The organism is Rathayibacter sp. AY1C9, assembly GCF_002932315.1.
Taxonomy (GTDB): domain Bacteria; phylum Actinomycetota; class Actinomycetes; order Actinomycetales; family Microbacteriaceae; genus Rathayibacter.
In genome coordinates, this window is record NZ_PSVZ01000006.1 from 55,460 (window position 1) to 110,907 (window position 55,448).

A 55,448-nucleotide genomic window follows, 5' to 3' on the forward strand; every position below is an offset into this window, starting at 1 on the left:
GCCGAGCGGGAGCCGATCGATGGGGAGCGGGGAGTCCTGGTCACGACCGCCTCCGTCGCCGCCTTCGAGGGGCAGATCGGACAGGCGGCCTACGCCGCGTCGAAGGGAGCCGTGGCGGCGATGACCCTGCCGCTCGCGCGCGAGCTCGCGGCCCGGCTCGTGCGCGTGGTGTCGATCGCACCGGGCACGTTCGACACGCCCCTGCTCGCCGGGCTGCCGGACAAGGCCCGCGAGGCGCTCGGCTCGGCGACGCCGCATCCGGCCCGCCTCGGACGCCCCGAGGAGTTCGCGGCCCTGGTGCGGCACATCGTCGAGAACCCCATGATCAACGGCGAGACCATCCGGCTCGACGGGGCCCTGCGGCTGCCGCCGCGCTGAGGGACGAGCGGGCGCAGGCTGCTGGTCGAGACGTGCGGGCGTCTCGAGACGCCGCTGCGCGGCTGGTCGACCGGCATGAGGCGGCGGCGGTCGCGAGACGCCGCTGCGGCGCCCGTCAGACGAGCAGCTGGTGCTTGGCGAGGTCCCGGTAGAGCGGCGTCGACTCGACGAGCTCGGAGTGGGTGCCGACTCCCACGACCTCGCCCTTCTGCAGCACGACGATGCGGTCGGAGTCGACCACCGTCGACAGGCGGTGCGCGATCACCAGCAGGGTCCGGTTCTCGGCGACCGCGTCGATCGCCAGGCGCAGGCGCTGCTCGTTGAGGCCGTCGAGGCTCGACGTGGACTCGTCCAGCAGCAGGATCGGCGGGGCCGCCAGGAGCGCGCGGCCGATCGCGAGGCGCTGACGCTCGCCGCCCGAGAGCATCACTCCGCTCTCGCCCACCGGCGCGTGCAGGCCGAGCGGGTTGCGCTCGAGCACGTCGGTCAGGTTCACCGCCTCGAGCACCCGGAGGCAGTCGGCGTCGTCGGCGTCGGGGCGGCCGAGGACGAGGTTCTCGCGGATGGTGCCGGCCAGGACGGGGGCGTCCTGCTCGACGTAGCCGATCTGCGCGCGGAGCGCGTCGCGGTCGATGGCCGTGATGTCGACACCGCCGAGTCGGACGACGCCGGCCTCCGGGTCGTAGAACCGCTCGATGAGGGCGAGGATCGTGCTCTTGCCCGCTCCCGACGGCCCGACCAGGGCGGTGCGCTTGCCGCGCGGCACGGTGAAGGAGACGCCGCGCAGGACGGTGCGGTCGCGCTCGTCCGCCACGGCCGCCGCGTCGGGCACGGCGCCCTCCTCGTAGGAGAACACCACGTCCTCGAAGGAGATGGCCTCCTCCGCCACGCCGGCGCCGAGGCCGCCCGCGGAGGCGTCGCCGTCGCCCTCGATCGGCAGGTCGATGATCTCCTGGATGCGGCCGAGGGCGCCCAGCGCCGAGTTCACCGAGGTGATGGCGCCGATGAAGTTGCCGAGCGGCATCACCATCATGAAGAGGAAGAGGATGAACGAGACCAGCTGGGCGATGTCGATCGCGCCGGACGCGACGCGGTAGCCGCCGACGCCGAGGACGGCGAGGAAGGCGACCTGCATGGCGATCCCCGCCACCGGCACCACGAGGGCCGAGACGTGCGCGACGCGGATCCCGAGGCGGTACGCCTCCGTCGCGTGCTGGTCGACGACCGCGATCTCGCGATCGGTGGCTCCGGCGGCACGGATCGTCCGGACGGCGCTGATGGCGCGCTCGACGGCCGCGGCCAGATCGCCGACCTTCTCCTGCGCCTTGCGGCTGGCGGTGCGGATGCCGCGGCCGAGGGTCAGCGCGAGCCCGAGGGCCACCGCCACCACCGCCACGATGATCAGCAGCAGCACCCAGTCGATGACGGCCATCGCGATGATCGCGCCGACGAAGACGAGGGAGCCCGCGATCGAGTCGACGAGCCCCTGGGTCAGCACCGCGCGCAGGAGCGTGGAGTCGGAGCCGACGCGCGAGACGAGGTCGCCGGTGCGGCGCGCGTCGAACTCCCGGATGGGGAGGCGCAGCAGCCGCGCGACGAGGCGGCGGCGGCTCGAGAGCACGATCCCCTCGCCGGTGCGCTGGAGCAGGTAGTGCGCGAAGCCCGAGATCAGCCCGGAGGCCACGACCAGGCCGACGAGGGCCCACACCAGCGGGCCGAGATCGAGACCGGACTGGACCCGGGTGATGACCTGGCCGACGAGCAGGGGCTGGCCGAGGCTCGCCGCCGCTCCGAACAGGCTGAGGACCACGACGACCGAGAGGATGCCGCGGTGCTCGAGCAGGTAAGGCACGAGCTGCGAGAAGGAGGCGCGGGGTCCGTCGTCGCGGGAGGGTCGTCGTCCGCCGCGCCGGGAGGTGGTGGTGCTCATCGCCGTCCATTCTGCCCCGTCGTCGCTGCGAGCAGGCCGCCAGAGGGCGGGCCCGGTGCTCAGGGAGGGAGCGGAGACGCGGACGGCCCGCCGGGGGATCCCGTCGGGCCGTCCTCTGCAGGGAGTCCTACGAGACGTTGTCGTGGTACGACGCGTTCTTCGTCTCCTTGGAGAGCAGGAGCGCGATCAGCGTCAGCACGGCCGCGGCGCTGAGGTAGAGGCCGACCAGCACGGTGCTGCCGCCCGCCGCCCTCCAGAGCGCGACCGCGATGATCGGCGCGAGGGCCGCTCCGAGGATCGATGCGAGGTTGTACGCCATCGCCGAGCCGGTGTAGCGGACGTTGGTCGGGAACAGCTCGGGGAGGACGGCGCCCATCGGGCCGAAGGTCAGGCCCATCAGCGTGAAGCCGAGGATCAGGACGGCCATGACGCCCGCGAAGCCGGCGCTGAACAGGGGCACGAAGAGCAGGCCGAACACGAGGATCGCCGCGGTCACCACGAGCAGCGTCCGCCGGCGGCCGAAGCGCTCCGCGAGCGGGCCGGAGACGAGCGTGAAGATCCCGAAGAACACCACGCCGACGATCAGCATGACGAGGAAGTCGTTGCGCGTGTAGCCGAGGCCCGGAACCGCGCCGTCGACGGGTGAGGTGCCGTAGGTCAGCGTGAACGTGGTCATCAGGTAGAAGAGCACGTAGGTCGCCAGCATGATGAAGGTGCCCAGGATGAGCGGGCGCCAGCTGGTGACGAAGACGCGGGCGAGGGGCAGCTTGGCGACCTCGCCCTTCTCGACGACCTTCTGGAACGCGGGCGTCTCGACGAGCTTGAACCGCACGTAGAGCCCGATGATCACGAGCACGGCGCTCGCCAGGAACGGCACGCGCCAGCCCCAGGCCGCGAACGTCTCGTCGCTCATCGTGCTCGCGAGCACCAGGAACAGGACGTTGGCGACGATGAAGCCGATCGGTGCGCCCAGCTGCGGGAAGGTGCCGTAGATGGCGCGCTTGCCGGCCGGTGCGTTCTCGGTCGCGAGCAGCGCGGCTCCGGACCACTCGCCGCCGAGGCCGAGGCCCTGGCAGAAGCGCATCACGACGAGCAGGAACGGAGCGAGGAACTCCCAGCCGGGCGTGAGCGCGGTGGGCAGGCAGCCGATCAGGAAGGTCGCGACGCCCATGGTGAGCAGCGAGGCGACGAGGGTGCCCTTGCGGCCGATGCGGTCGCCGAAGTGGCCGAAGATGATCGACCCGATCGGGCGCGCGATGAACGCGACGCCGAAGACGGCGAAGGAGGCGAGGAGGGCCGTGGCCGGGTCCTCGTTGACGAAGAAGAGCGACGGGAAGACCAGGACCGCGGCGGTCGCGTAGGCGTAGAAGTCGTAGAACTCGATCGAGGTGCCGATGAGGCTGGCGAGGATGACGCGGCCGCGGGAGTTCTGCGGGGCGGCTGCTGGCGCGTCGGAGACGGCGGGAGAAGACATGAGGGAGAGGCTCCGTGTGGACGGCGACTCCCCCTGAGCCGGCGGGGCGGGGCGTCGATCGGGCGTCGCGGACCGCTGGGGCGAGGGGGAGGAGAGAGGGGTCGCTCGTGACGACCCGACCACTTTACTCCGTGTTCTCCCAGGTTCGTGTGCGGGCGGCCCCAGGACGGGGGCCGCCCGCAGTGGTTCAGCTGCGCAGCGAGCGGAGGAGCAGAGCGGTCGAGACCGCCGCCTCGGCCGCCTCGCGCCCCTTGTCCTCCTTCGAGCCGGGAAGGCCCGCGCGATCGATGCCCTGCTGCTCGGTGTCGAGGGTGAGCACGCCGAAGCCGACCGGCTTGCCCGTCAGGATCGAGACGGTGGTGAGCCCGGAGGTGGCGGCGTCCGAGACGTACTCGAAGTGCGGGGTGCCGCCGCGGATGATCACGCCGAGGGCGACGACCGCGTCGGCCCCCGCCTCCAGGGCCGCCTTCGAGGCGACGGGCAGCTCGAACGAGCCGGGCACGCGCACGAGCGACCAGGACGCTCCGGCCTCGTCGAGGGCTCGGCTCGCTCCGGCGATCAGGCCGTCGCTGATCTGCTCGTGCCAGGTGCCCGCGATGACGACGACGCGCAGTCCCGCGCCGTCGAGAGGGGAGGTGGTGGGGGCGCCGCTACCGGCCATTGCTACTCCTTCGTGGTGGCGCCGGCGATCCCGGCGTCGAGGGCGAGGCCGGAGATCCCGGCGTCGAGGGGGTCGTGGTCGAGGACGCTGTCGAGGGTGTGGCCCATGCGGTCGCGCTTGGTCTCGAGGTAGCCCTCGTTGAAGGCGCCGATTCCGACGACGAGCGGCACGCGCTCGGCGACGACGATGCCGCGGTCGGTGAGCTGGCGGACCTTCTCGGGGTTGTTGGTGAGCAGGCGCACCTCGGTGAGGCCGAGGTCCTCGAGGATCCCGACCGCCGCTCCGTAGTCCCGCGCGTCGGCGGGGAGCCCGAGGGCGAGGTTCGCGTCGAGGGTGTCGAGTCCGTCCTCCTGCAGGCGGTAAGCGCGCAGCTTGTTGATCAGGCCGATGCCCCGGCCCTCGTGCCCGCGGAGGTAGACGACGACGCCGCCGTCCCGCTGGATCGTGTCGAGGGCGGCGTCGAGCTGGGGTCCGCACTCGCACTTCAGCGAGCCGAACGCCTCGCCGGTCAGGCACTCGGAGTGCACGCGCACCAGTGCGGGCCGCCCCGCGGCGACCTCTCCCGCGAGGATCGCGACGTGATCCGCTCCGGTCTGCCGGTCGCGGTAGGCGCGGATGCGGAACGGGCCGTGGGTGGTCGGCACCGTGGTCTCGACCTCGAAGCTCACGCGCGCGCTCTCCGGGACCGCGACCGTGACGGGCACCTCCGCGTCACAGTGGAACTCCTGCAGGTACGCGATGAGGGCCGCGACCGTGGTCACCGGCACGCCCTCGCGCTCGCCGAGAGCGATCAGCCCGGGCAGCCGCATCATCTCGCCGTCCTCGGCGACGATCTCGGAGATCGCGCCCACGGGGTACAGGCCGGCGAGCTTCATCAGGTCGACCGCCGCCTCCGTGTGCCCGTCGCGCTCGCGCACGCCGCCGTCGACGGCGCGCAGCGGCAGGATGTGGCCGGGGCGGTTCAGGCGGGACGGGGTCGCCTCGGGGTCGGCCAGCACGCGGAGGGTGTGCGCGCGGTCGGAGGCGCTGATGCCGGTGGAGAGCCGGTCGGCCGCGTCGACGGACAGCGTGTAGGCGGTGCCGCGCGGGTCCTCGTTCTCGACCACCATCAGCGGCAGGGCGAGGCGGTCGGCGATCTCGTTGGTCATCGGCGCGCAGATGAACCCGGAGGAGTGGCGGACCATCCAGGCGATCGTCTCCTGGCTGGCGAGCTGGGCCGAGACGATGACGTCGCCCTCGTTCTCGCGGCCCTCGTCGTCCGCGACGATGATCGGGCGCCCGGCGCGCAGCGCCTCGACGGCCTCGGGGATGGTGGCGAGGCTCATGAGCGGGCCTCCGCGATCGAGCGCAGCGCGAGCATCCGCTCGACGTGGCGGGCCAGGACGTCGGTCTCGATGTTGACCTGATCGCCGATCGCGCGCGCGCCCAGCGTGGTGACGGCGAGCGTCTCGGGGATCAGCGAAACCTCGAACCACTGCTCCGGCTCGGCGGCGGGGCTGATCGCCGAGACGGTCAGCGAGACGCCGTCGACCGCGATCGAGCCCTTGTCGACGACGAGCGGAGCGATCTCCGCCGGCAGCGAGAACCGCAGCACCCGCCAGGCCTCGCCCGGTGCGATCGCGAGCAGCGTCGCCGTGCCGTCGATGTGGCCCTGGACGATGTGGCCGCCGAGCCGGTCGCCGACCAGCGCGGCGCGCTCGAGGTTCACGGGGTCGCCGACGCCCACGGTGTCGAGGGTCGACATCCGCAGGGTCTGCGCCATGACGTCGGCGGTGAAGCCCTGGTCGGTGTGCTCGACCACGGTGAGGCAGACGCCCGAGACCGCGATCGAGTCGCCGTGCCGCACGCCCTCGACGGCGAGGGGCCCGCGGATGCTGAGGCGGATCGCGTCGGCGCCCGCCTCGACAGCGGTCACGACGCCCTTCTCCTCGATGATTCCGGTGAACATCAGTGGGTCTCCATCTGCAGGGCGTGGGGGAGGCGGGCCGGGGTGCCGGCACCGCCCGCGGGGAGGACGTCGGGGCGCGCGGTCACGAGGAGGTCGTCGCCGAGGATCTCGACCGAGCGGAGGGAGAGGCGCCGGGCCCCGCCGATGCTCTCCACGCCGAGGTCGCCGAGCGCGAGGCGGGGGCCGCCGAGGAGCGCGGGCGCGAGGAACACGAGGTACTCGTCGACCAGTCCGTCGGCGACGAGCGCGGAGGCGAGGGTCGGTCCGGCCTCGACGTAGACGCTGCGGATCTCGGCGGAGTAGAGGTGCGCGAGGACCGCGGCGAGGTCGCGGGTGCGCTCGACCACGACGGCGCGGGGGTGCTCGTGCAGGCGGGCGCCCGGCGGCACGGGGCGCGTGCCGACGACGACGGGTACCGGCTGGTGGGCGAGGAGCTCGCCTCCGTCGCCGCGGGCGGTGAGCGCGGGATCGTCGGCGAGGACGGTCCCGGTGCCGACGAGGATCGCGTCGTGCGCGGCACGCTGCTCGTGCACGCGCTGCCGGGCCGCCGCTCCGGTGATCCAGCGGCTGCTGCCGTCCGCCGCCGCGGTGCGGCCGTCGAGGGTCGAGGCCCATTTGAGCGTGACGAAGGGGCGGTGCAGGCGGGTCGCGGTGAGCCACGGGTGGAGGAACTGCTCTCCCTCCTCGGCGAGCACGCCCTCGATCACCTCGACGCCGGCCTCGCGGAGGGTGCGACCGCCGCCGGCCGAGCGCTCGCCCGGGTCCGGCACGGCGTAGACGACGCGGGAGACGCCCGCCTCGATCAGGGCGCGGCTGCAGGGACCCGTGCGCCCTGTGTGGTCGCACGGCTCGAGCGAGACGACGGCCGTCGCGCCCTCGGCGGCGCCCGGCGCGACGTGCGACAGGGCGTCGACCTCGGCGTGCGCGGTGCCGGCTCCGTGGTGCCAGCCCTCGCCGAGGACGATGCCGTCGGGCGCGAGGATCACGCAGCCCACGCGCGGGTTGGGTCCGCGGGCGGGCCCGCGCTCGGCGAGCGCCAGCGCCCGGCGCATCGCGTGCTCGTAGTCGATCGTCATTCCCGGTTCTTCCGTTCGTCGCCGAACTCCGGGGTCTCGATCGACGGTGCGCGGGCACCGTCGCTCAGCATCGCGCGGTGATGCGCGACGCTCGTGCTGCCTCTCCTCCGGACTTTCACCGTCGGTCCTGGAGTTCCACCAGGTCAACCGCCGCCCCTCTCGAGGGGCTGCGGCTCGCGGACTGTGACCGCCGGTTCGGAATTCCCACCGACCCCGGAGCACGTGCTGTCCGGTCAGCCTACCCACCCGCCGCCCGGCGGGAGCCCCCGCGCGTCACACTCCCGGCGCACGGTCGGCTCCGTGCGTCCCGGAGCCCGTCGGCGCTGCGGTCGCCCGTCGTCTCCGCACGGTGGACGGCCGCGCTGCGTCCCCTCCGTCGATCACTCATCGTTTGCCGTAGATGTCGGTTGCATCCCAAATTGGATAGTCCGATCGTTCGACTCCGGTTGGCGTATACCGGCCGGGCTGGTCAGACACGGAATGTCCTCCACCGGCGACGGAGATTTTCGCCGCTCAATGGCGCGACGAGAATCTCCGTCGATCGAGGCTCCGAGGTCAGCTCTCCCGCTCCTCCGCGCGCATGCGCCTCCTAGCGCGTCGAGCTACCTCCACGGTAAAAGCAGTGAGGACCAGTCCCGTTCCAGGCCCGACGAAGGGCGTGAGAACGGCGCGTGCATCGGTGAACCAGAACAGAAGCAATAGAACCGCTGTACCGCCGAACAGCAGAAGCGCCAATCCTCCAAGGATGGGATTGCGCAATTCTCGGCGCATCGCCCGACTGAGATCGTGATCAGAGGCCATTGAATCTCCTTCGCTGTTCTTCGCGCGCTCTAACAGCGCTGGATGACCGGGTGCAGAGAGCCACCTATAGTGAGGTAGCGTGCGCCGAGGCACTGGCCAGAGTTGTTCGCTTGAACTGCGGCGACGTGGAATACGGCGCCGTAAGCGCCGCACACCGCTCCGAGGGGGGCGAATGCGGCCGTCATTGATCCGCACAGTAATCCTGCCGCTGCTGCGGTAGATTGCGACGCGGTTTTCGTCGCGGTTCTGTTGAGCATGATTGTACAGAATGCGATGTCACAGGCGAGGCTGGGGTCGGCGACCACGGGATAGGATGCGCCCGTGTGATGCACTCTCTGCACCAGCGTGCCGCCGTCGATCGAGAAACTGGTCCTGACAGGAGCGCCGGTGGAATCTGAGGCCCAGGCCGGATTTATGAAGTTGACGGTCCGTCCGTGTGAATCCTTCACCGCAACCGAGTGGTCGATGAACTCAAGGATGGCGGGTTCTCCATCCACGGTCACGTCGAATCTGTAATCAGATGGGGCTGCCTGGTCCTTGATGAGAGCAAAGCCCGCATTGAGAACATGGCCTGCCCCTGTGAACGCGTAATCGTAGGAGTCGCTCATGTTGTAGACGAGCGCGCCTGAAGGCCCGACGCTCGCCGATCGGACAGCGGTTCCTGGAGTGATGCCGACGCTGTGGTTCCTGTATTCGACCGTGAGGCCGGACTTCGTCGAGAGGGAGCAGCTCGGCTCCAGGTGCTCTGATTCGGAGCTTAGTCGAGCGGCGCGTTCACTGGAGGCGGCGATAGGCGTGAGCAAGCCGAAAGATTGCATTGTCGATTCTGCTGTTCGGGTCGCTGTGACGACTCCCGGATCGGCCGTCGCAGGTGTCGCCATATCTGTAAAGAAAGAAAGTACGGTGCCCATGAGCAGCGCTCGAACCGATCTTCTGGTGCCTGGCAAGAACATCTCCTTCTCTCAACGTCATCTTTGACACCAGTCACAATTGCAGGGTTATCGCAGATCATCAATGATCGGGCGGGTTCCAGAAGTCCGATGGCGCGTTCGGAGGACCATTCGCCTAATGGTGTCCTTGGCGGGTCGCTCTCGTCGAGTCCCGCGCGACGGAGGGCGCTCGGTTCAGTTCCGGTGCTCGTCCACCCAGCGCGGGAAGGGGTCCGCGTACTCCGCCCAGGCGGCGGGGCCGGCCAGCAGCTCCTCGGGGGTGAGCAGGCAGCTCTGCAGGACGGCGGTCAGCCTCCCGGTGTCCAGGCCCGTCCCGAAGAAGGCGAGCTCCTGGCCGAGAGGCGCGTCCTCGTCCCAGCTGAGCAGGCTGGTCGGGTCCAGCGTCAGCACGTCGCCGGCGACCGACCACGAGCCGACCCGGTCGGCGCGCGTCGCCAGGCGCACCAGGCCGCGGGAGCGGAGGATGCGGCCCACCTTCTCCGCCACCAGCTCCCCGTGGACCGCCGTGCTCAGGCGGCCGGGGTGGAAGGGCAGCGGATCGCGGAACACGAACTCCTCGACGGTCGTGCCCGAGGCGCGGCGCCGCGAGGTCCCGTTGAGGGCGCACTGCCAGCCCATCGAGGAGGCGATCGCGTGCGCGCGCCGGGGGTGGAGCCTCCGTGGCGCCGCCGGGAGCTCACCGGCGGGGAGGAGATCGGCGGTGGGGGCGAGTGCTCGCAGGAGGTCGCGGACGAGTGCGGTCCGCTCGGGGTCGCTCTCGGAGAGGGGCTCGGCGAGGGCGACGAGGCTCGAGAACTCCAGGCGGGCGGCGAGGCGCTCCGCCGAGTCGAAGGAGGGGCCCGCGCCGCCGCAGAGCTCGCGCAGGATCTCCTCCGTCGACGTCACGGCGACCACGTCGAGGATCGCGATGCGGGTGTCGGCGGGATGCCGCTGCGCGCAGAGGTGCTCGAGCACGAGTCCGATCTCGAGCGGGTCGGCCTGGCCATCGAGGGCGACGACCGTGTGACCGCGGTGGCCGTCGTCGGCGTCGGCCGCGAGGCGCCGGTGGAGCTCCTCGGCGAGAGCGGGACCGTCGGCGCCGGGCGGATCGACCTCGAAGGCGATCCGGGACTCGGGCCTGCCGGCGAGGAGCGCGGCGGTCCGCCCGGCGTCCTGGGGGTCGGTCGCGCTGACGAGGGTGACGGCGAGGACGGGGGCAGCGGGGTGGTGGGGCTCCATGGACCGCTACTCTATCGATAACAGTTCTCATTAACGACAGGAGCATCCGTGAAGGTCCGCAACTCCCTCAGGTCGATGAAGGCGCAGCCCGGCTCGCAGGTGGTCCGCCGCCGGGGCCGCGTCTTCGTGATCAACAAGCTGAACCCGCGCTTCAAGGCCCGTCAGGGCTGAGCGCCGACGGGAGGGTGCGAGCCCTCCCGTCGCGCACGGCCTCAGTGCTCGTCGTAGTGGCCGGCGTGAGCGGCGTGCTTGTGGCCGTCGTGGACGAAGTCCACGTGGTCGTCGTGCTGCACGGTCTCGTGGCCGCAGGCGTCGCCGTGCTCGTGGTCGGCGGTCGAGTGCTCGGCCTCCGACTCGTGCTCGTCGTAGTGGTCGCCGTGCAGGGCGTGGTGGTGCGTGCCGTGGACGTAGTCGACGTGGTCCTCGTGCTGCACGGCCGGGTGGCCGCAGCCCTCGCCGTGCCCGTGCTCGGTGACGGGGTGCTCGGCGTGGAGATCGGTGGTGCTCATGGTGCTGCCTTTCCGGATGCGGGGGCCGCGGACGCGACGGGCTCCAGTCGACCAGATCCATAAACGCATTGCAATGGATGCGCCTAATCGAGAGCGATCATCGGAGGTCACCCCTCCAGGGCGTGCCGGACAGCGTCGTCGACGATGTGCGTGACGTGGGTGTCGGCGACGGAGTAGTGCGCCTCGCGGCCCACGCGCTCGACCGCGACCAGCCCGGCGGTGCGGAGCATCCGCAGGTGCTGCGAGACCAGCGGCTGCGAGAGCCCGGTCACCTCGGCCAGCCGCCCGACCGTCGACGTCTCCTCGGCGAGGGCCCGGAGCAGGCGCAGCCGGGAGGAGGAGGACAGCACCTTGAAGAGCTCGGCGGCGGGTTCGAGGTCCTCGGTCATCTGCTCATGTAAGCAGAGGTGCATGCGCCGTGTCCGCGCGGCGCCCCGCGCGCCTCCGGCTACCCTCGGTGCGATGGACGAGGACAGGTACGGGCAGGACGTGCTCGCCGGCGACTGGCGCGCCCGCGGCAGGGTCGAGGTGGCGGTGGTCGAGGCCGAGCGCGATCTGGTGGTCGAGGAGGTCGCCTCCGGCTTCGTGGGTGCCGTGCTCGGCGTGGAGCTGCGGATGGTGCGGCTGGAGGACCGGTTCGGCAAGGTCCGCGTGTTCCCGCTGGGGCCCGGGTTCCTCCTCGAGGGGAAGCCCGTGTCGCTGAAGGCGCCCGGGCTGAAGCGCGACGCCGGCCTCGGTCGCGCGCGCTCCGCCTCCGGCTCCTTCCACGTCGCCGACGCGAAGGCGCGGGTCGCCCTGCCCAGCCGCATCTACGTCGAGGGACGGCACGACGCCGAGCTGGTCGAGAAGGTCTGGGGCCACGACCTGCGGGTCGAGGGCGTCGTCGTCGAGTACATCGAGGGCGTCGACAACCTCGACGAGCTGGTGCGCGAGTTCCGGCCCGGTCCGGGGCGCCGCATCGGCGTGCTCGTCGACCACCTGGTGCGCGGCTCGAAGGAGTCGCGGATCGCCGAGCAGGTCGCCGCCGGTCCGCACGGCGCCCACGTCCTCGTCGTCGGCCACCCCTACATCGACGTCTGGCAGGCCGTGAAGCCCGGCCGGATCGGCCTGGAGCGCTGGCCCGAGATCCCTCGCGGAACCGAGTGGAAGCACGGGATCTGCAAGGCGCTCGGCTGGCCGCACGAGGAGCAGGCCGACATCGCGCGCGCCTGGCAGCGCATCCTCGGCCGGGTGCGCACCTTCCAGGACCTGGAGCCGGCGCTGCTGGGCCGGGTCGAGCAGCTCATCGACTTCGTGACGGAGCCCGCATGACCCGGCACGCGGGCCTCGGCCTCGCCCTCGACGCCGTGCTCGTCCTGGTCTTCGTGCTGATCGGCCGCGGGAGCCACGACGAGGGGTCGGCGCTGATCGGCCTGCTCACCACGCTCTGGCCGTTCCTGGCGGCGCTCCTGCTCGGCTGGGTCGTCACGCGCTCGTGGCGCTCCCCGGACCGGATCGTGCCCGCCGGGCTCGTCGTCTGGGCGGTGACCGTCGCGGGCGGGATGCTCCTGCGGATCGCCTCCGGGCAGGGCGTGCAGTGGAGCTTCGTGATCGTGACGGCCGTCGTGCTGGCCGTGTTCCTCCTCGGCCGCCGCGCTCTGACGCGGCTGATCGCCCGCCGGCGCTAGGCGGACCGGCGGCTCAGCCCACCCGCACCCCGAAGTGCTCCGCGAACAGCGGCAGCAGCAGGCTGAGCTGCAGCTCGGAGAGGGTGGCGCCGCGGAGGCCGTCCAGCCCGGTGAGCACGTGCAGCTCGGCGCCGCGCAGATCGAGGTGCTCGATCCGGGCCCGGGAGAGATCGAGGGAGCGGACGTCGCAGTCGACCAGGCGCAGCCGCGTGCCGGTCGCACCCGCCAGGTCGAGCTCGTCGATCGTGCAGCGCTCGAGCAGCACGTCGCGCACCGCGGCTCCGCGGAGGTTCAGGTAGCCGAGCTTGCAGTCGGCCACGCGCACCTGCTCCCAGGTGCTCTCGTAGAGCTCGGCCGAGCCCAGCCGCGAGGCGAGCAGCTCGACGGATCGGAGCCGGCTCCGCGGCGCCGAGAGTCCGGGGACGTCCAGCCGCTCGAGCCGCGACTCCGCGATCGACGCGGCCCGCAGCTGGGCGCCGTCCAGGACCACTCCCTCCAGCACGCACTCGCTGAAGGAGGCCGCGGTGAGATCGGCGCCGGTGAGGTCGGTGCCGGCGAAGCGCAGTCCTTCGGCGTGCTCCCGGGCGCCCGTGTCCCCGGCGTACCCCTCGGCGAGGCCGTCGAGGAGGAGGGGGTCGAGCCGGGGAGGAGCGGTCGCGTCGCGCACGCGGCGAGCCTAGTGCTGGCACCATGGCGGCATGCCCCGCCTGCTCGCCGTGTGCCGCGTCGCCCGCCTCCTGCCCGACTCCGGCACGGTCGGCGTGACCGCGATCGACAAGCGGCCGGTCGAGGGTCCCGTCGGAGTGCGCGACTTAGGCCTCTACGGCGACGTGCAGGCCGATCGCGCGCACCACGGCGGCCTCGACAAGGCGCTCTACGCCTACTCCGACGAGGACGCGGTCTGGTGGGCGGAGCGCCTGGGGCGGCCGGTGGCCGCGGGGATGTTCGGCGAGAACCTGCGGATCGCGGGCCTCGACGTGAGCGGAGCCGTGATCGGCGAGCGCTGGCGGATCGGCGAGGCGGTCGAGGTCGAGGTGACGATGCCGCGGACGCCGTGCGCGACGTTCCAACGGGCCCTCGGAGAGCCCCAGTGGGTGAAGCGCTTCGCCGACGAGGGGCGCACCGGCGCGTACCTGCGGGTGCTGCACCGCGGATCGGTGGAGGCGGGCGACGCCGTCGAGGTGCTGAGCCGGCCCGGGCACGGCGTCCCGGTCGACCGCTGGTACCGCGAGCACAGCCCGGCGGACGCGCAGGCGCTCCTCGAAGCGGAGGAGGCGGGCGCGCTCCGGCCGGCTCCGGCGCTGCGGGCGTCGATCGAGCGGGCGCTCGCCTGACCCGGTCTACTCCCCGCGCGCCTCGCGCTTGAGGCGGCGCTTGACCGCTCGCTCCGTGAGCACCGTCAGGTAGTCCTGCACGGGCCGGTCCTGCAGGTCCGCGAGCTCCTCGCGCACGAGCGGCGCGACCTGCTCCTCGGAGTGGTCGGGGAACTTCTTGCGCACGTTCGCGGTCACGTCGCGCACCACCTGGTCGAGATCGAAGTCGGTCGTCATGCGGAGATCCTGGCCCCTCGAGGTGAACAGGAGGGGCGCGGAGCCCGCGGCCCCGCGCCCCTCCTCCGTGCCGATGGTCAGCTCGCGGCGACGGCGATCTCGTTCGGCGTGACGTCGAGCTCGCCCGTGGCGACGACCTCTCCCGTGGTGAGGTCGACGGCGTGGATGCTGTCGGCGGCCGGGTCGGTCACGTAGGCGATGTCCCCGGCGACCGTGATCGCGGGGTGCGGGTCCTGCCACTCGACCGGGCTCTCCCAGGCGTCGACGACGGGGTAGGAGGCGGTCAGCTCGCCGGTCTCGGGGTCGAGGACGTGGATCGCGCCGTCCGAGGCGATCATGTACGCCAGGTCGTCGGGGCCGCGGGCGACGCCGCGGAAGGTGTACTCGACGCCCTCGGGCAGGTCGACGACGTCGAGGGTCTTCGCCTCGGTGTCGATCAGCGCCACGCGGTGCAGGAGGTAGCCCTCGGCGTCGCGGTCGTCCTTGTAGTCGCCGACGATGATCGGGCTGGTCTCGCTGACCCAGGCGTTGCCCATGCGGCCGTACGGCTGGTCCGGAGCCTTGAGCTTCGTGATCTCGCCGCCGTCGTAGACCAGGGCGCCGTTCTCGCAGCCGAAGACGACGACCTCGTTCTCGGCCGTGCCCTCTCCGTGGACTCCGGGGCACTGGTCGTTCGTGGCCGTCACGGCGCCGGAGGCGTCGCGCACCTCGATGCCGTTGCGCCCGTCGGCATCACCGACCGTGGTGAGGAAGGTGCCGTCCTCGAGGACGATCGAGACGCCGTGGTGCGCCTCGACTCCCGGGATGGTCTCGGTCTCGGGCATCCCGTCCGAGGACGCCAGGTCGGCGGTCTCGAGGACGGTCGTGTCGCTCGTGCCGTCGGCGTAGAGGACGGTCTTCCCGGCGTGCCGGACGACGTGGCCCGGGGTGTCCGCGGGGAAGACGATGTCCGTCAGCTCCGGCTCGCCGCCGGTGCCGGCGGCGGTGTCGAGGAGCTGGAACCCCTCGCTCATGGTGACCATGACGTGGCGGTCGTCGCCGGCGGGGTTGAGGCGGGTGAACTCCTCGGAGTCCATGTCCGCGACGGTCTCGAGGGTCTCGCCGTCGAGGACGAGGATGCCGCCCTCGTAGGCGACGGCGACGCGGGCGCCGGCGGCCGCCGCGGCCTCGGTGGCCGGTGCGGTGGACGCCGAGGACTCGGCGGCCGGGGTCGAGCTCGACGAGCAGGCCGCGAGGACCGTGATCGAGCAGGCGGCGATCAGGCCGAGGCCCGCCCGCCGGACGTGCGGATTCTGCATGGGTGCTTCTTCTTCCTGGTGGTGGATCGGAGGGCTCACGGGGAGAGCCCGGTGGCGATGCGCTGCGTGTTGACGCGCATCATGGCGAGGTAGTCGGGAGCGCCGCCCTCGGGCCCCGTCAGGGACTCCGTGAACAGCTCGACCACCTCCACGCGGATGTCGGCCTCGCTCGCGAGCGCCTGGACCAGGCGGTCGGGAGACGAGGACTCCGCGAAGATCGTGGGGACGCCGGTCTGCTCGACCGCGTCGACGAGATCGGCGAGGTCGGAGGCGGACGGCGCCGCGAGGGTCGTGCCTCCCGGGATGACGGCGCCGACGACGTCGAAGTCGAAGCGGTCGGCGAGGTACCCGAAGACGTGGTGGTTGGTGACGAGGGCGCGGCGCTCGGCGGGGATCGCGGCGAACGCCGCGGCCATCTCGGAGTCGAGCCGCTCGAGCTCGGCGCGGTAGCCGGCCGTCCGGTCCCGGACGGCGGCCGGATCGACGCCGTCGAGCGCGGCGAGCACGGGCCCGAGGGAGTCGACGACGTCGATCATCCGGCCGGGGTCCGTCCAGAAGTGCGAGTCCGGGCTCCCCTCCGCGTCGCCCTCGCTGTAGTCGAGGACGTCGACGGCGTCGCCGGCGACGAACGCGGGGACGTCCTCACCGGAGGCCTCGTCGAGGTGCTGCTGCAGGCCCTCTTCGAGTCCGAGCCCGTTCGAGACGACGAGGTCGGCGGAGCGCAGGCGCGCCGCCTCCTGCGCCGAGATCTCGAAGGAGTGCGGGTCGGCGTCGGGCTTCATCAGCGTGACGACCTGCGCCTCGTCGCCGACGAGCTCGCCCACGACGTCGCCGAGGATGTTGGTGGAGACGATGACGAGGGGCCTCTCGTCCTCCTCCGCGGACGTGCAGCCCGACAGGAGCAGGACCGCCGCGGCGGACGCGAGGGCCCAGCGGCGCCTCATCGGCCCGTCTCCGCCGTGAAGGCCGGCTCGGTGGCGGTCTCGAAGGTGCGGGCGAGGCGCGCGCCGTCCGCGTAGTCGATCTCGTGCAGCTTCCGCTCGGCGGGCGCGCTGAGGTAGGCCCGCTGCTGGTCGGCGATCAGGACGGGCCGCGAGCCGTCCGCGGTCGTGTCCGCGACGAGGGGCGCGGTCTCGGAGAGGACCGCACCGTCGGAGCCGTCGAGAACCAGCACGCGGCCGTCGGCGGCGAGGGCGAGGACGGTCTCGTCCGCGTCGTCCACCGCGGTGACCTGCGCCAGCGGGGCGGGAGAGGGGAGGAGGCTCCAGGAGCGCTCCCGGGTGTCGAGGAGCCAGATGCCCGCGTCCCCGGCGAGGCCGGCGACCGTGGGGCGGCCCTCGCGGTTGTCGAAGGAGGCGGCGGGTGGCGCGGTGGTGCCGGCGGGGTAGGGGATCCGCTCGACGACGAGCTCCTCGTCCTCGATCGACGCCAGGAGTGCGCCGTCGGAGCAGCCGATGACGGCGCCGACGCGGGTGGTGATCGTCCCGGCGGGGTCGGGGCAGGCCTCGCGGAGGCCCGTCGGCTCGCCGTCCGAGTCGTAGCCGGCGACGGCCGCTCCGGATCCGGACCCCTCGGTCACCAGTGCGGACGAGCCGACGGGCACGACCATCCCGGGTCCGGGCTCGACGTCCTTCCGGAACCGCTCGACGATCGCCCCCTTCGACAGCGCCTCGGTGTCGAGGAGGACCGCCTCGCCGGAGTCGGGGAAGAAGAGTCCGGTTCCGCCGGTGGTCGAGAGGTTCGTCGTGGCGACGACGGCCGTCCCGGAGCCCTCGACCGTGCCGATCAGGCGGGGGTCCGCGCGGTAGTAGTGGAAGTGGTCCACGTGGTCCCAGGTCCACACGCCGCTGTCGACCATCTCGACGCCCGCATCGGTCTGGGCGAAGAGGTAGCGGCCGTCGGTCGTCATCGCGCTCGGTGCGCCGATGGTGCCGAGGCCGGTGACCGTCTCGTCGAGGAGGTCGAGGTGCGACACGGCGCCCGACGGGTCGATCGACGTCAGCCCCAGGCGCGGCTCGGCGAGCTCGGCGGCGTTCGCGACGGCGCCGTGGCCGGAGCCCGTGTCGTCCGCGGCCGGCGCGGAGGCATCGGTCGAGCAGGCGGCCAGGCCCAGCGCGAGAGCGCCCAGGAGGACGGTGGAGGCGGTGGTTCGGGAGTGCACGGAGTCCTTTCGAGGGTGAGCGGGGGGAGGAGCGGTGCCGGCAGGGCCTCATGCGGCGACCGGCTGAGGGCCCGACCGGGACGCGAGGGCCGACGCGGCCGAGCGGACCGCCCAGGACACCGCGGCGACCGCGATGGCCGTGCCGGCGACCGAGGCGCCCGCGGCCGTGGCCGCGTGCCAGGAGACGAGCAGGCCGACGAGCACGGAGGCCGCGCCGAGGATCGACGCGAGCAGCATCCGGGTCGGGATGCGGGTGGTCCAGTGCCCGGCGGCCACCGCGGGAGCCACAAGGAGCCCGACGACGAGGAGCGAGCCGACCGCCTGGTAGGAGGCGACGACGGCGAGGGTCACCAGGCCGACCAGCGCGGCCTGAGCCGAGCGCGGACCGAGCCCGAGCACCGCGGCGATGCGCGGATCCAGCGCCAGGGCGACGAGCGGGCGGTGGAAGGCCGCTGCGACGAGGAGGCCGGTTCCGGCGGCGGCGGCGAGCAGCCCGATGTCGACAAGGGTGATCGCGAGGATGTCGCCGAAGAGGATCGAGGTCGCGTCCGTGGCGAAGCTGCCCGAGTGCGAGATCACGATGACCCCCAGCGCCAGCATGGCGACGAAGAGCAGGCCGATGCTGGTGTCGTAGGACAGTCGTCCGCGCCGCTGCAGGGCCGCGATGCCGAGGCTCATCAGCACCGCGCTGGCTGCGCCGCCCACGAGGACGGGCGCGCCGAGCACCGTCGCGAGGGCGACGCCGGGGAGCATCCCGTGGGCGAGCGCCTCACCGAGGAAGGCCATCCCGCGGAGGACCACCCAGGTGCCGACGACGCCGCAGAGGACCGCGACGAGGACGCCGCCGAGGAGGGCGCGCTGGAGGAAGTCGAGAGCGAACGGCTCGAGGATTCCGGCGAGGAGGCTGGGCATGGTGCCCGACCGTACACGATAATGAGAACAGTTATCACTCCTGTACGCTCGTCGGGATGGACGTCTCACCCCTGCCCGAGCCCCCGGTCCGCCTCCGAGGCGCTCACGTCGACTTCGGCTCCCGCCGCGCTCTCGCGGGGGTCGATCTCGACGTCGCCGCGCGCTCGCTGACCGTGATCGCCGGGCCGAACGGCGCCGGCAAGTCGACGCTTCTGGAGGTGATCGCGGGAGTGCGTCCACTGACGTCCGGCACGCGGGACGTCACCGGAGCGATCGCCTTCGTGCCGCAGCGGGCGTCGATCCCGGACCGCCTCCCGGTGACGGTGCGCGACGTGGTCGCGGTGGGCACCTGGGGTCGGCTCGGCCGCCTCCGCCGCAGCGACGCGCGCGCGGCGGACGCGATCGCCACCGCGCTCGAGCGGATGGAGATCGCCGCGCTCGCCCGGGAGCCCTTCGCGGTGCTCTCCGGTGGTCAGCGGCAGCGGGCGCTCCTCGCCCAGGGGCTCGCCCGCGGGGCCGGCCTGCTGCTCCTGGACGAGCCCACCACCGGCCTCGACTCGGCGAGTGCGGAGCGGATCCGGTCGGTCCTGCGCGCGGAGGCGGACCGCGGCGCGACGGTGGTCTGCGTCTCGCACGACCCCGCCGTGCTGGCCGACGCCGACCGCGTCGTCGGACTCGTCGACGGGGCCCTCGCTCCGGCGGACCGATCCGTCACCCGGGGCCCGTGAGGCGGGGGCACACGGGCCGTCCGTGACGGATCGCACCCGAGCGACGGGCCGCGGGCTGGGAGGATGGGGGGATGACCTCGACGCTGCTCGACCGGATGCCGACGCCCGACGCGGACGGGCGCGTCGACGACGACGCGGTCTACCTGGCCTTCACCGAGTGGGCGGAGTCGCGCGGCCTCCCGCTCTACCCGGCGCAGGACGAGTCCATGCTCGAGATCGCCTCCGGCTCCAACCTGATCCTCTCGACGCCCACCGGCACCGGCAAGTCGCTCGTCGCGATCGGCGCGCACGCCGCGGCGCTCGCCTCCGGGCGCCGCAGCTTCTACACGGCGCCGATCAAGGCGCTCGTCTCCGAGAAGTTCTTCGCGCTGGTCGACGTCTTCGGCGCCTCCAACGTCGGGATGGTCACCGGCGACTCCTCGGTGAACGCCGACGCGCCGATCATCTGCTGCACGGCCGAGATCCTCGCGAACCTCGCGCTCCGGCACGGCGAGGACACCCCGGTCGACCAGGTCGTGATGGACGAGTTCCACTTCTACGCGGACCCGGCGCGCGGCTGGGCCTGGCAGGTGCCGCTGCTCACCCTCCCTCACGTGCAGTTCGTGCTGATGTCGGCCACCCTCGGCGACGTGACGGCGCTCGCCGCCGACCTCAGCCGCCGCACGGGCCGGGAGACCGCCCGGGTCACCGGCGTGGAGCGCCCGGTGCCGCTGCACTACTTCTACGAGATCGCTCCGATCCACGACTCCATCGAGGAGCTGCTCTCGACGAACCAGTCGCCGGTCTACGTCGTGCACTTCTCGCAGGCGGCCGCTCTCGAGCGCGCGCAGGCGCTCACCAGCGCGAACATCGCCACCCGCGAGCACCGCGACCGCATCGCCGAGGTGATCGGCGGCTTCCGCTTCACCACCGCGTTCGGCAAGACCCTCTCCCGGCTGCTCCGGCTGGGGATCGGCGTCCACCACGCGGGCATGCTGCCGAAGTACCGCCGCCTGGTCGAGCAGCTCGCCCAGCAGGGCATGCTGCGCGTGATCTGCGGCACGGACACCCTCGGCGTCGGCATCAACGTCCCGATCCGCACCGTGCTGCTCACCGCGCTGACCAAGTACGACGGCACCCGGACCCGCCAGCTCTCGGCCCGCGAGTTCCACCAGATCGCCGGCCGCGCCGGTCGCGCGGGGTACGACACCGCCGGGACCGTGGTCGTGCAGGCCCCCGAGCACGAGTCCGAGAACCGGAAGGCTCTCGACAAGATGGGCGACGACCCGAAGAAGCGGAGGAAGTGGGTCGCCAAGCGCGCGCCGCAGGGCTTCGTCAGCTGGGGCGAGCCGAGCTTCCGCAAGCTCGTCGACGCCGAGCCCGAGACGCTGACCTCGCACATGACGATCACGTCGGCGATGCTGCTGAACGTGATCGCCCGCGGCGGCGACGCCTACGCGAACGTGCACGCCCTGATCTTCGACAACCACGAGCCGTGGAAGCGGCAGCTGCAGCTCGCCCGCCGGGCGCTCGGCATCTACCGGACGCTGCGGGAGGCGGGCGTGGTCGAGCAGAGCGTCGGAGCCGACGGCGTGACCCGTATCCGCCTGACCGTCGACCTGCAGCCGAACTTCGCGCTCAACCAGCCGCTCTCGCCGTTCGCGCTTGCCGTGTTCGACGTTCTCGACCCGGAGTCGCCGAGCTTCGCGCTCGACGTGATCTCGGTGCTCGAGGCGACCCTCGACGACCCGCGCCCGATCCTGGGGGCCCAGCAGTTCCAGGCCCGCGGCGAGGCCGTCGCCGCGATGAAGGCCGAGGGGATCGAGTACGAGGAGCGGATGGAGCTGCTCGAGTCCGTCACGCACCCCAAGCCGCTCGAGGAGCTCCTCGAGGCGACCTTCGAGACCTACACCGCCGCGCAGCCGTGGGTGAAGGACTTCGAGCTCTCGCCGAAGTCGGTCGTGCGCGACATGTACGAGCGGGCGATGTCCTTCGGCGAGTACACCGCGTTCTACAAGCTCTCCCGCTCGGAGGGACTGGTGCTGCGCTACCTGTCCGACGCGTTCCGCGCGGCCCGGCAGACCATCCCCGACGAGCTGAAGAACGAGGAGCTGCACGACCTGATCGAGTGGCTGGGCGAGCTCGTGCGCCAGGTCGACTCCTCGCTGGTCGACGAGTGGGAGGAGCTGGTCAATCCGGCGCTCCACGCGGCGGACCAGGCGATCGTGCCGCCCGCTCCGCGCCGCCTCACCGCGAACCACCGCGCCTTCCGCGTGCTGGTGCGCAACGAGATGTTCCGCCGGGTGACCCTCGCCGCCCTCGACGACCACGAGGCGCTCGGCGAGCTCGACGCCGCCGCCGGCTTCGACGCCGACGCGTGGGGCGCCGCGCTGGACGACTACTACGACGAGCACGACAGCATCGGCATCGGGCCCGACGCCCGGGGGCCGAAGATGCTGCTCGTCACGGAGGAGCCGACGCAGTGGCTCGTGCGGCAGATCCTCGACGATCCGGCCGGCGACCACGACTGGGGGATCTCGGCGACCGTCGACCTCGCCGAGTCGGACGAGCAGGGTGCGGCCGTCGTCCGCGTCACCTCGGTCGGCCGCCTGGACTGATCAGCGGCGGCGCTTCTCCCGGCGCTGCATCTCGGCGGCGATGTCCGCCTCGGTGATCTCCTTGCGGGCGGGACCCCAGATCGACGTGGCCTGGCCGACGACGCCGATCCCGATCCCGATCATCGGCCAGATCGGCCAGAAGTAGCCGTCGGCCCCTGTGCCGACCCAGACGGCGGTCGTGATCGCCGAGACGCTCGCCCATCCGCCGACCGATCCCAGGAAGTCGCGGCGCCGCTTGACCTCGCGCACGGCGAGCGCGCGCTCGGCGTCCTCGACGCGGGCGGTCTCCACCTCCTCGCCGGAGGCGGCCGCCGGGACGACCTCCGCGGACCGGTCTCGCCGGGCGGACGGATCCGGAGTTCCCCACTCGTTCGTCATGCGGCCAGCCTACGCACGGGCCGTCGGCAGCGGTACGCGGGCTTCAGGCGGCGGTACGCGGGCTCAGGGGGCGGCCGCCTGCTCCGGCTGGCAGTGCGGGCACCACCAGGTGCGGCGCTGCTCGGGGTCGTCGCGGACCTCGTCGCGGACGAGCACCGTCGTGCCGCAGCGCAGGCACGGGCGCCCGGCGCGCCCCGCGACCCAGTGCCGCTCGCCGCGGCGGGTGTCACCGGTGGTGGTCTGGAACATCCCCGGGATCGTGACGGAGGCGCGGATGCCTCTCGCCGCGGTCGCCACGAGGGCGCGGACGTCGAGGGAGCCGATCGGCCGCCAGGGCCAGACCCCGCGGAGGAAGCAGACCTCGTTGGCCCAGAGGTTGCCGAGACCCGCGAGGCAGCGCTGGTCGAGGAGTGCGGCGACGACGGGCCGGTCCGGGAGGCGGGAGAGGCGCCGGACGGCCTCGTCGGCGTCCCAGTCCGCGCGGAGCGGGTCGGGCCCGAGGTGCCCGACGGCGCGCGGCTCGTCGCGGGTGGCGAGGAGCTCGACGACCGGGAGGTCGATGCCCCACACGGTCGAGTCGTCGTCGAGGCGGAGGCGGACGCGGACGTCCTTCTGCACCGAGCGGGGGACCGCTCGGCCGGGAGCGGTCACGGTCCAGGAGCCCTGCATCCGCAGGTGGGTGTGCAGGGTCGTTCCGCCGGAGAAGCGGGTGAGGAGGTGCTTGCCGTGGGTGTCGTGCTCGAGGATCCTCAGCCCGGCGAGGGAGGTGCCGGCCGCGTCCCCGGAGCGCAGCTCGCCCTCGAGGACGGTGCGACCGTCCGCCGCCCGCCTGAGGCGGGCGGCGAGACGGTGCACACTGTCTCCCTCGGGCATCCCCGAACTCTAGGAGCCGGAGCTCGTCGAGGTCAGGGGTCGCGCGGGATCAGGCGCCGCGGTACGCCTGCTTGTAGACGCGCTCGGTGCCGTCGGGCGCGGTGACCTCGATGGTCGCCGTGCCGGCCTTGATGGGCGTGAAGACGGTCACGGTCTTGACTGTGAACGACTGGCCGGGCTTGACCGTCTTCTTCGTCTTGCTGCCGTACGCCGTCGTGATCTCGATCGAGACCGTCTCGTCGCCGTTGTTCACCGCCGACACCGTCAGCGTCCGCACGACGGCGAGGCGCTTGGTGGAGGCGGTGGTCGCGACGTCGATGACCGTGACGGGCTCGGGCTCCGGGTCCGTCTGGGTCTCGGGCAGGTCGAGGCCGACGACGACCGGGTCGTGGTCGCTGGAGCGGTACGCCGAGGTGTCGTAGAAGATCGTCGCGTTGTAGTCGTAGCGGCTGTACTCCAGTGCCACGGACTCGCCGCTGTTGATGTTCCAGGTGTCGACCCCGGTGACCGTCCTGTCGGCCGCGGGCGAGGCGAAGACGTGGTCCAGCGAGCCGACCGCGCCGTCGAACGAGTACGAGTACTTGCCGTCCTTCGCACCCTGGTCGATGTAGCCGGCGTCGGTGATCACCTTCACCGGGTCCTCCTTCGAGTAGGCGTTGAAGTCGCCCAGCAGGTAGACGAGCTCGGTGGCCTTCTCGGTGCGGAGGCGGTCGGCGAAGGCGACGAGGGCGGTCGCCTGCTTCACGCGCGAGGCGTTCGAGGCGCCCTGGCCGTCGCCCTGGTCGGCGTCGGCGCCGGACCCGGAGCCCTTCGACTTGAAGTGGTTCACGATCGCGACGAACTCGCTGGCGCTGTCGCCGAGGAGGCGGAACTCCTGGGCGAGGGGCTTGCGGGCGTTCGAGAAGTTCACCGTGTCGTTGAGCACGACGGACTCGCCGACCGGCTCGATGACGGCCTTCTTGTAGATGAAGGCGGTGCGGATGACGTCCTCGTCCGCGAGCGCGGGGAGCGCTGCGGGGGAGGGGACGTAGGCCCAGACCTCGGAGCCGGCCGCCGTGTTCAGCGCGGCGGTCAGGGTGGCGAGGGCCTCGTCGCGCGGCTTGCCGAACTTGGCCGAGTTCTCGATCTCCTCGAGCGAGACGACGCCCGCGCCGAGGGTGTTGATCGCGGTCACGATCTTGGCCTGCTGGCGCTCGAGGTCATCGGCGTTCGCCGCTCCGCGGGCGTCGCAGCCGCTGTTGACCGTGACGGGGTCGCCGTCGCGGTCGGTGTAGAAGGTGCAGCCGGTGATCGAGTCGCCGGTGGTGGAGAAGTAGTTGAGCACGTTGAAGGACGCGATCGAGAGGTCGCCGCCGACGGCCTCGGGCTTCGCGGTCCGGGTGTTCGCGAAGGTCGCGGGCTGCACGTCGCCGGCGTTCTCGACGGTCAGCTGCGTGGTGGGCTGGAAGGCCCAGCCGCCGTTGCGGTAGTGGAGGACGACGGGGCGGGTGAAGGTCGCCGGAGCACCCACGCGGATCGGCGCGGTGGTGGTGAGGTAGGGCAGCGGGATCGCCTTGTTCGCGGCGGCGCCGAGGAAGTTGATCGAGGCGCCGTCGTCGAGGGTGATCGCGCGGGCGGCGTTGTCGGCGACGACGGCCGCGAGCTCCGGCGAGCCGGGGCGGGCGACCTCGGTCGGCGTGAGCAGCGGGGACGTGCCGGCGGCGAGGCCGACCGAGCCGAAGCTGTTCAGGTCGAAGGTGTCGGTGACCGTGTAGGCGCCCTGCGGAGCGATCAGCATGCTCTCGAGCACCTCGCGCTCGGCGGCGGTGCGGGGGAGCGCGACAGCGGCCGGGACCGGCGCTGCGGCGGCGTCGTCGAGCTTCACGACGGTCGCGGCCGAGGTCGGGGTGAGCTCGGTCAGGCCGTTGTACTCGCTCACCTCGCCGGTGATGCGCAGGTGGTCGCCGATCGCGACCGACCCGACGGAGGCGGAGGAGAAGACGAAGACGGCGTCGGAGGCCGTGCGCGAGCTCTCGCCGCCGGTGCCGGGGGTCTGGATGACGTAGCCGTTGTAGCCGCCGGACGGGTAGCGCGCGGTGACGACGCCGGAGGTGGTGACGGTGCTGCCGACGAGCGGCGACGCGTCGCCGGTGCCCTGGATCTCCGCGATGGAGACGGCCGGGATCTCGGCCGGCGGGGTGGTCGGGGGAGTCGTCGACGGCGGCGTGGTGGGCTCGGGCTCGGATCCTCCGCCCGCGGCCTGCGGGGTCGGTGCGCCGAGCGCGAAGTCGGCCGAGTTGACGTCGGTGTCGCCGGTGGCGGTGTCCGCGCGGGCGATCGTCTGGGTGAGGGAGGGCACCGTGGCGACGGACGACTCGAAGGTGTTCGAGGTGCCGTAGCCGACGAGGTCGATCACCGCGTCCGGCTGGGCGGCGGCGCCGGTGGGCGGCGCCACGAGCGCCGAGGTCCCGTCGACGAGGAAGAGGGTGCCGCCCGCGGCGGCCATGTTGAGGCCGTTCGCGCTCTGGTCGGGCGTCGGCAGGGCCGCGCCGTTGGTGCCGTTGCTGGCGCCGGCGAGCAGGAAGTGGCCGCCCGCGGGCACCGAGCCGGTGAGCGGCACGGTCGTGGTGGGGTTCGCGGTGCCGGTCGCCGAGCGGTACTGGATCGAGAGGCCGCCGAGGGCGATCTCGGCGGCGGTGGGGTTGTAGAGCTCCACGTAGCGGTTGCTGAACGCGGCGCCGGCGGAGCCTCCGCGGGCGAAGACCTCGCTGATGACGAGCTCGTCGCCCGAGGGCGCGGCCGCGGCGGAGGTCGCGACCAGCGGAGCGGCCGCCAGGGCCAGTCCGGTCAGGGCCGCCAGGCCGAGCCCGCGCCTCCGGCGGCGGTCGGGCGGGGTGGGAGAGTCGGGCATGGTGGTCCTCTCGATCGCCGCTCGGAAGAGCGGTCGCAGCGTCGTCGCCGCGCGGCGCGGCCGGCGCACCCCCGGAAGGGGCACGCATGGTCACGCTATGCAGTGCGGGTGCCCGGCCTGTGAACCGGACGTTTCATGAACGTAAACTCATCCACCGACATCGGGGCGCGCGGGTGCCGCTCGCGGCGCGTTCGCGGCTTCGCGGGCCACACTCGTCGGATGATCTCCTTCGAGCTGGCCCGTGCCCTGCGCACGGCGGGCGTGCGCTGGACGCCCCGCACCGGTGACCGCTTCCGCATCGAGCGGGAGGGCTTCGACGGCGACGTCTTCACCGTCAGCGACATGACCATCGAGGCGCACGAGTACCCGAGCGGGACCGTCCTCGGCTTCAACGGCACCACGGAATGGGCGCTCGACTCCGTCTCCCTGGAGGACTCGCTCTGGCTGCCGCGGGAGGACCAGCTGCGCGAGCTCCTCCGCGGGACCTTCCGCTCCCTCCGTCGCCTCGCCGAGCCGGAGACGCGGTTCGCCGTCGAGGTCGAGCTCGGCGGCCGGGCGCGGACCTTCGAGGACGCGGCGGCCGAGAACGCCTATGCGGAGGCTCTGCTCGCGCTGGTCAGCTCGGTCGCGGTCGACCTCGACGACGTGGACGAGCTGGACGGGGCCGACGAGCCCGACCGGGCGGCCGAGCGGGCCTGAGGCTCCGTCCGACCCCGACCCGCCGCATCGGGCGGGGCTAGGACGCCGCCTTCTCCGCCGCCGCGGTCTTCTTCGGGGTCCGCTTCTTCGCAGGCGCGTCGGCGCCCTTCTCCGTGTCGGCCTTCTTCGCCGCGGGCTTCTTCTTCGCGGCGGTCGTCGCCGGAGCCTTCGCCGCCTTCTTCGCGGCCTTCTTCTCGGCGGGGGCCTCCTCCGCCGGCGTCCCCTTCGCCCCGCGGCTGCGCTCGACCGAGCGCTTGAGCGCCTCCATCAGGTCGAGCACCTCGCCGCCGCCCTCCTCCTTTGGCGCCTCGCCGAAGGTCGCGGCGGTGTCGAGGGCGTCGCCCTGCTCGATCTTGGCGTCGATCAGCGTGCGCAGCTCCTCCTGGTACGCGTCGTGGAATTTCGCGGCGTCGAAGTCCTCGGAGTAGGAGTCGACCAGGTGCGCCGACATCTCGAGCTCGCGCGCCGCGATCCGGGTGCTGCCCTCCAGCGACGGGAACTCGACCTCCCGTACCTCGTCCGCCCAGAGCAGGGTCTGCAGCATCAGAAGCCTGCCGCGCACGCGCAGCGCGGCGAGGCGGGTCTTCTGCCGCAGCGCGAACTCGACGATCGCGGTGCGGTCCGTCTGCTCGAGGGTGCGGCGCAGCAGGACGTAGGCCTTGGGGGAGGAGGAGTCGGGCTCCAGGATGTAGGCGCGGTCGAACATGATCGGGTCGACCTGCTCGCTGGGCACGAACTGCACGACGTCGATCTCGCGGTCGCGCTCCTCCGGCAGCGCCTTGAGCTCGTCCTTGGACAGGACCACGGTGCGCTCGCCGTCGTCGTAGGCCTTGTCGATGTGGTCGAAGGTGACGACCTCGCCGCAGATCTCGCACTTGCGCTGATACCGGATCCGTCCGCCGTCCTTGTCGTGGACCTGGTGCAGCGGGATGTCGTGGTCCTCGGTCGCGCTGTAGATCTTCACCGGCACGTTGACCAGGCCGAAGGTGATCGCGCCCTTCCAGATGGCTCGCATGCGCCCAGTGAACACCGTGTCCCCCGGCCGCCGGAAGCCCTGTCGGACGTGAGGGAGCCCCCGACCGTCGAAGGGACCCGCCGCAGCTCGACGGTCCGGGGTCCCCTCAGGGCGGAACGACGGAGCCGCCCGGTCGTCGCGGAGCGACGGCCGGACGGCTCCGGGGCGGTGGCGGCTAGCCGCGCTCGGCGCTCCGGCGGCGCAGCGCGGCGAGCAGGAGCCCGCCGACGCCGCCGGCGATCAGCAGTCCGCCGAGGCCCAGCGGCAGGCCGATGTCGGCGCCCGTCGAGGCCAGGGGCGGGCGGCCGCCGGGGTGCGGCGCCACGGCGGTCGGCGTGCTGCTCGGAGTGGGAGCGGTGGTGGGCGCGGTCGTCGGGGCGACGGTCGGCTGCGCGGTCGGAGCGACGGTCGGCTCGGCGGTCGGGGCCACGGTGGGCTCCGGCGTCGGAGTCGGCGTGGTCGGGTCCTTCTCGGCGTCGATCGCGGAGGTGTCCGCGGCGAACGAGGCGGTCACGAAGGCGATGGCCTTCGACGTGATGCCGAGCGCCTCCTGGTTGATGTTGTCGATGTCGTCGGCGGCGGAGTGGTAGTTCGGGTCGTGCGTGATGCCGGCGGTGCCGCCGAACAGCGCGACCTCCTCCTCCGTCTTGACGTCGTCAGCGCCGGTGAAGACGCCCGAGGACGGGATGCCGACCGAGATGAAGCCGTCGTAGTCGCTGCGGCCGTCGAACGCCGTGTCGATCCAGGGCTGGTCGATCGAGTCGAAGTAGTCGGTGAACGCCTTCTCGGTCGCGATCGAGCCGGCGGGCACGTCCACGGGGGCCTCGTAGGTGGACTGGTCCGCGTCGTAGACGGAGATCACGTAGTTCGGCGAGGCGACCATGTCGAAGTTCATGTAGGTCGCGATCTTCGAGGCGTCCTCCTCCGTCAGGGAGTCGACGTAGGTGTAGGAGCCGACCAGGCCCACCTCCTCGGCGCCCCACCAGGCGAAGCGGACCGCGTTGGTCGTGTCGCCCGCGGCGGCCAGCTGCACGGCCGTCTCGAGCAGCGTCGCGGATCCGGAGCCGTTGTCGTTGATGCCGGGGCCGGCGGGCACGCTGTCGAGGTGCGCGCCGAGCATGACCACGTTGTCGTGGTCGCCGCCCGGCGTCTCCGTGACGATGTTGAAGGTCTCCACCTCGGTCGTCGTCTGGTCGATGAGGACCGAGACGCTCGCGGGGAGCGACGCCAGCAGCGCCTGCCCCTCGGCCTGCGTGACGCCGACGCCGGGGACGGCGGCCGCGTCCTGTCCGCCGAACGTCCCGTTGAGGGCGTCGCTCGGCGCGTTGTCGTAGATGATGATCGCGGCGGCGCCGGCGGCACCGGCGGCGACCGACTTCTCGAGGAAGCTGCAGGAGCCGCGGCTGATGAGCGCGACCTTCCCGGTGGCGTCGAGGCCGGTCCAGGCGTCCGTGGTGCAGCCGAGCGGATCGACGGGGGCGATGAGCTCGCCGGTCACGCCGCCCTCGGGCGTCGACGGAGTGAACTCCATCGGCGTGCCGACGGCGCCGGTGCCGGTGGTCAGCGTGAACGCGTCGATCGTCTGCGTCGCGGTGGTGAAGTCCTGGCGCTGCGTCGTGTAGCCGGCGTCCGCGAGGACCTCCTCGACGTACGCGCCGCTCAGCTCGTAGCCCGGAGTGCCGATCGCGCGGGTGCCGCCGTTGGCGTCCGCGATCGCCTGAAGCGCCTCCAGGTGGGTCATGATGCCGTCGACCGTGACGGTGTCGGCGAAGTCGACCGGCTCGACGGCGCTCGCCGTCGGCGCGAAGGCGAAGCCGGCGACGAGGGCGCCCGCTCCGATCATCGCGCTCGAGCCGATCAGCGAGCGGCGTCGGCGGCCGCTCGGGGTGTTCGTGGTGGTTCGCGCCACTGGGGCTCCCTCTCCTCGAGAACGGGCCACCGCGTCGGCGGCCCCGACGCGCACCTCCCGAAGACTGGGAGGGGATCGCGTCCTCTGCGAGGGTATTCACAGGAAACGGTGCGGCCCAGTCCCCCCTGCCAGATTTCATCCGGACGAAACACGGACCGGGCCGGCGGGTCGGTCAGGCCGTCGCCGGGCTCTCGGCCCACTCGCGGAGCATCGCGAGCGTCTCCTCCGGACGGTCGCGGTGGGGGCTGTGACCTGCGCCCGCGACGACCGCGTACCGGATGCGCGGATTCGCGCGCAGCACCAGGGCGGCGAGGGAGGGAGGGAGCAGCGTCTCGACCTGCGGGTCGCCGGCCAGCACGAGGACCGGCGGGCGGAGGCCCGGCAGGTCCGCCAGCAGGTCCCACGGGTCGTTGTCGTCGATCGTCGCGGCGACCGCGGCCGGATCGGCGGCCCGCACCGCGGCGAGCTTCTCGGCCCGGTCCCGCTCGTCCCAGAGCGGCTGCGCGACAGCGAGCTCCTCGGCCGAGACCGCGAGACCGGCGAGCTCGCCCGCGCGGACGGCGGCCCGCTGCTCCGGGGCGAGCCGGAGCACCGGGTCCAGCAGCGCCAGGCGCCCCGCCCAGCCGGAGTCGCGGGCGGCGGCGCGCACCGCGACCGCTCCGCCGAGCGAGTGCCCGACGACGAGGTCGAACGGTCCCCGCGCGAGGGCGTCGTCGGCGTAGGCGTCGTGGCGGGAGGAGCCGCCGCGCGGCCCGTCGCCGTGTCCGCGCAGGTCGGGAGCGGAGACGCTCCAGCCCGCCGCGGTCAGCTCGCGGCTCAGCCGCCACCAGGTGCGGCCCGAACCGCCCAGGCCGTGCAGGAGCAGGACCCTGCCCGCCGTCATCGCCGGAGCCTCAGTCGAAGCGCGGGTCGCGCCCGGTGCGCTCACCGGTCGCGAGCCCGGCGATCGCGGCGAGGTCCTCGTCGTCGAGGGCGAAGCCGAAGACGTCCAGGTTCTCGCGGATCCGCTCCGGCGTCACCGACTTCGGGATCACGACGACGCCGAGCTGCACGTGCCAGCGCAGCACCGCCTGCGCCGGCGAGACGCCGTGCTTCGCGGCGACGCGGGCCAGGGCCGGCTCGTCGAGGAGGCGCCCGCGGGCCAGCGGCGACCACGCCTCGGTGACGATCTCGTGGGCGGCGTCGAAGGTGCGCAGCTCCTCCTGGGGCAGCCGCGGGTGCAGCTCGACCTGGTTGATCGCCGGCACCACTCCCGTCTCGTCGAGCAGGCGCTGCACGTGCTCCTCGGCGAAATTCGAGACGCCGATCGAGCGGGCCCGCCCCTCGCTCTGCAGGCGCTCGAGGGCGCGGTAGGTGTCGACGTAGCGGTCGCGCGAGGGGATCGGCCAGTGCACGAGGTAGAGGTCGACGTAGTCGGTGCCGAGCAGCTCGAGGCTCCGGTCGAAGGCGGCGAGCGTCTCGTCGAAGCCGTGGTCGTCGTTCCAGACCTTGGTCGTCACGAAGACCTGCTCGCGGGGGAGGCCGCTCGCGCGGATCCCCTCGCCGACTCCGCGCTCGTTGCCGTAGAGGGTGGCGGTGTCGACGTGCCGGTAGCCGGCCTCCAGGGCGACGGCGACCGTGCGGGCCGCCTCCTCGTCGCCGATCTTGTAGACGCCGAGCCCGAGCTGGGGGATCGCGCGGCCGTCGTTGAGGGGGATCAGGGGGACGCTCATGCCTCCCATGCTGGCACGCGCCTCAGACGCTCCAGTCGAGCTCGCCGTGCGGTCCCACGTGCACGTCGTCCTCGATCAGCGCCGCGAGACCGGCCACCCCGAAGAGGAGGCGCCGCTCGGCGCGCTCCGCGTCGCTGCGCTCGTCGATGCCGCGCGCGGCGAAGTGCACGTCGTGGCCCGCCTGCAGGCCCTCGACGCCGAGCCGGCCGCGGAGCGCGCGCACGGGGCGCCGGCCGATGCCGAGTCCGCGCCAGAGGGAGCCCGTCTCGAGGACCACCGCCGTCTCGGAGGCGACGACCCCGTGCTGCTCGCGGTGCGCGGTGAGCTGCCACCCGTAGCCGAGGTGGTGCAGGCGGGTCGAGTGCGGGCCGCGCCAGGCGTGAGAGGACTCCTCGCGGCGGAAGTAGACGGGACTCGGGCGGAAGGACCCCTGCCAGAGCGCGGCGGCGAGCTCCGTGCACCACTCCGGGGTCTCCGGATCGGACCAGGGGTCGAGGAGGTCGGTCCGGGCGGCGGCGCGCCGGTGCTCGCGCACCAGCTCCTCCGCGTCCTCCCGCAGTCCCATGCCGTCCCCTCGTCGTCGTGGGCCTTCACCCTAGGGTGTCCGACAGGCGCCGGACAACCGGGGTGGCGGCCTAGGAGGGCAGCGTGACCGGCTCGGTGTCGGGCAGCGGGCTGGCGTCGCGCCCGCGGAGATCCGGGTGGTACCGGCGGCCGAGCAGGGGCACCAGGAAGCCGACCAGGGCGAAGGCCGCGGCGACGACGATGGCGGCGGTCGGCCCGGCCTGGTCGATCTGCACGCCGGCGATCGCGGAGCCCAGCGCCGCGCCGATCAGCTGACCGGTGCCGACCCAGCCGTAGGCCTCCGCCGTGTCCGAGAAGCGCACGCTCGAGGCGGTGATCGCGAACAGCGCCGCGAGAGCGGGGGCGATGCCGATGCCGGCGAGGAACAGCGTGACGCACAGCCACCAGAAGTCGGTCGAGACCGCCGCCAGGCCCATGCCGACCGTGACGATCAGCATCCGCCGCGCGGTCGCCCACCGGCTGATCGGGATGTGACCGAGGGCGAGGCCGCCGACCAGGGACCCCGCCGCGAACACGGCGAGCACGACGCCCGACTCGACTCCGCCCTCGCCGAACACCGCGACCACGCCCGCCTCGACCGCCGAGCAGGCGCCGATCAGGAGGAAGCCGACGACCGTGGCCAGCAGCACCGGGGGCTTCGTGAGCACCACGCCGAGGCGGCGCTTCGAGCGCGGGATGCGGACGCGGCCCACCTCGGGCGAGGCGATGAACCAGATCCCGCCGCCGATCAGGAACGCGGCGGCCGTCAGGATGCCCGCGACCGTCGACACCTGGATCGACACGAGCGTCGCCAGCACCGGGCCGAGCACCCAGATGATCTCCTGAGCGGAGGCGTCGAGCGAGAAGAGCGGGGTCAGCTGCGAGCTGGTGACCATCTTGGGGTAGATGGTCCGCACGGCCGGCTGCACCGGCGGCATGCTCAGGCCGGCGATGAACCCGATCACGACGAACTGCCACACCTCGAGCGGGAGCACGGCCATCGCGATGATCGCGCCCGCGCAGACCACGAGGGTGATCGTCAGCACGCGGCGCATCCCGAGCCGCCCCATCAGGCGGCTGGTCAGCGGCCCGGCGATGGCCTGCCCGATCGACATCGAGCCGAGCACCAGGCCGGCGGCGGCGTAGGAGTGGTGCACCCGCTCCACGTGCAGGAGGAACGCCAGCGAGAGCATCCCGAACGGGAAGCGCGCGGTCAGCTGCGCGAGGATGATGCGCCCCACCCCGGGGGTCTTCAGGAGATCGGTGTAGCTGCCCACCGGACGACACTAGCGCTCCGGAGGGGACTGCGGTTCGTCGAGGGAGACCGCTGCACGAGGGTCCCTCGACGGGTCGCGGTTCCCTCGGCGGAGGGGCGCGTCAGCCGGCCAGCACCTTGCGGATCCGCTGCAGCGACACGCTCTCGGCGGTGCCGAGCGACTGCGCGAAGAAGCTCACCCGCAGCTCCTCGATCATCCAGCGGGCGCGCGCGATCCGCTCCGGGGCGTGCGCGGGCAGCGGCACGACGCCGCCTGCCGACCGGTAGAGCTCCTGGGCCGCCTGCACCTCGTTCAGCCAGACGCGGTCGCGCCCGACGTTCTCGGCGATCTTGCCGAAGCGCTCGGTGATCCCGCCGAGGTAGCGCGGGAGGTGCCGCAGCCGCTCCACTCCGGTCGCCGAGACGAAGCCCGGGTAGACCAGGCCCGAGAGCTGCTCCCGCGCATCCGTGAGGGCGGGCAGGAGCGCCATGCTCGTCGAGGCCTTGAGCGCCTTCTCGACGCCCCGGGCGGTGGTGAGGATCGTCGTGACCGTCTTCACGGTCTCGAACATCGCGTCCATGACGCTCGCCGAGACCCGGTCGCGCACGGCGTCGAACTCGGCGCGGAGGAAGAGCATCCCGTCGGGCTTCATCCGCCAGAGGACCGCGTCGACGCAGGCGAGCAGGCAGTCGGTGAAGAGCGCGGTCGTGTTCTGGTACGGGCTCTGCGCGAGCACGAGCTTCTCGTTCGAGGTGAGGTGCTGCTGCACGTAGGCGACGGGGCTCGGCGTCGCGAGCAGGAGGAGGCGGCGGACGCCTCTCGGGTGCTCGCGCGCCTGGTCCTCGGCCGTGGCGAGCAGGCGGATCGAGACCGAGTCGCCGTCGTCGATCAGGGCGGGGTAGGCGCGGATGGTGTTCCCGCCCTGCCGGGTGTCGGTGACGCGGGGCAGCTCCGGCATGTCCCAGGTCTTCAGGCCCCGGCGCTCGAGCGCGTCGGGGACCCGGGCCTCGACCACGCGGGCGACCTCGTCGCGGACCCGGCCGCGCAGGCGCTCGGCCAGCGGGGCGAGCTCCTTGCCGGCGGCGACCGTGCGCCCCCGCTCGTCGGCGACGGCGAAGGTGACCCGCAGGTGCGAGGGGATGCGCTCGAGGTCGAAGTCCTCGGGCTGCACCACCACGCCGGCCTCGCGGCGGATCGCTCCGGCCAGGGTCGCCGCGAACGACTCCGTCGGCGGGTTCGGCACGTCGTGCGGCAGGAACGCGGTGAGCTTGCGCGCCCAGTCGTTCGCGGGCACCACGTTCCGGCGCAGGTGCTTGGGCAGCGCCTTGATCATCGCGGTGACCAGCTCGGCCCGGAGTCCCGGCACCAGCCAGTCGAAGCCGAGGGGCGTCACGCGGGGCAGGAGCGCGAGCGGCACGTGCACCGTCACTCCGTCCTCCTCCGTCCCCGGCTCGAACCGGTACGAGAGGCGGAAGCGCTGGTCGGCCTGGCGCCACTGCGTGGGGAACGCGGTCTCGTCGATCTGCTCCGCGTCCTCGGGGAGGAGCGTCTCCTGCGTCATCGTCAGCAGATCGGGCTCGTCGTGCTGGGTCGTCCGCCACCAGGAGTCGAACGAGCGCACCGAGGTGATGTCGCGGGGGAGCCGGCGGTCGTAGAAGTCGAACACGGCCTCGTCATCGACGAGCAGGTCGCGGCGGCGCGTGCGCTCCTCCAGCCGCTCGAGCTCGGCCCGCAGGGCCCGGTTCTTGCGGTCGAAGGCGTGGCGCGACTCCCACTCGCCCTCGACGAGGGCGTGCCGGATGAACAGCTCGCGGGCGTACGAGGCGTCGATCCGCGAGAACTGGACGCGGCGGCGGGCGATGATCGGCACGCCGTAGAGCGTGACCTTCTCGTAGGCGACGGCCGCGCCCTGCGACTTCTCCCAGTGCGGCTCGCTGAACTGCCGCTTCACGAGGTCGCCCGCGATCGCCTCGGCCCAGGCCGGATCGATCGCGGCGTTCGAGCGGGCGAACAGGCGGCTGGTCTCGACCAGCTCGGCGCTCATCACCGCGTCGGGGAGCTTCTTGGCCAGGGCACTGCCGGGGAAGATCGAGAACTTCGCGTTGCGGGCGCCGATGTACTGCACGTTCTGGCGCTCGCGGCTCTTCGCCGCGCGCTGCGCCTGCTGCGAGGTGGTGTCCTTGATGCCCAGGTGCGAGAGCAGGCCGGCCAGGAGGCTCCGGTGGATCCCGTCGGGGTCGACCTTCGGCTCGCCCAGCTCGAGCTTGAGGGGGCGCGCGAGCTGGCGCAGCTGGCGGAACACGTCCTGCCACTCGCGCACGCGCAGGTAGTTGAGGTACTCGGCCTTGCACAGGCGCCGGAAGGCGCTCGAGGAGAGCTCCTCCTGGTTCTCCTCCACGTAGTTCCAGAGGTTCAGCAGGGTGAGGAAGTCGCTGGTGGGATCGACGAAGCGCGCGTGCTGCTGGTCGGCCTGCGCGCGGCGCTCGAGAGGGCGCTCGCGGACGTCCTGGATCGTGAGGCCCGCGACGATCGCCATCACCTCGCGGCTGACGCCGTGGCGGCGCGACTCGATCACCATCCGGCCGAAGCGCGGATCGATGGGGAGCCGCGCGAGGTCGCGCCCGATGCGCGTGAGCTGCGGCGCGGCCTCCGCCCCCTTGCGCGGGACGCCGCTCGAGTGCGCGCTCGGCGGCGTGCCGCGCACCGGAGCGGCGTCTCGCGGCGCGGCGGAGGGGGAGCCGGGGACGCGGAGGGCGCCGAGCTCCGTGAGCAGGTCGAGGCCGTCCTTGATGCCGCGGGAGTCGGGCGGAGTGAGGAACGGGAACGAGGCGATGTCGCCCAGTCCGAGCGAGATCATCTGCAGGATGACCGCGGCCAGGCCCGTGCGCAGGATCTCGGGATCGGTGTACTCGGGGCGGCGGAGGTAGTCCTCCTCGGAGTAGAGGCGGATCGCGATGCCCGCGCTGGTGCGGCCCGAGCGGCCGGAGCGCTGGTTCGCGGAGGCCTGCGACACCGCCTCGATCGGCAGCCGCTGCACCTTCGAGCGCGCGCTGTAGCGCGAGATGCGGGCCGTGCCGCCGTCGATCACGTAGCGGATCCCGGGGACGGTGAGACTCGTCTCCGCCACGTTGGTCGCGAGCACGACACGACGGCGGACGCCGGGGGTGCGCCCCTTCTCGAAGACGCGGTGCTGATCGGCCGCCGACAGGCGCCCGTAGAGGGGGAGCACCTCGGTGCCCGGCAGATTCCGGCCCCGGATGGCGTCCTCGGCGTCGCGGATCTCGTTCTCGCCCGAGAGGAACACCAGGACGTCGCCCGGATCCTCGCGCGCCAGCTCGGCCAGGGCGTCGGCGATGCCGGTCATCAGGTCGCGGCTGCCGCTCGTCGCGTCGGGGACGTCGGTGTCGTCGTCCTCCTCCGGCTCCTCGGCGACCAGCGGGCGGTAGCGGATCTCGACCGGGTAGGTGCGGCCGGAGACCTCGATGATCGGCGCGGGCTCGCCGGCGGCGTCGGCGAAGTGGGCCGCGAAGCTCTGCGGGTCGATCGTCGCCGAGGTGATGATCACCTTCAGGTCGGGGCGCTGCGGCAGCAGGCGGTGCAGGTAGCCCAGGAGGAAGTCGATGTTGAGGCTGCGCTCGTGCGCCTCGTCGATGATGATCGTGTCGTACCGGCTGAGCATCCGGTCGTGGTTCATCTCATTGAGCAGGATGCCGTCGGTCATCAGCTTGATCCGCGTCGAGGCGGACGCCTTGTCGGTGAACCGGACCTGGTAGCCGACCAGCCCGCCGACCTCGTCGTCGAGCTCCTCCGCGATGCGCTCGGCGATGGTGCGCGCGGCGATGCGCCGGGGCTGCGTGTGCGCGATGCTCTCGCGGCCGAGCTCCAGGCAGATCTTCGGCAGCTGGGTCGTCTTGCCCGATCCGGTCGCGCCGGCGACGATGACCACCTGGTGGTCGCGGATCGCGGCGGCGATGTCCTCGCGCCGCGCCGACACGGGGAGTTCGGGCGGGTAGCGGATGCTGAGCACGTCTGACATGAGCCCTCCATCCTACGCCGCGTGCGACAATGCCCTGTCTCGTGAATCATCGCGGGCCACCCTGCCCGGTCGGGCGCTCCGGCGCCGGTCGACCGCGGCGCACGATCCCGTGGAGCACCCCGATGAATCCGCAGTCCCTGCTGGTCGTGCTGAACATCGTGCTGCTGCTCTTCGCGATCCGGGGCGTGCTGTCGAACCCGAGGCTCTCGAAGGTCGCGAAGGTCTCCTGGGTGGCGTTCATCGTGATCGCGCCGTTCATCGGCAGCCTCGCCTACCTGGCGGTGGGCCGTCGCGGCGGGAGCGGCGGAAGCGGCACGGTCGTGCGCGGCACGGAGCGGCCGTCGGGCTGGTTCTTCGAGCGCTGAGCGGTCGGGTGGCCCTACGGCGGGGGAGACCCGCGGACGTCGGCGCTCCGCGGACCTCCTGACCCTCCGACCCGCGGCAACCCCCTCACCGCAGGCTCCGCCCGCGTCTAGCGTGGAGCGCATGGCCGATCGTCTGCGCTCCAGTGTCAGCCCCTACCTCCGCTCGCACGCGGATAATCCGGTCGACTGGTTCCCCTGGGGCGAGGAGGCGTTCGCCGAGGCGGTGCGCCGCGACGTCCCGGTGATGGTGTCCATCGGCTACTCCACCTGCCACTGGTGCCACGTGATGGCGCGGGAGTCGTTCTCGGATCCGGTGCTCGCCGCGCGGCTGAACGCGGACTTCGTCGCGGTGAAGGTCGACCGCGAGGAGCACCCGGACGTCGACACGGCCTACCTGACGGCCGCGAGCGCGTTCACCCGGCAGCTCGGCTGGCCGCTGACGGCCTTCGCCACCCCCGCCGGCGAGACCTTCTTCGCCGGCACCTACTTCCCGCCGCGCGCCGTCGGCGGCGTGCCCGCCTTCTCCGACGTCCTCGACGCGGTCTCGGAGGCGTGGCGGCTGCGGCGCGACGAGGTGCAGGCGACGGCGGGCGGCCTCGCCGCGGCCCTGCGCGAGGCGACCGCGGCGCTGCCCGCCGATGCCGCACTGCCCGGCGACGCCGAGCTCGACGGCGCCGTCCGCGCACTCGCGGACGAGGAGGACCGGGTGCACGGCGGCTTCGGCGGCGCCCCGAAGTTCCCGGTGGCCCCCGTGCTCGGGTTCCTGGCCTCGCGGCCCTCGGGAGCGGCGCTCGCCGAGCGCACGCTGCTCGCGCTGGCCGCGTCCCCTCTCCGCGACCGCGACGGGGGCTTCTTCCGCTACGCGACGCAGGCCGACTGGAGCGATCCGCACTACGAGCGGATGCTGTACGACAACGCGCAGCTGCTGGACGTCGCGGCCGTCCTGCTCGGGCACGACGGCGCCCGGGTGGAGGAGCTGACCGGGATCGCGGAGGGCGTCGCCGCGTTCCTCCTGACCACTCTCGAGCGGCCGGGCGGCGGCTTCGCGTCGGCGCAGGACTCGGAGAGCATCGTCGACGGTCAGCGCTCGGAGGGCGGCTACTACCTCGCCGAGGACCGGTCCCGCCTCGCGCCACCCGCTCTCGACGAGAAGGTCGTCACCGGCTGGAACGGCCTGGCGATCCGCGCGCTCGCCCGCGCCGGACGCGTGCTCGGACGGGAGGAGTGGATCGACGCCGCCCGGCGCGCGGCGGACGCGGTGCTGCAGCGGCACCTCGTCGACGGCCGCGTCGCGGTGCGCGCCTCCCTCGACGGTGCCGTCTCCTCGGCCCGCCCGGCGCTGGAGGACCTCGGGATGCTGGCCGGCGGGCTCCTCGAGCTCGCCCTGGCGGAGGGCCGCCCGCGCTACGCGGTCGCGGCGCGCACCCTGATCGACGGCGCGCTCGACGCGGCCGACGGCCCGCTGCCGTTCGCGCTGCCCGGGGGAGGGGACCCGGCGCTGACCGCGCGGGGACTCCTGCTCGCGGCCGATCCCTCCGAGGGCGCCTACCCCTCCGGCCTGTCGGCGACGGCGGACGCGGCGCACGAGCTGTACCTGCTCACCGGTTCGCAGCGCTACCGGGAGGCGGCCGAGGCGGTCGTCGCCTCGATCGCTCCGGGCGCGGTCCGGCAGCCGATGGGCTTCGGCGCCGTGCTCGGGCTCGCTTCGCGGCTGGCTCGCCCGGTGCGGCAGCTGGTCGTCGTGGGCCCCGGCGCGGCGGAGGCGGTGCAGGGCGCGCGGTCCGCCGGGATCGGCGTGCTGGTCGGCGTGTCCGACGAGGGCGCCCGGGACTGGGCGGACGCGGGCTTCGAGCTGTTCGAGGGGCGGATCTCGCGGGAGGGGCTGCCGACCGCCTACTCCTGCGAGGCCTTCGTCTGCGCCCTTCCGACGACCCGCCTCCCGGAGGAGCTGCTCACGCGGCCGTGACCACCAGTGGCGCCGCGGGGTCGGCGGCCCACTCGTTGAGCGAGCCGTCGTAGACGACCGCCGTGTGGACTCCGAGCACCGCCAGTGCGAGTGCATCGGCCGTCGCGGCGATCCCGCCCCCGCAGTAGAGGACGATCCGCTCGGCCTGGAGAGCGTCTCCGAACAGCGACCGCAGCCGCTCCGGCGGCAGGAGCGTGTTGTCGGCCCGGTCGACGAGCCGCCCGGCGGGGACGCTCCGCGAGCCCGGCAGGTGTCCGAGGCGGGGTCGGCGCCCCTCCTCCCCGGTGAACTCCTTCGGCGGGACCGCGCAGACCAGCGCCCCGGGAGCCTCGCCGCGCACCACGCTCTCGACGCCGGCCTTGTCGATCCAGAGCGGCCGCTCCTCGCGCACACTGATGCCTCCGCTCTCCGCGGGCTCGACGTGCCCCGTCTCGATCGGGCGCTCCTCCCGCCGCCAGGCCGGGAGCCCGCCGTCGAGCACCGCGACGGCGTCGTGCCCGGCCGAGCGCAGCAGCCACCACAGGCGCGAGGCCCACTGGCCGACCGCGGAGTCGTACACGACGACCACCGAGTCGTCGTCGATGCCGAGCGCGGCGGTCGCGGCGGCGAAGCGCTCCGGGTCGAGCCGGGTGAAGGGCAGGGGAGCCGCCGGATCGGACAGCTGCTCGAGCAGGTCGCCGAACACGGCGCCGGGGACATGCCCCTCGAGGAGGTACTGCTCGTCGCCGCTGAGGTAGCCGGGCCGCCCGTCGAAGCCGGGCACGAGCAGCACGCTGGCGTCGACGACGACGAGGTGCTCGCGGCCGAGCTGGTCGGCGAGCCACTGGGTCGAGACGATCGGCCGGGCGAGGTACGGGACGGAGGAGGTGCTCACCCGCCCCACGCTAGGCGCGACCGCCGACATGTGCGCCCCCGTGCGTCACGCACGGTCACGGACGCCACGGGCGCTCAGCACTCGATGACGTTGACCGCGAGGCCGCCCTCGCTCGTCTCCTTGTACTTCGACGACATGTCGATGCCGGTCTGGCGCATCGTCTCGATGACCGCGTCGAGCGAGACGCGGTGGTCGCCGTCGCCGTGCAGCGCGAGGCGGGCTGCGCTCACCGCGGTGGAGGAGGCGATCGCGTTCCGCTCGATGCAGGGGATCTGCACGAGGCCGCCGACCGGGTCGCAGGTCAGTCCGAGGTGGTGCTCCATCGCGATCTCGGCCGCGTTCTCGACCTGGCGCGGAGTGCCGCCGAGCACCGCGCAGAGCGCTCCGGCGGCCATCGCGCAGGCCGAGCCGACCTCGCCCTGGCAGCCCGCCTCCGCACCGGAGATCGAGGCGTTCGTCTTGCAGAGCGAGCCGATCGCGGTGGCGGTGAGGAGGAAGCGGCGCAGCCCCGCGCGGTCGGCGCCCGGGACGAAGCGGAGGTAGTAGTGCCCGACGGCGGGGATGATGCCCGCCGCTCCGTTCGTCGGAGCCGTCACGACGCGCCCGCCTGCGGCGTTCTCCTCGTTCACCGCGAGGGCGAAGGCGTGGAGCCACTCCACCGAGGTCGCGCGGGCGCGGTCGAGAGGGTCCTCCGCGAAGGCCTCGAGGCGCTCGCGCAGCACCGAGGCGCGGCGGCGGACGCCCAGGCCGCCCGGCAGCACGCCGTCGGTCGCCAGGCCGTGCTCGACGCAGGCGGCCATGGCGTCCCAGATCGCGTCGAGGCGGGCGTCGATGTCGACCCCGGGGTGCAGAGCGCGCTCGTTCGCGGCGGCGATCTCGGCGATGCCGGAGCGGGTCCGGTCGCAGGTCGCCAGCAGGTCGAGCCCGGAGACGAAGGGGTAGGGGTGCGGGGCCAGCGCAGCCAGCTCGGCGCGCTCGCCCGCGCGCCGGATGAAGCCGCCGCCGATCGAGTAGTAGGTCTCCTCCCACACCGGCAGCGGGTCGTCTCCGACCCAGACGCTGAAGGTGAGGGCGTTCGGGTGCTCCGGCAGCCTCGTGCGCGGCTCGAAGACGACGTCGTCGCGCGTCATCGCGAGGCGCTGCTCGCCGGCCAGGAGGATCGTCCCCTCCGCGTCGAGGCGCTGCCAGGCCCCGCGCACCAGCGCCGGGTCGCACGTCTCGGGGTCCAGGCCGGCGAGACCGGCGACCACCGCGTCGGGGGTGCCGTGGCCGATCCCGGTGGAGCCGAGCGAGCCGTAGAGGGTGCAGCCCACCCGGCTCACGCGGCCGAGGAGCCCGGCGTCGCGGATCCGCTCGGCGAGGGCGAGGGCGGCGCGCATCGGTCCGACGGTGTGCGAGCTGGACGGGCCGATCCCCACGCTGAACAGGTCGAGGACGGAGACGTAGGCGCTCATCCACCGAGACTACGCCGGGGCCGGCGGAGTGCGCCGCCCGAGCCGCGCCCGCGACGAAGAGCCACGGAGATCCGGCGTCGACGAGGGTCGGCGGCGGGTCAGCGCAGCGTCTTGCGCGCCGAGATCTGGCCGGTGTCGAAGCCGAGCAGGTGCAGGCCGCCGTGGAAGCGGGCGTGCTCGACCTTGATGCAGCGGTCCATCACGACGGTCAGGCCCTTCGACTCGCCGTACTCGGCCGCCTCCTGGTTCCAGATCCCCAGCTGCACCCAGACCGTGGGCGCGCCGACGGCGAGGACGTCGTCGATCACGGCGGGGATGTCGCTCGCCTTGCGGAACACGTCCACGATGTCGGGCACGACCGGGAGCTCGGCGAGGCTGCGGTAGACCGGCTGCCCCAGGATCTCGGTGGCGTTCGGGTTCACGAAGTAGAGCTCGTAGTCGCTCGACTGCTGCAGGTAGGTGGCGACGAAGTAGGAGGAGCGGGCCGGGTTCGGCGAGGCGCCGACGATCGCCACGGTCCTAGCGCGGCGGAGGATGTCGAGTCGCCTGCGGGCGTCGGGGCCCACCCAGGTGCGCTGCGAGCGCAGCATCTTCGCCAGCGGCGAGTTCGCCGGGACCGAGCAGCTCAGCCCGTTGGACAGCTGGACGACCGTGTCGGCGGTGTCGGTGGTGCTCATGCTCAGACCTCCACGGCCGGGGTGTGCAGGGTGGTGGTCGTGTCCTCGGGGAGCTCGGTCGGAGTGTCGGGAGTGCCGTGCTCCTCGACCGCGCGGGCGAGCGCCTGGTCGAGATCGTAGATGATGTCGTCCGCGTCCTCGATGCCGACGGAGAGGCGGACGAGTCCGGGGAGGACGCCCGCGTGGAGGAGCTGGTCCTCGGTGAGCTGGGCGTGGGTGGTCGAGGCGGGGTGGATCACCAGCGTCTTGGCGTCGCCGATGTTGGCGAGGTGGCTGGCGAGGTCGACCGATTCGATGAAGGTCTGGCCGACGGCGCGGCCGCCCTTGACCACGAAGCTGAAGACCGAGCCCGGTCCCTTCGGCAGGTACTTCTGCGCGCGGTCGTGGTGCGGGTGCGCGGGCAGCCCGGCCCAGTAGACCGCCTCGATGCGGGGGTCGGCGTCGAGCCACTCGGCGACGCGGCGCGCGTTGTCGACGTGCGCCTGGATCCGGTACGGCAGCGTCTCGACGCCCTGGGCGAGCAGGAACGCGGAGTGCGGAGCGAGGACCGGCCCGATGTCGCGCAGCTGCTCCGCGCGCAGGCGCGTGAGGAAGCCGTACTCCCCGAAGTTGCCGTCCCACGACAGGTCCCCGTAGGAGGCCACCGGGTCGTGCAGCAGCGGGAACTTCTCGGGGGAGTAGTGGAAGCGCCCCGACTCGACGACGACGCCGCCGAGCGTGGTGCCGTGTCCGCCGAGGAACTTGGTGGCCGAGTGGATGACGATGTCGGCGCCCCACTCGATCGGGCGGACGAGGTAGGGCGTGGCGACCGTGGAGTCGATGATCAGCGGGATGCCGGCGGCGTGCGCGACCGCGGCGAGGCCCTCGATGTCGGCGATCTCGCCGGAGGGGTTCGCGATCGTCTCGGCGTAGAGCACCTTGGTCTTCTCGGTGATCGCCGCCGCGTAGTCGGCCGGGTCGCTCGAGCGGACGAAGGTGGTGTCCACTCCGAAACGGCGGAGCGTGACGTCGAGCTGGGTGATCGATCCGCCGTAGAGGTTGGCGGAGGACACCACGTGGTCGCCCGCGCCGACGAGCGCCGCGAAGGTGATGAACTGCGCCGAGAGCCCGGAGGCCGTGGCGACGGCGCCGAGGCCGCCCTCGAGGCTCGCGACGCGCTCCTCGAAGGAGGCGACCGTGGGGTTCGACAGGCGCGAGTAGACGTTGCCGTACTTCTGCAGCGCGAAGCGGGCCGCGGCGTCGGAGGTGTCGTCGAAGACGAAGGCGCTGGTCTGGTAGATCGGCAGAGCGCGGGCGCCCGTCACCGCGTCGGGGATGTTGCCCGCGTGGATCGCACGCGTCTTGAAGCCGTACTCACGATCTGCCATGCGATCGACGCTAGCGGGAGCCGCCGACACCGCCGCGCCGGAGCGACGCATCGCGTAACAGAGCGGCCCCGCAGTGCAGAGCGACCGTGCGCGACAGAGCGGTCGAGCGGATCGGAGCGCCGATCAGAGCGCCAGCTGCACCGCGGCCAGTCCCATCGCCGCGATCGCCGCCCACGACACCAGGGCGACGAGGAGAGCACGCCACCCCGTCGTCACGAGCGCGCGCACCCGGACGGCGCTGCCGAGCGCGAAGAGGGCCGCGGCGAGGAGCCAGGTCTGCGCGGTGTCGGCGGCGGCGAGCAGTCCCTCCGGCAGGGGGAGGAGCGTGCGCAGCAGCACCGCGGCGAGGAACCCGACCACGAACAGCGGCACGATCGCCGGGCGCGTCCCGCCGGTCCCGCCTCGGCGCCTCGTGACCGCCGCCGCCACCGCGACCATCGGCGCCAGCATGACCACTCGGGTGAGCTTCACCACGACCGCGACGGCCAGCGCCGACGCTCCCGCCACCTGGGCCGTCGCCACGACCTGGCCCACGTCGTGGACCGAGGCGCCGACCCAGTGCCCGAACTGCACGTCGGAGAGCCCGAGCGGCTGCTGCAGGGCGGGGAGCACTGCGATCGCGAGCGTGCCGCAGAGCGTCACCAGCGCGACCGGCGTCGCCTGCTCCTGCTCCTTCGCCCGGGTCGCTCCGGCCATCGCGCCGATCGCCGAGGCCCCGCAGATCGAGAAGCCCGCCGCGAGCAGCAGCGGCTCCTGCCCGGGCAGCCGGAGCGCCCGGCCCAGCGCCCAGGTCAGGCCGAAGGTGGCCAGGACGATCCCGACGACGACCAGGATCGCGCCCCAGCCCAGCGCTGCGATGTCGATCAGAGAGAGCTTCAGCCCGAGCAGGACGATGCCGGCGCGCATCAGCGAGCGGGACGAGAACTTCAGGCCCGGCGCCAGCGCCCCGCTCAGCAGGGGGCGCGCCGCGGGCAGCTGCGCCACGAGGATCCCGAGCGCGACCGCCGCGGTCAGCATCGGCACTGCCGGCACCGTCGCGTGCAGCAGGGCCGCGATCACCGCCGCGACGGCGCAGGCCGCGACTCCCGGGCCCAGCCGCCGGATCATACCCACGAGGGCAGCCACATGTGGGCCTGCCAGAAGGTGAAGGACGTCTGCGCGCCGATCCAGAGCGGCAGGAAGTAGGCCGTCAGCGCGGCCGCCGCCACCGCGAAGACGAGCACCACGAGGACGCCGCGGGTGCGCCGCCTCCGCTCGTCGCCCGGACTCCCGATCACGATCCCGGCCGTCAGCGCCAGTGCCAGCATCATGTAGGGCTCGAAGACGACGCAGTAGAACTGGAACACCGTGCGGTCGAGGTAGAGGAGCCACGGCAGGTAGCCCGCGACGATCCCCATCAGCACGTAGCCGGCGCGCCACTCCCGGTACCGCGCGAGCCGGTAGAGGAGGTACACCAGCGCCAGGACCCCGGCGTACCAGATGAGCGGATTGGCGACCGAGGTGATCGCCTCGTCGCAGCGTGCGGCGGTGCAGCCGTCGACGCCCGTCGCCTGGTCGACGAAGTACATGCTGGTCGGCCGGAGCATGAGCAGCCAGGTGAGCGGGTTCGCCTCGTAGGGGTGCGAGGCCCGCAGGTTGATCGAGTAGTCGTACATCTGCACGTGGTAGTGCCAGAGGCTCTGCGCCCAGTCCGGCACCCACGCCAGAGCCCCGGTCCAGGCGTTGCCGGGGGCCTCCGACGCCCACTGCCGGGCCCATCCGCCGGAGGTGCGCAGCCAGCCCGTCCAGGTCACGAGGTAGGCGATCAGGGCGATCGGCACGACCAGGAGGAAGGTGACCGGACCCTGCTTGAGGATCGCGCCGCTGCCCCAGAACGGCACGCCCGCGCGGCGCCGCATCAGCGCGTCGACGACCACCGCGTACACGCCGTACGCCGCGAGGAAGTAGACGCCCGTCCACTTCACGCCCGCGGCCAGGCCGAAGAGCACGCCGGCCGCGAGCAGCCAGGGCCGCCACCACAGGACCGGCCCCCAGCTCGGCAGCGCTCCCGCCGCCACCTTCCGCGCCAGCTGCAGGTCGGCCCAGCGCCGGTCCAGCAGCACCGCCGCGACCCCGCAGAGCGCGACGAACATCAGGATCCCGTCCAGGAGCGACACCCGCGACATCACGATCGCGTGGCCGTCGAGCGCGAGCATCAGCCCCGCGAAGGAGGAGAGGAGGGTGGAGCGGAACAGGAGGCGGCCGATCACGATCACCAGCGCGACGGCGAGGATCCCCACGACGGCGGTCGCGACGCGCCAGCCGACGCTGTCGTCCGCGCCGAACACGCCCATCCCGAGCCCGATGATCCACTTGCCCAGCGGCGGATGCACCACGAAGGACGGCGCCCCCGTGAAGGTGTCCACGTCGCCGGCCGCGAAGCCGGGGTCCGGGTTCTCGGGCCAGGCGCCCTCGAACCCGAGGTTCCAGAGGGTCCAGGCGTCCTTCACGTAGAAGGTCTCGTCGAACACGAGCGAGCGCGGGTGGCTGAGGTTCCACAGCCGCAGCACCGCGGCCAGGGCGACCACCAGCAGCGGCAGTCCGAGCTCGTACAGCCGGCGGCGCGCGGGGGAGGCGACGAGCCGGGCGTGCAGGTCGTCGAACCAGGAGCCGCGCGGCACGTCCGGGAGCGGGGTGCGCTCCCGCGGTGCGGACGCCTCGGCGGGCTCCACCGGGACCGAGCGCGCCGATCCCGCCGCGTCCAGGAGCAGGTCGTCGAAGTCGCGCTGCGGTCGGTCCGTCACCCGGCCATGCTAACGGGGCGCGTCCTCCCGGGACGGCGGCGATCCGCGGCGGGAGGCCCCGGACCCGGCCTGGGAGACTGGCGGCATGATCATCCTCGCCGGCACTCCCATCGGAAACCTCGGCGACGCCTCCCGCCGGCTCGTGGAGGCGCTGGGCTCCGCCCGCCACGTCGCCGCCGAGGACACGCGCGTGACCATCCAGCTGATGCGCGCCCTGGGTGTCGAGAACCGGCCCGCCCTCTACGCCCTGCACGACCACAACGAGCGCGAGCGCGCCGCCGAGCTGGTGGAGCTGGCCCGCGAGGAGGACCTGCTCGTGCTGAGCGATGCTGGCATGCCCACGGTCTCGGACCCGGGCTACCACCTGGTCGAGGCGGCGGTGGCGGCGGGAGTCGCGGTCACCGCGCTGCCCGGTCCCTCGGCGGTGCTCATGGCGCTCGCCGTGTCCGGGCTCCCGACGGACCGCTTCAGTTTCGAGGGGTTCCTGCCCCGCCGGCACGGCGAGCGGGTCTCGACCTTCCGGGCGCTCGTCGACGAGCGGCGCACCATGGTCTTCTTCGAGTCCCCGCACCGGATCGGCGACGCGCTCGCCGACCTGGTCGAGGCGATGGGCCCGGAGCGGCGCGTCGTCGTCTGCCGCGAGCTCACCAAGATGTTCGAGGAGGTCCGGCGCGGCACGGCGGCCGAGCTGGCCGAGTGGGCGGCCGACGGCCTGCGCGGCGAGATCTGCCTGGTCGTCGAGGGAGCCCCCGCGAGGGAGGCGTCGCTCGAGGACGCGCTGGCCGACGTGCTGGCCCGCGTCGAGGCCGGATCGCGGCTCAAGGAGGCGTCGGCCGAGGTCGCCGAGATCACGGGGCTCTCGCGCCGCGCTCTCTACGAGGCGGCGCTCGCCTCCCGCCGCGGCTGAGAGCTCCCTCCCAGACGGCGCCCGCGGCCGGTCGTCCACGGCCTCCGTCACACGCCGGGAGCGGTGCCGCGCGGTGAATAGGATGGTCGCCATGTCCGACGGCGCCTCCTTCTACCTCACGACCCCGATCTTCTACGTGAACGACGTCCCGCACATCGGGCACGCGTACACCGAGGTCGCCGCCGACGTGCTCACCCGCTGGCACCGCCAGGCGGGCGACGACACCTGGCTGCTGACCGGCACGGACGAGCACGGCCAGAAGATCCTCCGCACCGCCACCGCCAACGGCACGACCCCCCAGGAGTGGGCCGACCGCCTCGTGAGGACCGCGTGGCAGCCGCTGCTCGAGACCATCGACATCGCCAACGACGACTTCATCCGCACCACGGACGCGCGGCACGAGGTCAACGTCCAGAAGTTCCTGCAGAAGCTGTACGACGAGGACGCGATCTACACCGGCGAGTACGAGGGCTACTACTGCGTGGGCTGCGAGGAGTACAAGCAGCTGTCCGACCTCGAGGAGGGCACCGGCGACTACGCCGGCCAGTACGTCTGCAAGATCCACTCGAAGCCGGTCGAGCTGCTGAAGGAGAAGAACTACTTCTTCAAGATGAGCGAGTACACCGAGCGGCTGCTCGCGCTCTACGAGGAGCGTCCCGACTTCGTCCAGCCCGAGTCGGCGCGCAACGAGGTCGTCAGCTTCGTCCGCCAGGGCCTGGCCGACCTGTCGATCTCCCGCTCCAGCTTCGACTGGGGCGTGAAGGTCCCGTGGGACGACTCCCACGTGGTCTACGTCTGGTTCGACGCGCTGCTCAACTACATCACCGCGGTCGGCTACGGCCAGGACGAGGCGGAGTTCGAGCGCCGCTGGCCCGCGACCCACATCGTCGGCAAGGACATCCTGCGCTTCCACGCGGTGATCTGGCCCGCCATGCTCATGGCCGCGGGCCTCGAGGTCCCCCGGCAGGTGTTCGGCCACGGCTGGCTGCTGGTCGGCGGCGAGAAGATGTCGAAGTCGAAGCTCACCGGCATCGCGCCCGAGCAGATCACCGACACCTTCGGCTCCGACGCCTTCCGCTACTACTTCCTCCGGGCCATCACCTTCGGCCAGGACGGCTCGTTCTCATGGGAGGACCTGTCGGCGCGCTACCAGTCCGAGCTCGCGAACGGCTTCGGCAACCTCGCCTCGCGGGTCGTCGCGATGCTGCACCGCTACTACGACGGCGTCGTGCCTGCGCCGGGCGAGCCGACCGAGGCGGAGGAGCGCGTGCAGCGCATCGTCGCCGAAGCCGCCGCGTCGGCCGACCGGGCGATCGACGCGCTCGCGATCCACGATGCGATCACCGCCGTGTGGAGCATCGTCGAGGAGCTCAACGGCTACATCACCGAGCAGGAGCCGTGGGCACTCGCCAAGCGCGAGGAGCGCGAGCGCCTCGGCACGGTGCTCTACACCGCGACGGAGGGGCTCCGCGCCCTGGCCGTGCTGCTCTCGCCGGTCGTGCCGCGCGCGACGGCGTCCCTCTGGGAGGCGCTCGGTGTGACGGAGTCGCTGGGCGCCCTCACCGCGCAGCCGATCCGCGAGGCGGGCCGGTGGGGAGTCCTCCCCGTCGGCACCACCGTCGGCACGCTCGTCGCGCTCTTCCCGCGCATCGAGGCTCCTGCGTCCTGACGGCCGCGCCTCGAATTGTGGACCGAGCAGCCGAGCGGTGCGGAGTCGCCGACGGAGGATCCGCAGGAGAGTGCCCGATGACCGTGATCCGAACGCGAGGGGCCGGGTGCGAGCGGCCCGCCGCTCCGTGGGGGCGCTGATGGCGCGCGAGGTCCTCGACGCTCTCGAGCAGGCGGCCGAGCTCACCCGGCGCCACGTCGGGCACCCGGAGCGCGCCGCCGCGCTCGCCCTGCGCCTGCATCGGGTGACCGCTCCGACCGAGCTCGTCTACACCCGGTTCCCGCCGACCCTCAGCCTGGTGCTGGCCGGCCGGAAGCGCTCGGTGGTCGGCGACTCCGACGAGCGGTGGGGCGCCGGCCGCTTCCTGATCACCCCCGTCGACCTGCCGGTGGTGGCGGCCGTCGTGGAGACCGGCGACCGCGGCGACTTCCTGTCGGCCAACTGGCGTCTCGACCCGCTCGTGGTGGCCAAGATCGCGGCGCTCGCCCCCCGGACGGCCCCGCGGGCTCCCGCCCCGCGGATCGGCACGGTCACGGAGGAGATGGCCGACTCGCTGCGCCGACTCTTCCGTCTGCTCGACGCCCCCGCCGACATCCCGGTGCTCGCCCCCGCGATCACGCGCGAGCTCGTGCTGAGGCTGCTGCAGACGGACCAGGCGCCCCGGCTGCTGGCCGCGTCCAGCACCGTCCGCTCGGAGGCCGTCTCCCGCGCGGTCGAGGCGATGAGCGCGTCGCTGTCGCGCGGATGGACCCTCGGCGCGCTCGCCGCGGAGGCGGGCACCAGCGTGCCCACACTCACCCGCCGCTTCCGCGAGCTGACCGGGATGTCGCCGCTGGGCTACCTGCGGCGGCTCCGCCTCGGGGAGGCCAGGAGGCTGCTCCTGGTCCGGGGCGACACCGCCGCGCAGGCCGCGGCCGCGGTCGGCTACGCGAGCGCGTCGCACTTCGGGCGCGACTACCGCCGCGCCTATGAGACGACCCCCGCGGCCGACGCCGCGCTCCACCCCGGGCCGCTCGTCCAGATCCACTGAGCGGCGGGCGCTGTCGCGGGGACTCCGAGCGGCGCGTGCCGCGGCGTCAGACGCGGGCGCCGACGATGCCTCCGTCGACGTCGAGCGTCGTGCCGTGGACGTACGAGGCCTCGTCCGAGACGAGCCAGCGCACGGCCAGGGCGATCTCGTCCGGACGTCCGGGCCGGCCGGCGGGGGCGGACGCGGTCATCTGCTCCAGGATCGCCGCGGCGTGCTCGTTGCCGGGCGTGAGAGTCGCGCCGGGCGCGACGGCGACCACGCGCACGCCGCTCGGGCCGTACTCGGCCGCCCACGCCCGCGTGAGGTGCTCCAGCGCCGCCTTGGTCGCGGGGTAGAGCGCGGTCCCGGGCGTTCCCACCCGTCCCATCCACGAGGTGATGTTGACGACCACTCCGCTCCCGCGCTCGGCCATGGCCGGGGCGATCGCCGCGACGAGCTGGTGCGGCACGCGGATGTTCGTGGTGAGGAGGGACTCGACATCGGCGTCGCTGAGGTCGGCGGTCGGCCCCACCGGGAACACTCCGGCGTTGTTGACGAGGACGTCGATCCGCCCGTCGAGGAGGGTCAGCGCCCGCCCGGCGACGGCGCGGGTCTCCTCCGGCGTGCCCGCGAGGTCGGCGACGAGCGCGGAGGCGGTGCCCCCGTCGGCGCGGATGCCGCGGACGACGGACCCGACCCGCTCGGGGTCGCGTCCGTGCACGAGGACGTGAGCGCCGGCCCCGGCGAGCCGGCGGGCGATGGCTGCGCCGATCCCGCTCGAGGATCCGGTGACGAGGGCATGGCGCCCGGCGAGGGAGCCGGGTGCGGAGTGGGCGAGGAGCTCGGTGTCTGTCATGGCTCCAGCCTCCCGGCGGCGCGGGAGGCGGGCTGTCCCGATCCGATCGGGTGCTGACCCGATCCGCTCAGGGCGCCTCAGCGGCCGCCTCTCGGCCCTCGTCCACCCGGGACTCCGGCCCGCGCGAGCCCTCCCGGTAGCCTGGAGCGCATGACCGACAGCCAGCACGTCCGCTCCCGCGAGGCCTCGTCCGGCCGCGACCTGACGTACCCGCCGCTGCCCGAGGCGCTCGTCGTCCCCGTCTACGACAACCACACGCACCTCGAGATCGCCGACGGCCTCGAGCCGCTCGACCACCGCGAGCAGCTCGACCGGGCCTCCACCGTCGGCGTCCGCGGCGTCGTCCAGGTCGGCACGGACGTCGAGACGAGCCGCTGGTCGGCCGAGCAGGCGGCGAGCGAGCCGCGCATGCTGGCCGCCGTCGCGATCCACCCCAACGAGGCGCCCGAGCTGGAGCAGCGCGGCGAGCTCGACGCCGCCCTCGCCGTGATCGCCGAGCTGGCGGAGCAGCCGCGGGTGCGCGCCATCGGCGAGACCGGGCTCGACTTCTTCCGCACCGGCGAGAGCGGCCGCGCCGCGCAGTTCCGCTCCTTCGAGGAGCACATCCGCATCGCGAAGGAGCACGACCTCGCGCTGCAGATCCACGACCGCGACGCGCACCGCGAGGTCATCGAGACCCTGCGCCGCGTCGGCGCCCCCGAGCGCACCGTCTTCCACTGCTTCTCCGGCGATGCCGAGATGGCGCGGATGTGCACGGACGAGGGCTGGTACCTCTCCTTCGCCGGCACCGTGACGTTCAAGAACGCCGAGCCGCTGCGGGAGGCGCTCGTCGCGACTCCTCGGCACCTCATCCTGGTCGAGACCGACGCGCCGTACCTCACTCCGTCGCCCTTCCGCGGCCGCCCGAACGCGCCCTACCTCCTCCCGCACACCCTGCGCTCGATGGCCGCGACCCTCGAGACCGACGTCGGCCACCTGGCCGCGACGATCGCCTCGAACACGGAGGCCGTGTACGGCGAGTGGGGCGGCGAGGTCGGCTCCGAGCCGACGGAGCCGGTCGGACCCCTCGCATGAGCGGCCGCCACGCCGCCGAGCCGACGGCCGCCGCGATCCCGCGCCTGCTGGGCCCGGCCGAGATCCGCGACCTCGCCGGCTTGCTCGACGTCACGCCGACCAAGAAGCTCGGCCAGAACTTCGTGCACGACGCCAACACGGTCCGCCGCATCGTCAAGCTCGCTCGGGTGCGCCCGGGGGAGACCGTCGTCGAGATCGGCCCCGGCCTCGGATCGCTGACCCTCGGCCTGCTCGAGGCGGGCGCGCAGGTCGTGGCCGTCGAGATCGACGGGCGCCTCGCCGAGCAGCTGCCGCGCACCGTCGAGCTGATGGCGCCGGGCGCCGATCTCGCGGTCGTGCACGCCGACGCGATGAAGGTGCTCGACCTGCCGGGGGATCCGGTCCGGCTCGTCGCCAACCTCCCGTACAACATCTCGGTGCCGGTGCTCCTGCACTTCCTCGAGCACTTCGCCAGCATCCGGTCCGGAGTGGTGATGGTGCAGTCCGAGGTCGGGCACCGGCTCGCCGCCGGTCCCGGCTCCAAGGTCTACGGCGGCCCGAGCGTCAAGGCGGCGTGGTTCGGCTCCTGGACGACGGGCGGCGCGGTCTCGCGTCAGATCTTCTGGCCGGTGCCGAACGTCGACAGCGTGCTCGTCGCGTTCGACCGCGGCGAGGAGCCGGGCGACGAGACCCTGCGCCGCGCCGTCTTCGCGGTCGTCGACGCGGCGTTCGCGCAGCGGAGGAAGATGCTCCGCCAGTCGCTCGCGACCCTCTTCGGCGACAGCGCCGCGGCGATCGTCGCGCTCGAGCGGGCCGGCGTCCCGCAGACCGCGCGCGGCGAGGAGCTGGACGTCGCCGCCTTCGTCCGCCTGGGCCGCGAGCTCGATCCGGCGCGGGTCCCCGTGCGCGGCGCGGCGGTGCCCGACGGGTCGCTGGCGGAGACCGACGGGGACGACGCGGACGGCGACGGGGAGCCCGCCCCGGGTGCGGACGAGGGCGCCTCCGCCACCCTGTAGCGTGGATGCATGGCCCACCGCGCGACGTCGAACCGGGTCCACGCGCGGGCGCCCGGCAAGATCAACGTGTTCCTCAAGGTCGGCGCCGTGCGCGACGACGGGTACCACGAGCTGGCCACCGCGTTCCAGTCGCTCTCCCTCTACGAGGACGTGTTCGCGGAGGAGGCGGCCGACTTCTCGGTCTCCTTCTCGGGCTCGATCGACACCTCCCGCCTGGCCGTCGACGGCTCCAACCTCGCGATCAAGGCGGCTCGGGCGCTCGCCCGGGCGACCGGCTACCGCGGCGGCGTGCACCTCGAGATCGAGAAGAACGTCCCCATCGCCGGCGGCATGGGCGGCGGCTCGGCCGACGCGGCGGCGACCCTGCTCGCCTGCGACGCGCTCTGGGGCACGGCCTGCACGAGGGAGCAGCTGCTGGGCATCGCCGCGAGCCTCGGCGCCGACGTCCCCTTCTCCTTCACCGGCGGCACCGCGATCGGAGTCGGCCGAGGCGACGAGCTGAGCCCGGCGCTCGCCAAGGGCCGCTTCGAGTGGGTGCTGGTCCTCTCGGAGGAGGGCCTGTCGACCCCCGAGGTCTACAGCGAGCTCGACCGGCACCGCGAGCGCCACCTGCACGACTTCCGCCCGATCTCGGCGACCCCCACCATCGATCCCAACGTGCTGCAGGCCCTCCGCGCCGGCGACGCCGCCATGCTCGCCGACGCGATGCACAACGACCTGCAGGCGCCGGCGCTGCACCTGCAGCCCGGGCTCGCCCGCATCCTCGAGCTCGGCGAGGGCCGCGGAGCGCTCGGCGGCCTCGTCTCGGGGTCCGGCCCGACCGTCGCGTTCCTCGCTCCGGACGCCGATGCGGCGGCCGACCTGCAGCGCGAGCTGAGCTCCGCGCGGCTGAGCGCCGTGCGGGTGTCCGGCCCGGTCCACGGGGCTCGCCTGCTCTCGACCTAGTCGCGGAGGCGGTGCCTCCGGAGCGGGGCTCGCGAGCCTCGCGCCCGGCGCCCTCCACAGACGGTCCGCAGAGAAGTTCCGACCTCGTGGCTTAGAGTGCCGCTCATGTCCCGCCGAGCCACCCTCTTCGCGATCCTCTCCGGGATCGTGGCCGCCGTCGTCGCCCTCGCGGCCGCCGAGGTCGTCGCGGTCTTCACCGGAGCGGGCGGCAGTCCGCTGGTCGCGGTCGGCGGCTTCGTCATCGACATCGTGCCCCCTGGCGTGAAGGACACGGTCATCGCGCTCTTCGGCACCGGCGACAAGCTCGTGCTGCTGGTCTCGATCGGCCTCGCGATCGCGCTGCTGGCCGTCGGCGCGGGAGTCCTCGAGTACCGCCGCCCGCCGTTCGGCGTGCTGCTGCTGGCCGTCGTCGCGGGCGCCGGTGCGCTCGCCGCCGTCAGCCGCGAGGGCGCGTCCGGGATCGACGCGGCGCCGAGCGTCGTGGGCATGGTGGCCGGTGCCGCGGTGCTCCGCTCGGCCTCCGTCCGCCTCCGCGGCTGGCAGGAGGAGCGCGAGAGCGACTCCCCGGACCGCCGGTCGTTCCTCCGCCTGGTCGGGATCGCCGGAGTCGCCGCGGTCGCCGCCGGCATCGGCGCCCGCTTCCTCACGTCCGCCTCCGCCGCCGTTACGGCCGTGCGCGAGGCCGTGTCCCTGCCGGCTCCCGCCTCGGCCGCCGCGCCCGTCCCGGCGGGCGCCGTGCTCGACGACATCGACGGCATCAGCTCCTACGTCACTCCCAACTCCTCGTTCTACCGGATCGACACCGCGCTCTCGGTGCCGTCGGTCGAGCCCGCCGACTGGTCGCTGAAGATCACCGGCATGGTGGAGGAGGAGATCGAGATCACCTGGGACGAGCTGCTGGCACTGCCGCTCGAGGAGCATCTGGTCACCCTGTCCTGCGTGTCCAACGAGGTCGGCGGCGACCTGATCGGCACCGCCCTCTGGCTGGGCTACCCGATCCGCGAGCTGCTGGCCCGCGCCCGGCCGACCGCCGGCGCCGACATGGTGCTCTCGCGGAGCATCGACGGCTTCACCGCCTCCAGCCCGCTCGACGTGCTGCAGGACGAGGACCGCGCGAGCCTGCTCGCCGTCGGGATGAACGGCGAGCCGCTCCCGGTCGAGCACGGCTTCCCCGTCCGGATGGTCGTCCCCGGCCTGTACGGCTACGTCTCGGCGACGAAGTGGGTCGTCGAGCTGAAGGTCACGACCTTCGCGGAGGACCTGGCGTACTGGTCGACGCGCGGCTGGACCGAGCGCGGTCCGATCAAGATCGAGTCG

Annotated in this window: 51 protein-coding genes and 1 riboswitch (2 of these 52 running past the window's edge); of the genes, 17 read left to right on the plus strand and 34 right to left on the minus strand. The window is 72.9% G+C overall.

Annotation, left to right across the window (positions count from 1 at the left end; translation table 11 throughout):
• Positions 1-378, plus strand: the 3' portion of a protein-coding gene (locus tag C5D09_RS06445; protein WP_104268882.1) for an SDR family oxidoreductase. 366 nt of this gene lie to the left of the window's left edge; 378 of the gene's 744 nt are visible here — the last part of the coding sequence; its start codon lies beyond the left edge, outside the window; its stop codon occupies positions 376-378.
• Between the two features lie 115 nt (positions 379-493).
• Here the strand turns inward: C5D09_RS06445 and C5D09_RS06450 are convergent, their stop codons facing one another.
• The 9 genes from C5D09_RS06450 to C5D09_RS06480 form a co-directional block, all read right to left on the minus strand.
• A complete protein-coding gene (locus tag C5D09_RS06450; RefSeq protein ID WP_104233721.1) occupies positions 494-2,308 on the minus strand; it encodes an ABC transporter ATP-binding protein in 1,815 nt (604 codons plus the stop codon).
• 127 nt (positions 2,309-2,435) lie between these two features.
• Positions 2,436-3,782 (minus strand): MFS transporter, encoded by a 1,347-nt coding sequence (locus tag C5D09_RS06455; protein WP_104268883.1) that lies wholly within the window; start codon positions 3,780-3,782, stop codon positions 2,436-2,438.
• 187 nt (positions 3,783-3,969) lie between these two features.
• Positions 3,970-4,443 (minus strand): 6,7-dimethyl-8-ribityllumazine synthase, encoded by a 474-nt coding sequence (ribH, locus tag C5D09_RS06460; protein WP_104250609.1) that lies wholly within the window; start codon positions 4,441-4,443, stop codon positions 3,970-3,972.
• Positions 4,444-4,445: 2 nt separating this feature from the next.
• Positions 4,446-5,768: a GTP cyclohydrolase II gene (gene ribA / locus C5D09_RS06465; RefSeq protein WP_104247336.1), complete on the minus strand. Its 1,323-nt coding sequence runs from the start codon at positions 5,766-5,768 to the stop codon at positions 4,446-4,448.
• Positions 5,765-6,391 (minus strand): riboflavin synthase, encoded by a 627-nt coding sequence (locus C5D09_RS06470; RefSeq protein WP_104268884.1) that lies wholly within the window; start codon positions 6,389-6,391, stop codon positions 5,765-5,767. Before C5D09_RS06470 ends, ribA begins: the two co-directional genes overlap by 4 nt.
• Positions 6,391-7,467 (minus strand): bifunctional diaminohydroxyphosphoribosylaminopyrimidine deaminase/5-amino-6-(5-phosphoribosylamino)uracil reductase RibD, encoded by a 1,077-nt coding sequence (gene ribD, locus C5D09_RS06475; protein ID WP_258066929.1) that lies wholly within the window; start codon positions 7,465-7,467, stop codon positions 6,391-6,393. Before ribD ends, C5D09_RS06470 begins: the two co-directional genes overlap by 1 nt.
• A 91-nt stretch (positions 7,468-7,558) precedes the next feature.
• Positions 7,559-7,691: riboswitch (FMN riboswitch) on the minus strand.
• 331 nt (positions 7,692-8,022) lie between these two features.
• Entirely contained in the window at positions 8,023-8,268 is a 246-nt protein-coding gene (locus C5D09_RS17105; protein WP_146078468.1) for a hypothetical protein, read from the minus strand.
• 29 nt (positions 8,269-8,297) lie between these two features.
• The gene (locus C5D09_RS17110; protein WP_146085615.1) at positions 8,298-9,215 is read right to left on the minus strand and encodes a hypothetical protein; all 918 of its coding nucleotides are present in this window, start codon (positions 9,213-9,215) and stop codon (positions 8,298-8,300) included.
• A 177-nt stretch (positions 9,216-9,392) separates the two neighbouring features.
• Positions 9,393-10,436, minus strand: a complete 1,044-nt coding sequence (locus C5D09_RS06480) for a GTP-binding protein (RefSeq protein WP_104262882.1) — start codon at positions 10,434-10,436, stop codon at positions 9,393-9,395.
• A 48-nt stretch (positions 10,437-10,484) separates the two neighbouring features.
• On the opposite strand from C5D09_RS06480, the gene ykgO reads away from it, so the two are divergent.
• Positions 10,485-10,607, plus strand: coding sequence for a type B 50S ribosomal protein L36 (ykgO, locus tag C5D09_RS06485; RefSeq protein ID WP_104226896.1), 123 nt, complete (start codon positions 10,485-10,487; stop codon positions 10,605-10,607).
• Positions 10,608-10,648: 41 nt separating this feature from the next.
• Here ykgO and C5D09_RS17800 read toward each other — a convergent pair whose 3' ends face one another.
• Positions 10,649-10,945, minus strand: coding sequence for a hypothetical protein (locus tag C5D09_RS17800; protein WP_104247339.1), 297 nt, complete (start codon positions 10,943-10,945; stop codon positions 10,649-10,651).
• Positions 10,946-11,052: 107 nt separating this feature from the next.
• Positions 11,053-11,334: a helix-turn-helix transcriptional regulator gene (locus C5D09_RS06495; RefSeq protein WP_104222235.1), complete on the minus strand. Its 282-nt coding sequence runs from the start codon at positions 11,332-11,334 to the stop codon at positions 11,053-11,055.
• 73 nt (positions 11,335-11,407) lie between these two features.
• On the opposite strand from C5D09_RS06495, the gene C5D09_RS06500 reads away from it, so the two are divergent.
• A complete protein-coding gene (locus C5D09_RS06500) occupies positions 11,408-12,256 on the plus strand; it encodes a DUF3097 domain-containing protein (RefSeq protein WP_104268885.1) in 849 nt (282 codons plus the stop codon).
• Positions 12,253-12,612, plus strand: a complete 360-nt coding sequence (locus C5D09_RS06505; RefSeq protein WP_104233715.1) for a DUF3054 domain-containing protein — start codon at positions 12,253-12,255, stop codon at positions 12,610-12,612. The genes C5D09_RS06500 and C5D09_RS06505 overlap by 4 nt, the downstream gene beginning before the upstream one ends.
• 13 nt (positions 12,613-12,625) lie before the next feature.
• Here C5D09_RS06505 and C5D09_RS06510 read toward each other — a convergent pair whose 3' ends face one another.
• Positions 12,626-13,279 (minus strand): pentapeptide repeat-containing protein, encoded by a 654-nt coding sequence (locus C5D09_RS06510; protein ID WP_104233714.1) that lies wholly within the window; start codon positions 13,277-13,279, stop codon positions 12,626-12,628.
• A 31-nt stretch (positions 13,280-13,310) separates the two neighbouring features.
• Between C5D09_RS06510 and C5D09_RS06515 the strand changes: the two genes are divergently transcribed.
• Entirely contained in the window at positions 13,311-13,946 is a 636-nt protein-coding gene (locus C5D09_RS06515) for an MOSC domain-containing protein (protein WP_104255826.1), read from the plus strand.
• Between the two features lie 6 nt (positions 13,947-13,952).
• Here C5D09_RS06515 and C5D09_RS06520 read toward each other — a convergent pair whose 3' ends face one another.
• The 5 genes from C5D09_RS06520 to aztB all read right to left on the minus strand — a co-directional run bounded on the left by C5D09_RS06520 (position 13,953) and on the right by aztB (position 18,533).
• Positions 13,953-14,162: a three-helix bundle dimerization domain-containing protein gene (locus C5D09_RS06520; protein ID WP_104262881.1), complete on the minus strand. Its 210-nt coding sequence runs from the start codon at positions 14,160-14,162 to the stop codon at positions 13,953-13,955.
• A gap of 77 nt (positions 14,163-14,239) precedes the next feature.
• A complete protein-coding gene (aztD, locus tag C5D09_RS06525; protein ID WP_104268886.1) occupies positions 14,240-15,460 on the minus strand; it encodes a zinc metallochaperone AztD in 1,221 nt (406 codons plus the stop codon).
• 35 nt (positions 15,461-15,495) lie between these two features.
• A complete protein-coding gene (gene aztC, locus C5D09_RS06530) occupies positions 15,496-16,404 on the minus strand; it encodes a zinc ABC transporter substrate-binding protein AztC (RefSeq protein ID WP_104250617.1) in 909 nt (302 codons plus the stop codon).
• Positions 16,401-17,621 carry an ABC transporter gene (locus tag C5D09_RS06535; protein ID WP_104262879.1) on the minus strand — a complete coding sequence of 407 codons (1,221 nt, stop codon included), beginning with the start codon at positions 17,619-17,621 and terminating at the stop codon, positions 16,401-16,403. The genes aztC and C5D09_RS06535 overlap by 4 nt, the downstream gene beginning before the upstream one ends.
• A gap of 48 nt (positions 17,622-17,669) precedes the next feature.
• On the minus strand, positions 17,670-18,533 hold the full coding sequence (aztB, locus tag C5D09_RS06540) for a zinc ABC transporter permease AztB (RefSeq protein ID WP_104262878.1): 864 nt from the start codon (positions 18,531-18,533) through the stop codon (positions 17,670-17,672).
• Positions 18,534-18,589: 56 nt separating this feature from the next.
• Here aztB and aztA point away from each other — a divergent pair, with 56 nt between their 5' ends.
• Both aztA and C5D09_RS06550 read left to right on the plus strand, forming a co-directional pair.
• Entirely contained in the window at positions 18,590-19,261 is a 672-nt protein-coding gene (aztA, locus tag C5D09_RS06545; RefSeq protein WP_104262877.1) for a zinc ABC transporter ATP-binding protein AztA, read from the plus strand.
• 71 nt (positions 19,262-19,332) lie between these two features.
• On the plus strand, positions 19,333-21,858 hold the full coding sequence (locus C5D09_RS06550; RefSeq protein WP_104247346.1) for an RNA helicase: 2,526 nt from the start codon (positions 19,333-19,335) through the stop codon (positions 21,856-21,858).
• On the opposite strand, the gene C5D09_RS06555 is transcribed toward C5D09_RS06550, so the two are convergent.
• The 3 genes from C5D09_RS06555 to C5D09_RS06565 all read right to left on the minus strand — a co-directional run bounded on the left by C5D09_RS06555 (position 21,859) and on the right by C5D09_RS06565 (position 25,999).
• Positions 21,859-22,236: a 2TM domain-containing protein gene (locus C5D09_RS06555; RefSeq protein WP_104268887.1), complete on the minus strand. Its 378-nt coding sequence runs from the start codon at positions 22,234-22,236 to the stop codon at positions 21,859-21,861.
• 63 nt (positions 22,237-22,299) lie between these two features.
• Positions 22,300-23,109 carry a DNA-formamidopyrimidine glycosylase family protein gene (locus tag C5D09_RS06560; RefSeq protein WP_104268888.1) on the minus strand — a complete coding sequence of 270 codons (810 nt, stop codon included), beginning with the start codon at positions 23,107-23,109 and terminating at the stop codon, positions 22,300-22,302.
• Between the two features lie 49 nt (positions 23,110-23,158).
• Positions 23,159-25,999, minus strand: coding sequence for an ExeM/NucH family extracellular endonuclease (locus C5D09_RS06565; protein WP_104268889.1), 2,841 nt, complete (start codon positions 25,997-25,999; stop codon positions 23,159-23,161).
• Between the two features lie 219 nt (positions 26,000-26,218).
• Between C5D09_RS06565 and C5D09_RS06570 the strand changes: the two genes are divergently transcribed.
• A complete protein-coding gene (locus C5D09_RS06570; RefSeq protein ID WP_258066931.1) occupies positions 26,219-26,698 on the plus strand; it encodes a pilus assembly protein CpaE in 480 nt (159 codons plus the stop codon).
• A gap of 37 nt (positions 26,699-26,735) precedes the next feature.
• Here the strand turns inward: C5D09_RS06570 and C5D09_RS06575 are convergent, their stop codons facing one another.
• The 7 genes from C5D09_RS06575 to hrpA form a co-directional block, all read right to left on the minus strand.
• Entirely contained in the window at positions 26,736-27,713 is a 978-nt protein-coding gene (locus C5D09_RS06575; RefSeq protein ID WP_104268890.1) for a Ku protein, read from the minus strand.
• Between the two features lie 175 nt (positions 27,714-27,888).
• Positions 27,889-29,622 (minus strand): M28 family peptidase, encoded by a 1,734-nt coding sequence (locus C5D09_RS06580; RefSeq protein WP_104268891.1) that lies wholly within the window; start codon positions 29,620-29,622, stop codon positions 27,889-27,891.
• A 172-nt stretch (positions 29,623-29,794) separates the two neighbouring features.
• A complete protein-coding gene (locus C5D09_RS06585) occupies positions 29,795-30,505 on the minus strand; it encodes an alpha/beta fold hydrolase (protein ID WP_104267539.1) in 711 nt (236 codons plus the stop codon).
• A 10-nt stretch (positions 30,506-30,515) separates the two neighbouring features.
• Positions 30,516-31,334 (minus strand): aldo/keto reductase, encoded by an 819-nt coding sequence (locus tag C5D09_RS06590; RefSeq protein WP_104268910.1) that lies wholly within the window; start codon positions 31,332-31,334, stop codon positions 30,516-30,518.
• 22 nt (positions 31,335-31,356) lie between these two features.
• Positions 31,357-31,899, minus strand: a complete 543-nt coding sequence (locus tag C5D09_RS06595; protein WP_104233702.1) for a hypothetical protein — start codon at positions 31,897-31,899, stop codon at positions 31,357-31,359.
• 70 nt (positions 31,900-31,969) lie between these two features.
• Positions 31,970-33,175, minus strand: a complete 1,206-nt coding sequence (locus tag C5D09_RS06600; RefSeq protein ID WP_104226915.1) for an MFS transporter — start codon at positions 33,173-33,175, stop codon at positions 31,970-31,972.
• Between the two features lie 100 nt (positions 33,176-33,275).
• The gene (gene hrpA / locus C5D09_RS06605) at positions 33,276-37,190 is read right to left on the minus strand and encodes an ATP-dependent RNA helicase HrpA (protein WP_104268893.1); all 3,915 of its coding nucleotides are present in this window, start codon (positions 37,188-37,190) and stop codon (positions 33,276-33,278) included.
• Positions 37,191-37,312: 122 nt separating this feature from the next.
• Here hrpA and C5D09_RS06610 point away from each other — a divergent pair, with 122 nt between their 5' ends.
• Together C5D09_RS06610 and C5D09_RS06615 are read left to right on the plus strand one after the other, a co-directional pair.
• Positions 37,313-37,555, plus strand: a complete 243-nt coding sequence (locus tag C5D09_RS06610) for a PLDc N-terminal domain-containing protein (protein WP_159939582.1) — start codon at positions 37,313-37,315, stop codon at positions 37,553-37,555.
• A gap of 121 nt (positions 37,556-37,676) precedes the next feature.
• The gene (locus tag C5D09_RS06615; RefSeq protein ID WP_104268894.1) at positions 37,677-39,521 is read left to right on the plus strand and encodes a thioredoxin domain-containing protein; all 1,845 of its coding nucleotides are present in this window, start codon (positions 37,677-37,679) and stop codon (positions 39,519-39,521) included.
• Here C5D09_RS06615 and C5D09_RS06620 read toward each other — a convergent pair.
• From C5D09_RS06620 to C5D09_RS06645, 6 genes are all read right to left on the minus strand, one after another.
• Entirely contained in the window at positions 39,508-40,395 is an 888-nt protein-coding gene (locus tag C5D09_RS06620) for a sulfurtransferase (protein ID WP_181135011.1), read from the minus strand. The genes C5D09_RS06615 and C5D09_RS06620 overlap by 14 nt on opposite strands.
• Positions 40,396-40,469: 74 nt before the next feature.
• The gene (locus C5D09_RS06625; RefSeq protein ID WP_104268896.1) at positions 40,470-41,849 is read right to left on the minus strand and encodes an L-serine ammonia-lyase; all 1,380 of its coding nucleotides are present in this window, start codon (positions 41,847-41,849) and stop codon (positions 40,470-40,472) included.
• Between the two features lie 98 nt (positions 41,850-41,947).
• Positions 41,948-42,526 (minus strand): CoA-binding protein, encoded by a 579-nt coding sequence (locus C5D09_RS06630; protein WP_104233696.1) that lies wholly within the window; start codon positions 42,524-42,526, stop codon positions 41,948-41,950.
• A 2-nt stretch (positions 42,527-42,528) separates the two neighbouring features.
• Positions 42,529-43,893 carry an O-acetylhomoserine aminocarboxypropyltransferase/cysteine synthase family protein gene (locus C5D09_RS06635; protein WP_104247355.1) on the minus strand — a complete coding sequence of 455 codons (1,365 nt, stop codon included), beginning with the start codon at positions 43,891-43,893 and terminating at the stop codon, positions 42,529-42,531.
• Positions 43,894-44,016: 123 nt separating this feature from the next.
• Complete coding sequence (locus C5D09_RS06640; RefSeq protein ID WP_104226922.1) at positions 44,017-45,000, minus strand: YeiH family protein; 984 nt, start codon at positions 44,998-45,000, stop codon at positions 44,017-44,019.
• Positions 44,997-46,676 carry a dolichyl-phosphate-mannose--protein mannosyltransferase gene (locus tag C5D09_RS06645; RefSeq protein ID WP_258066932.1) on the minus strand — a complete coding sequence of 560 codons (1,680 nt, stop codon included), beginning with the start codon at positions 46,674-46,676 and terminating at the stop codon, positions 44,997-44,999. The genes C5D09_RS06640 and C5D09_RS06645 overlap by 4 nt, the downstream gene beginning before the upstream one ends.
• 85 nt (positions 46,677-46,761) lie before the next feature.
• Between C5D09_RS06645 and rsmI the strand changes: the two genes are divergently transcribed.
• The 3 genes from rsmI (at position 46,762) to C5D09_RS06660 (ending at position 50,282) form a co-directional block, all read left to right on the plus strand.
• Positions 46,762-47,583, plus strand: a complete 822-nt coding sequence (gene rsmI / locus C5D09_RS06650; RefSeq protein WP_104226923.1) for a 16S rRNA (cytidine(1402)-2'-O)-methyltransferase — start codon at positions 46,762-46,764, stop codon at positions 47,581-47,583.
• Positions 47,584-47,674: 91 nt separating this feature from the next.
• Entirely contained in the window at positions 47,675-49,252 is a 1,578-nt protein-coding gene (gene metG / locus C5D09_RS06655) for a methionine--tRNA ligase (protein WP_104268897.1), read from the plus strand.
• A gap of 70 nt (positions 49,253-49,322) precedes the next feature.
• Positions 49,323-50,282 carry an AraC family transcriptional regulator gene (locus C5D09_RS06660; RefSeq protein ID WP_258066933.1) on the plus strand — a complete coding sequence of 320 codons (960 nt, stop codon included), beginning with the start codon at positions 49,323-49,325 and terminating at the stop codon, positions 50,280-50,282.
• 46 nt (positions 50,283-50,328) lie between these two features.
• Here C5D09_RS06660 and C5D09_RS06665 read toward each other — a convergent pair whose 3' ends face one another.
• Entirely contained in the window at positions 50,329-51,117 is a 789-nt protein-coding gene (locus C5D09_RS06665) for an SDR family NAD(P)-dependent oxidoreductase (protein ID WP_104268898.1), read from the minus strand.
• 150 nt (positions 51,118-51,267) lie between these two features.
• Here C5D09_RS06665 and C5D09_RS06670 point away from each other — a divergent pair, with 150 nt between their 5' ends.
• The 4 genes from C5D09_RS06670 to C5D09_RS06685 all read left to right on the plus strand — a co-directional run.
• The gene (locus C5D09_RS06670) at positions 51,268-52,191 is read left to right on the plus strand and encodes a TatD family hydrolase (RefSeq protein WP_104222332.1); all 924 of its coding nucleotides are present in this window, start codon (positions 51,268-51,270) and stop codon (positions 52,189-52,191) included.
• Positions 52,188-53,186: a 16S rRNA (adenine(1518)-N(6)/adenine(1519)-N(6))-dimethyltransferase RsmA gene (rsmA, locus tag C5D09_RS06675; RefSeq protein WP_181125613.1), complete on the plus strand. Its 999-nt coding sequence runs from the start codon at positions 52,188-52,190 to the stop codon at positions 53,184-53,186. The genes C5D09_RS06670 and rsmA overlap by 4 nt, the downstream gene beginning before the upstream one ends.
• 9 nt (positions 53,187-53,195) lie before the next feature.
• Positions 53,196-54,131: a 4-(cytidine 5'-diphospho)-2-C-methyl-D-erythritol kinase gene (locus C5D09_RS06680; protein WP_104268899.1), complete on the plus strand. Its 936-nt coding sequence runs from the start codon at positions 53,196-53,198 to the stop codon at positions 54,129-54,131.
• A gap of 105 nt (positions 54,132-54,236) precedes the next feature.
• On the plus strand, positions 54,237-55,448 hold the 5' portion of the coding sequence (locus C5D09_RS06685; protein ID WP_104247360.1) for a molybdopterin-dependent oxidoreductase. The gene runs 339 nt beyond the window's last position; only the first 1,212 of its 1,551 coding nucleotides appear in the window; the start codon lies at positions 54,237-54,239; the stop codon falls past the right edge of the window.

What these genes read in the sequence shown, in the direction of transcription:
- C5D09_RS06550 (WP_104247346.1), top strand. Translation starts at nt 19,333, where the DNA reads ATGACCTCGACGCTGCTCGACCGGATGCCGACGCCCGACGCGGACGGG.
- C5D09_RS06515 (WP_104255826.1), top strand. Translation starts at nt 13,311, where the DNA reads ATGCCCCGCCTGCTCGCCGTGTGCCGCGTCGCCCGCCTCCTGCCCGAC.
- C5D09_RS06575 (WP_104268890.1), bottom strand. Translation starts at nt 27,713, where the DNA reads ATGCGAGCCATCTGGAAGGGCGCGATCACCTTCGGCCTGGTCAACGTG.
- C5D09_RS06480 (WP_104262882.1), bottom strand. Translation starts at nt 10,436, where the DNA reads ATGGAGCCCCACCACCCCGCTGCCCCCGTCCTCGCCGTCACCCTCGTC.
- ribA (WP_104247336.1), bottom strand. Translation starts at nt 5,768, where the DNA reads ATGAGCCTCGCCACCATCCCCGAGGCCGTCGAGGCGCTGCGCGCCGGG.
- C5D09_RS06670 (WP_104222332.1), top strand. Translation starts at nt 51,268, where the DNA reads ATGACCGACAGCCAGCACGTCCGCTCCCGCGAGGCCTCGTCCGGCCGC.
- C5D09_RS06450 (WP_104233721.1), bottom strand. Translation starts at nt 2,308, where the DNA reads ATGAGCACCACCACCTCCCGGCGCGGCGGACGACGACCCTCCCGCGAC.
- C5D09_RS06470 (WP_104268884.1), bottom strand. Translation starts at nt 6,391, where the DNA reads ATGTTCACCGGAATCATCGAGGAGAAGGGCGTCGTGACCGCTGTCGAG.
- C5D09_RS06680 (WP_104268899.1), top strand. Translation starts at nt 53,196, where the DNA reads ATGGCCCACCGCGCGACGTCGAACCGGGTCCACGCGCGGGCGCCCGGC.
- C5D09_RS06665 (WP_104268898.1), bottom strand. Translation starts at nt 51,117, where the DNA reads ATGACAGACACCGAGCTCCTCGCCCACTCCGCACCCGGCTCCCTCGCC.
- C5D09_RS06640 (WP_104226922.1), bottom strand. Translation starts at nt 45,000, where the DNA reads ATGATCCGGCGGCTGGGCCCGGGAGTCGCGGCCTGCGCCGTCGCGGCG.
- C5D09_RS06625 (WP_104268896.1), bottom strand. Translation starts at nt 41,849, where the DNA reads ATGAGCGCCTACGTCTCCGTCCTCGACCTGTTCAGCGTGGGGATCGGC.
- C5D09_RS17800 (WP_104247339.1), bottom strand. Translation starts at nt 10,945, where the DNA reads ATGAGCACCACCGATCTCCACGCCGAGCACCCCGTCACCGAGCACGGG.
- C5D09_RS06505 (WP_104233715.1), top strand. Translation starts at nt 12,253, where the DNA reads ATGACCCGGCACGCGGGCCTCGGCCTCGCCCTCGACGCCGTGCTCGTC.
- C5D09_RS06570 (WP_258066931.1), top strand. Translation starts at nt 26,219, where the DNA reads ATGATCTCCTTCGAGCTGGCCCGTGCCCTGCGCACGGCGGGCGTGCGC.
- C5D09_RS06565 (WP_104268889.1), bottom strand. Translation starts at nt 25,999, where the DNA reads ATGCCCGACTCTCCCACCCCGCCCGACCGCCGCCGGAGGCGCGGGCTC.
- aztC (WP_104250617.1), bottom strand. Translation starts at nt 16,404, where the DNA reads ATGAGGCGCCGCTGGGCCCTCGCGTCCGCCGCGGCGGTCCTGCTCCTG.
- C5D09_RS06520 (WP_104262881.1), bottom strand. Translation starts at nt 14,162, where the DNA reads ATGACGACCGACTTCGATCTCGACCAGGTGGTGCGCGACGTGACCGCG.
- metG (WP_104268897.1), top strand. Translation starts at nt 47,675, where the DNA reads ATGTCCGACGGCGCCTCCTTCTACCTCACGACCCCGATCTTCTACGTG.
- aztB (WP_104262878.1), bottom strand. Translation starts at nt 18,533, where the DNA reads ATGCCCAGCCTCCTCGCCGGAATCCTCGAGCCGTTCGCTCTCGACTTC.
- C5D09_RS06595 (WP_104233702.1), bottom strand. Translation starts at nt 31,899, where the DNA reads ATGGGACTGCGGGAGGACGCGGAGGAGCTGGTGCGCGAGCACCGGCGC.
- C5D09_RS06555 (WP_104268887.1), bottom strand. Translation starts at nt 22,236, where the DNA reads ATGACGAACGAGTGGGGAACTCCGGATCCGTCCGCCCGGCGAGACCGG.
- ribH (WP_104250609.1), bottom strand. Translation starts at nt 4,443, where the DNA reads ATGGCCGGTAGCGGCGCCCCCACCACCTCCCCTCTCGACGGCGCGGGA.
- C5D09_RS06560 (WP_104268888.1), bottom strand. Translation starts at nt 23,109, where the DNA reads ATGCCCGAGGGAGACAGTGTGCACCGTCTCGCCGCCCGCCTCAGGCGG.
- C5D09_RS17105 (WP_146078468.1), bottom strand. Translation starts at nt 8,268, where the DNA reads ATGGCCTCTGATCACGATCTCAGTCGGGCGATGCGCCGAGAATTGCGC.
- C5D09_RS06635 (WP_104247355.1), bottom strand. Translation starts at nt 43,893, where the DNA reads ATGGCAGATCGTGAGTACGGCTTCAAGACGCGTGCGATCCACGCGGGC.
- C5D09_RS06495 (WP_104222235.1), bottom strand. Translation starts at nt 11,334, where the DNA reads ATGACCGAGGACCTCGAACCCGCCGCCGAGCTCTTCAAGGTGCTGTCC.
- aztA (WP_104262877.1), top strand. Translation starts at nt 18,590, where the DNA reads ATGGACGTCTCACCCCTGCCCGAGCCCCCGGTCCGCCTCCGAGGCGCT.
- hrpA (WP_104268893.1), bottom strand. Translation starts at nt 37,190, where the DNA reads ATGTCAGACGTGCTCAGCATCCGCTACCCGCCCGAACTCCCCGTGTCG.
- C5D09_RS06615 (WP_104268894.1), top strand. Translation starts at nt 37,677, where the DNA reads ATGGCCGATCGTCTGCGCTCCAGTGTCAGCCCCTACCTCCGCTCGCAC.
- C5D09_RS06590 (WP_104268910.1), bottom strand. Translation starts at nt 31,334, where the DNA reads ATGAGCGTCCCCCTGATCCCCCTCAACGACGGCCGCGCGATCCCCCAG.
- ribD (WP_258066929.1), bottom strand. Translation starts at nt 7,467, where the DNA reads ATGACGATCGACTACGAGCACGCGATGCGCCGGGCGCTGGCGCTCGCC.
- C5D09_RS06585 (WP_104267539.1), bottom strand. Translation starts at nt 30,505, where the DNA reads ATGACGGCGGGCAGGGTCCTGCTCCTGCACGGCCTGGGCGGTTCGGGC.
- C5D09_RS06630 (WP_104233696.1), bottom strand. Translation starts at nt 42,526, where the DNA reads ATGAGCACCACCGACACCGCCGACACGGTCGTCCAGCTGTCCAACGGG.
- aztD (WP_104268886.1), bottom strand. Translation starts at nt 15,460, where the DNA reads ATGCAGAATCCGCACGTCCGGCGGGCGGGCCTCGGCCTGATCGCCGCC.
- C5D09_RS06610 (WP_159939582.1), top strand. Translation starts at nt 37,313, where the DNA reads ATGAATCCGCAGTCCCTGCTGGTCGTGCTGAACATCGTGCTGCTGCTC.
- rsmA (WP_181125613.1), top strand. Translation starts at nt 52,188, where the DNA reads ATGAGCGGCCGCCACGCCGCCGAGCCGACGGCCGCCGCGATCCCGCGC.
- C5D09_RS06500 (WP_104268885.1), top strand. Translation starts at nt 11,408, where the DNA reads ATGGACGAGGACAGGTACGGGCAGGACGTGCTCGCCGGCGACTGGCGC.
- rsmI (WP_104226923.1), top strand. Translation starts at nt 46,762, where the DNA reads ATGATCATCCTCGCCGGCACTCCCATCGGAAACCTCGGCGACGCCTCC.
- C5D09_RS06455 (WP_104268883.1), bottom strand. Translation starts at nt 3,782, where the DNA reads ATGTCTTCTCCCGCCGTCTCCGACGCGCCAGCAGCCGCCCCGCAGAAC.